We start from the raw sequence: 42,231 nt of genomic DNA on the forward strand, positions 1-42,231 counted from the left end.
ATCGGCAGCGGCATGGCGCCGCGGGTGCGGTTGCGCATCTTCGCCACGTGCGAGATCAGCTGCTCGAAGGCCGGGTAGGCGAAGGCGTCGAACTGCATCTCCACCACGGGCCGCAGCCCGTACATGGCCATGCCGACGGCCGTGCCCAGGATCCCGGCCTCCGCGAGGGGGGTGTCCGTGCAGCGGTCCTCGCCGAACTCCTTCGCCAGGCCGTCCGTGATGCGGAAGACCCCGCCCAGCGTCCCGACGTCCTCGCCCATGACGTGGACCGTCGGGTCCTCGGCCATCGCGTCGCGCATCGCCCGCGTCAGGGCCTGCGCCATCGTCGCGGGCTTGGCACCCGTCTTCGCGGACTTCGCCGCCACCGTCGTCACGCCTGGTCCTCGGCTTCCAGCTCGGCACGGAGCATGGCCGCCTGCTCGCGCAGGCGGTCCGTCTGGTCCGCGTAGACGTGCGCGAACAGATCCATCGGGTCCACCACCGGATCGGCGTTCATCCCGTCGCGCAGGGACGCCGCCATCGCCTCGGCCTCGTCGCGCGCGGCCGTGATGCCCGCCTCGTCGAGGATCCCGCGCGCGGTCAGCTCGCGCTCCAGCAGGTCGATCGGGTCGTGCGCCTTCCACGCCTCGACCTCGGCGTCACCGCGGTAGCGCGTCGCGTCGTCGGCGTTCGTGTGCGCCTCCATGCGGTACGTGACGGCCTCGATCAGGGTCGGGCCGCCGCCGGAGCGCGCCCGCCGGACGGCCTCGGACAGCACCTCGTGCATCGCGGCGATGTCGTTGCCGTCGACCAGCCGGCCCGGCATGCCGTATCCGACGGCCTTGTGGGCCAGCGTCGGGGCGGCGGTCTGCTTGGCGAGCGGGACGGAGATCGCGAAGCCGTTGTTCTGCACGAGGAAGACCACCGGAGCCTTCCAGACGGCGGCGAAGTTCAGCGCCTCGTGGAAGTCGCCCTCACTGGTGCCGCCGTCGCCGACCATGGCGAGGGCGACGACGTCGTCGCCGCGCAGCCGCGCCGCGTGCGCCAGGCCCACCGCGTGCGGCAGCTGGGTGGCGAGCGGGGTCGAGAGCGGGGCTATGCGGTGCTCGCGCGGGTCGTAGCCGGTGTGCCAGTCGCCGCGCAGCAGGGTCAGCGCCTGTACGGGGTCCAGTCCGCGCGCCACGGCCGCCAGGGTGTCGCGGTAGCTCGGGAAGAGCCAGTCCTGCTCTTCCAGGACCATCGCGGCCGCGATCTCGCAGGCCTCCTGGCCGACGGTGGAGGGGTACACCGCGAGCCGGCCCTGCTTGGTGAGCGCCGTGGCCTGGGCGTTGTAGCGACGGCCGCGCACCAGTTCGGCGTAGCACCGGCGCATCAGCGCGGGGTCGAGACGGTCGGCCGCCTCGGTGCCCAGCACCCGGTAGGGCTCGGCGTCCGGGAGCAGCGGGGCGGCGTCCGTACGGGGCCTCCAGGCAGGCGGCGGGGTGGGACGGTGGGACGCACCGGCACCGGGCAGCTCTTGGACCGTCATGGCGGCGTACACCTCCTCGTGGGAAGCGGGCAGGGGTGGCCCCGGGTGTGAGGCCCCTCACCTACCGATTGTTCGGTTGCCTGCGCATTTTGGCTACAGGCGGCTCCAGGCTGTGGACAAACTGGCGCCGGGGCCCTGGGATGGATGCAGGACGTCCAGGAGAGGGAGGCATCGGGCAATGCCGGATGAACAAATGGCCGCGGCGGGTTCCGCACCGGTTCCACCGGGGGCCGCACCGGGAGCCTCCGCAGTCCCGCCCGTCACACCCCGGCCCCTGGACCCGATCGACCGGTCGATCATGCGGCTTCTGCAGGCGGACGGCCGGGCCTCCATACGCTCGGTGGCCGAGCAGGTGCACGTCTCGCGCGCGAACGCGTACGCGCGGATCAACCGGCTCATCGACGACGGGGTGATCCGCGGGTTCACGGCCCGCGTCAACCACGAGCGCGCGGGCCAGGGCGCCTCCGCCTACATCACCCTGAAGATCGTCCAGAACTCCTGGCGCACGGTCCGCGAACAGCTGCGCGAGCTCCCGGGCGCCGCGCACATCGCCCTGGTCAGCGGGGACTTCGACGTACTGCTCCTGGTGCACACCCCGGACAACCGGACCCTGCGCGAGCTGGTCCTGACCCGCCTCCAGGCCATCCCGGAGGTCCTCTCGACGCGCACCCTGCTGGTCTTCGAGGAAACGGACCTCTTGGCCCCCGGCCCCGGCCCGTCCGGCGGCCCCCCGGCCATCGCCGAGGAGCAGTAGCCCGTCCGGGTGGCACGACGCCCCCGGTGCGGCCGCTTCCGGCCGTTCCGGGAGCGGTCAGCGGGCGGTCGGCGCGCGGCCCGGAGCTGGTCAGCGAACGGTGCGCAGGCCGTCGAACGCCATGTGGACGACTGCGTCCGCCAGCTGTTCCGGGCCGGTGCCCGGGTGCGGGCGGTACCACTCGACCAGCGAGTTCACCATGCCGAACAGGAGGCGGGTGGCGAGGCGGATGTCCACGTCCGCCCGCAGGTCGCCGTCCGCGGCGGCGGCCTTGAGCAGGTCCGCGACCTGGTGGTCGAACTCCCGGCGGCGCTCCAGCGCCCACCGCTCGGTCCGGGTGTTGCCCCGGACCCTCAGCAGCAGCGTCACATACGGCAGCTCGCAGACCAGCACCTCGACCGTGCGGCGCGTGACGTACTCGACGCGCTCGACGGCCCGGCCGCGGACCGCCCCCGGCTCCTCCAGGACCGCGAAGAGCCCGTCGAGGGCGCGGCTGACGGCCCGCCGCAGGAGCTCCTCCTTGCCCGTGACGTGGTGGTAGATCGAGGACTTCGAGATGCCCGCGGCCTTGGAGAGGTGCTCCATCGAGGTGCCGTCGTAGCCGCGCTCGTTGAAGACCTGGACGGCCACGGACAGCAGCGTCTCCGGGGTGTAGGTGTCGCGTTTGACCGTGGTCACCGCGCGCCCTCCTCGTCGCCCGCCGCGTAACCCAGCTTGAACAGCGCCAGCGAGGGCGCGTACCGGCCGCCGGGACAGCGCTCGTCGAGGTGGTGCAGCAGGTCGTAGGCCCAGTCCTGGCCGAGCCGCTCGTTCCATTCGGAGGGGCCCAGGGGGTAGTTGACGCCGAGCCGCATCGCGGTGTCGATGTCCTCTGCGGAGGCCACGCCGCGGGCGACGGCGTCGGCGGTGAGGTCGATCAGCATCGCGACGGTCCGGGCGACGATCATGCCGGGGACGTCGCCGATGACGGAGACCTGCTTGCCGAGCTTCTGGAAGAGGCCGATCGCCTCGGCGAGGGTGCGCTCGCTGGTGTCCTCGCTGGCGGAGAGCGCGATCCGGGTGGCGCCCCGGTAGTCGAGCGCGAGGTCGAAGTAGACGACGTCCGCGAACTCGACGGAGGTCTTGCCGTCCGCGAGGACGAGCTGCCCCTCGCCGGGCAGCTGGATGTACGGGCCGCCCTGCTCGGTGGCCGTGACCGCGATCCCGGCCTCCTCCAGCAGGTCGGCCAGTTCGGCGGCCGGGCCGAGGTCGCCGACGACGGTCACCTTGTCCGGGGCCTCCTCGGGCCCGGCGGTGTGCGGCTGCGCGGCGACCGCGTCCGGGCCGTACGGGTACCAGCCGTGCCCCGACTTGCGGCCCAGGCGGCCCGACTGGACCAGTCGGCGCTGCACGAGGGACGGGGTGAACTTGGGGCTGCGGAAGAAGGACTCCCACACGGAGCGGGTCACGGCCTCGTTGACGTCCTGGCCGATCAGGTCGGTCAGCGCGAAGGGGCCCATCTTGAAGCCGCCGCTCTCGCGGAGCACGGCGTCGATGGTGGCCGGGTCGGAGCCCTGCTCCTCGTACACCGCGAAGGCCTCGGCGTAGAAGGGGCGGGCGATCCGGTTGACGATGAAGCCGGGGGTGTCGGCGCAGCGGACCGGCGTCTTCCCCCAGCCGAGGACCGTGCGGTACGCGCGCTCGGCGGCGTCCGGGTCGGTCGCGGAGCCGCTGACCACCTCGACGAGCGGGAGCAGCGGGGCCGGGTTGAAGAAGTGCAGGCCGAGGAAGCGGCCCGGGTGCGCGAGGCCCGCGGCGAGCTCGGTGACGGAGAGGGAGGAGGTGTTCGTGGCGAGCAGCGCGTCCGGCTCCAGCACGTCCTCCAGAGCCGCGAAGAGGGCCTGCTTGATCCCGACGTTCTCGACGACGGCCTCGATGACGAGGGCGGCACCGGCGAGGTCGGCGAGGGCGCCGGCGGCGGCGACCCGGCCGGCTGCCTCCTCGGCCTCGGCCGGGTCCAGACGGCCCTTCGCGGCCATCCGCTCGACACGGTCCTGCACGATGCCGACGCCGTCCGAGGCGAGGGCGGCGTCGATGTCGTAGATCAGCACGCGGTGGCCTGCGAGAAGGGCGACCTGGGCGATGCCCTGGCCCATGGTGCCCGCTCCGACGACCGCCACAGTGCGGGACCGCTCGATTGCTGTCATGTCCTGATCCTCCCGCACCGACTTGTCCACAGGTCCGCCGGGCCCTCTTGTCCCGACCGATCGTTCGGTTACTCTAACTCCAGTCTGCTCTCCTTCGCCCGGCTCAACGAGGAGTTGGTCCCTGATGGCCGCCGAGCTCACCGTCCCCCAGCTGTCCGCCAAGCACCGGCCCACCCTGGACCAGGCCCTGTCGGCGATCCGCAGCCGCGCCTACTGGTCCCCGCATCCCGAACACCCCAAGGCGTACGGCGAGAGCGCCCCGGCCGACGGGCTGGCCGCCTTCGAGGCGCTCCGCGGGACCCGGCTGGACCTCGGCCAGCCCGGCACCGACGGCTGGACGGGCGCCGAGAAGTCCCCGTACGGCCCGGAGCTCGGCGTCGAGTACCCGCACGTGGACGTGGACGTGCTGCTGCCCGCGATGAAGGCCGGCATGGCCGCCTGGCGCGACGCGGGCCCGGAGGCGCGCGCCCTGGTCTGCATCGAGATCCTGGCCCGCATCTCGGCCCGCACCCACGAGTTCGCGCACGCGGTCATGCACACCAGCGGCCAGGCCTTCATGATGGCCTTCCAGGCGGGCGGTCCCCACGCGCAGGACCGCGGCCTGGAGGCCGTGGCGTACGCGTACGAGGAGCAGACCCGGGTCCCGGGGCAGGCCGACTGGTCGAAGCCGCAGGGCAAGAAGGACCCGCTGGAGCTCGGCAAGACCTTCACCGCGGTCCCCCGCGGCATCGCCCTCGTGATCGGCTGCAACACCTTCCCGACCTGGAACGGCTACCCGGGCCTGTTCGCCTCGCTCGCCACCGGCAACCCGGTGCTGGTCAAGCCGCACCCGCGGGCCGTGCTCCCGCTCGCGCTGACCGTGCAGGTGGCGCGTGAGGTCCTCGCGGAGACGGGCTTCGACCCGAACCTGGTCGCGCTCGCGGTCGAGCGTCCGGGTGAGGGCATCGCCAAGGACCTCGCCGTCCGCCCCGAGATCAAGCTGATCGACTACACCGGCTCCACGGAGTTCGGCGACTGGCTGGAGGCCAACGCCCGCCAGGCGCAGGTCTACACGGAGAAGGCGGGCGTCAACACCGTCGTCCTGGACTCCACCGACAACTACAAGGGGATGCTGGCCAACCTGGCCTTCTCCCTGTCGCTCTACAGCGGCCAGATGTGCACCACCCCGCAGAACCTGCTGATCCCGCGCGACGGCATCGCGACGGACGCCGGCCACAAGTCGTACGACGAGGTCGTGGCCGACCTGGCGGCCTCGGTGGGCGGCCTGCTCGGCGACGACGCCCGGGCCAACGCGCTGCTCGGCGCGCTGGTCAACCCGGACGTCAAGGCCCGCCTGGAGGCGGCGGCCGGCCTCGGCGAGGTCGCGCTGGCCTCCCGCGAGGTCGCCAACCCCGAGTTCCCGGACGCGGTGGTCCGTACGCCGGTGATGGTCAAGCTGGACGCCGGCAAGGCGGACGACTCCGCGCCGTACCTGTCGGAGTGCTTCGGCCCGGTGTCCTTCGCGGTGGCCGTGGACTCCACGGCGGACGCGCTGGACCTGCTGCGCCGCACCGTGCGCGAGAAGGGCGCCATGACGGTCGGCGCCTACACCACCTCCACGGACACCGAGCGGGCGGTCGAGGAGGTCTGCCTGGAGGAGTCCGCGCAGCTCTCCCTGAACCTGACCGGCGGGGTCTACGTCAACCAGACGGCGGCCTTCTCGGACTTCCACGGCTCCGGCGGCAACCCCGCGGCCAACGCCGCGCTGTGCGACGGCGCCTTCGTCGCGAACCGCTTCCGTGTAGTGGAGGTCCGCCGCCAGGCGTAGTCGCCGGGCGCATCCCGCGCCCGCCCGTTCAGGCGTGTCGCCTCCTCCCCGCAGGTGCGGGCGGAGGCGTCCACCTGGGCCGTCCGGTGCCGACGACCACCGCCGCTCGGCAGGGCCGCGGCGATCGTGGCCGGGGTGTCCTAGAGATTCTCTCCGCCCTGTCCGGAGGCGGCCGGCGGGCCGCCCCAGTGGAAGAGGGCCATGGCCACGCTGGTGGCGAGGTTGTAGCTGGAGACCTGGGGGCGCATCGGCAATGACACCAGGTGGTCGGCCCGCGCGCGCAGCTCGGGGGAGATCCCGTGCCGTTCCGAGCCGAAGGCCAGCAGCGCGTCGTCCGGGAGGGTGAGGGCCCGGATGTCCTCGCCCTCCGGATCGAGCGCGTAGAGCGGCCCGGGCGGCAGCTCGTCCAGGGCGAGGCGTTCGACGGTGGTGGCGTAGTGCAGTCCGGCGCCGGCCCGGACCACGTTCGGGTGCCAGGGGTCGAGGTCGCCGCGGGTCACCACGCCGGTGGCGCCGAAACCGGCGGCGAGGCGGACGACGGCTCCGACGTTGCCGAGGTTGCGGGGGTTGTCGAGGACGACGACGGGCGCGGGCCTGGGGGTCCGCCGCAGGCCCGCGAGACCCGCGGCCCGGTCGGGCCGTACGGCGAGGGCCGCGACCCCGGTGGGGTGGACGCGGGGCAGCAGCTCCTTGAGCACGGCCGGCCGCACCAGGCGGACCACCTCGGCCTCGACATCCGGCGCCAGCTCCCGGGCCAGTGCCCGTACGGCGCCGGGATCGTCGGCGACGACCATGTGCACGTCCGCTCCGAAGCGCAGGGCGTGCTTCAGCGCGTGGAACCCGTCGAGGAGCACGAGGTCCCCCCGCCCGGCGCCCTCCCGCCACTGCCGCACCGTCTCGTCCCCACCCGCCCGCTCACTCATCCCCCGACCCTACGCCGCAACCCGTCGGAGCCCGCGGCGCAGGGGCCCGCCGTCCAGCCCCGCCGGCGTTCGAGGCGCGGGGGTCCGGGGCGGAGCCCCCGGCTCTTCAGCCCGTCCGGGGTGCGAGGGCCGGGCCCGGGTCGGGGCCAGGGCGGAGCCCGGTTTCCGGGTCCGGGCGGAGCCCGGTTTCGGGAAGGGGCAGGGCGGGGGAAAGCCCTGCACGGCCCCGCCGCGCCCGCAGCACGGCCGCCCTGGCCCCCAGCCACACCAGAAACCCGGTCGGCAGGAACACCGCATCGGCGGCGATCATCGCCAGCGAGAAGAACGGCAGCCCCAGCAGCACCGCGATCCCCGCGTGCTCCAGCATCATCAGGACCAGCAGGACGTTCTTGATCCGCCGGTTGAAGAGCGTGAAGGGGAAGGCCACCTGCACCGCCACCGTCCCGTACGACAGCAGCATCACCAAGGTCCCGCTGCCCGCCAGCAGCGCCGACAGCGCCGGCCACGGGCTGAAGTAGTCCAGTGCCAGGGGGTAGTACAGCGCCGTCCCGTCCTGCCACCGCGAGCCCTGGATCTTGTACCAGCCGGCCGTCGCGTAGATCAGGCAGACCTCCGCCATGATCACCAGCAGGCCCGCGTTGTGCAGCAGGTTCGCCAGGACGTCCAGGACCGCCCGCCCCTCGCCCTCCGGCTCGTAGCGGTCGGCCAGCCACCACAGTCCGCAGCACACCCACACCGCGGCGAACCCCGCGAGCCAGCCGTGGCTGAACCGCCCGGTGGCCGCCCCGTAGGCGAAGACCGCCCCCAGCACCCACCACAGCACCGGTCCGGCCGGCCCCGCCGTCGCGCAGCCACGCGTACGGGCCCTGCGCGCGTCCAGCGACCACACCTGCGCGCACCGGGTCAGCACCAGGTAGATCGCCACGAGGTGGATGACGTTGTCCCCGCCGTCGCCCATGAACACGCTGCGGTTCTGCAGGGAGAGCACGCCCACCATGAACACCACGGACGTCGCCCGCGTCCGCCAGCCCAGCAGCAGGCCGACGCTCGCCAGCACGGCCACCGCGTAGACGGTCTCGAACCACAGGGTCGAGCCGGACCACGTCAGGACCGTGAAGGCGCCGTTGGAGTCGAGCAGCCGCTGCGCCAGGTCCTGGCTCCACGGCCCGTCCGGGCCGTACAGCTCGGCGCGGTGGGGGAACTCCCGCAGCAGGAAGAAGAGCCAGGTGCCCGCGAAGCCGATGCGCACGACGGCGCTCTGGTACGGGCCGAGCGCCTGCCCGCTGACCTTGGCGACGGCCCGGGCCAGTGCGGCGCGGGCCCGTCTCACACCTTCCACCACGGCAGCTCCCGGTAGTAGGTCTGGGTGTCGGTGGTCTCGGTGCTCCACTTGGGCGCGGGCACGGCCGTCGTCGCCGAGCGCAGCTGGATCCGCAGAATGCGCCCGCCCTCGTGGTCCGGGGTGAGCCGGTTCATCGCGATCCGCCGCAGGTACTCCTCGGACAGCTCGCCGCGCTCGCCGACGGGCTTGTCGTCCTCGTCGTGCGAGCCGGTGTAGAAGTCCCAGGCCCGGCGCAGCTCGTTCTGCTCCGTGTGGCTCGGCAGCAGGCTGTGCCGGATCGCCGCCGCGTCCTCGGCGCTCAGGTCCCGCCAGCCGGTGGTGATCAGCTCGCCGCCGGCGGTCCGCACCTCGGCGCGCGCCTCCACGGCGATGTTCTGCTGGAGCGGGTTGGGCGCGAACAGCTTCCAGTTCTGTTCGAACTCGGGGTAGACCCAGGCGTCGATCGTCCCCGCGTGCTGCTTGCTCAGCGTGTTGGACGGGGCCACGTGCAGGAAGACCAGGGCGAGGTGCGCGCACACGGCCAGGCCCACGGCGCCCAGGGCCAGGGCGGTCACGATCCGGTACGGGGTGGACAGACCGGCGATTCCGGGCGCTCTCGGGGGTGGCGGAGCGGCCCCTTCGGCGAGCGTGAGCTCGTTCGAATCCATCCCGCCCCGATCGTCCGGCGTCCACAGGGTTGACCACAGAGGTTGACACCCTACGGGCCGCCGTCTCACCATTGAAGCGAATGAACCGAACGATCGGTCGGTCGGGTGGACGGACGACCGGCAAACACTGACAAGGGGCCGGAATGGTGGCAGTGACCCCGGAAACGGGCCCGGACGCGGCCCTGGGGACAGACGAGACGGACGGGACGGGCATGACGGCTGGCCTGGGCGCACAGCTCGCGGCGGCGTTCGACGCCGCCGTGGCGGCGGACGAGCGCGTGGAGCCGCGCGACTGGATGCCCGAGCAGTACCGCGCCTCCCTGGTCCGGCAGATGGCGCAGCACGCCCACTCCGAGATCATCGGCATGCAGCCCGAGGCCAACTGGATCACCCGCGCGCCCTCGCTGCGCCGCAAGGCCATCCTGATGGCCAAGGTCCAGGACGAGGCGGGCCACGGCCTGTACCTCTACAGCGCGGCCGAGACCCTCGGCACCAGCCGCGACGAGCTTCTCGACAAGCTCCACTCGGGGAAGCAGAAGTACTCCTCGATCTTCAACTACCCCACCTTGACCTGGGCGGACGTCGGTGCCATCGGCTGGCTCGTGGACGGCGCGGCGATCACCAACCAGGTGCCGATCTGCCGCTGCTCCTACGGGCCCTACGCCCGCGCCATGGTCCGGATCTGCAAGGAGGAGTCCTTCCACCAGCGCCAGGGCTTCGAGCTCCTCATGGCCCTGTCCAAGGGCACCGAGGAGCAGCACGCCATGGCGCAGGACGCCGTGAACCGCTGGTGGTGGCCCTCGCTGATGATGTTCGGCCCGCCGGACGACGAGTCGGCGCACTCGGCGCAGTCGATGGCCTGGCGCATCAAGCGCCACTCGAACGACGAGCTGCGTCAGCGGTTCGTGGACATCGCCGTCCCCCAGGCCGAAGCCCTCGGCCTGACCCTGCCCGACCCGGACCTGAAGTGGAACGAGGAGCGCGGCCACCACGACTTCGGCGCCATCGACTGGGCCGAGTTCTGGGACGTGCTCAAGGGCAACGGCCCCTGCAACGAGCAGCGGATCGGCCAGCGCCGCAAGGCCCACGAGGAAGGCGCCTGGGTGCGCGACGCGGCCGCCGCGTACGCGCAGAAGCAGGCGGCACAGCAGCCGGCGAAGCCCGCCGGACAGAACGAGGAGGCACGGGTATGACGCAGAACTGGCCCCTGTGGGAGGTGTTCGTGCGCTCGCGCCGCGGCCTCTCGCACACGCACGCGGGAAGCCTGCACGCCCCCGACGCGGAGATGGCCCTGCGCAACGCCCGCGACCTCTACACCCGGCGCAACGAGGGAATCTCGATCTGGGTGGTCCCCTCCACCGAGATCACCGCCTCCTCGCCGGACGAGCGGGACCCCTTCTTCGCCCCGTCCGCCGACAAGCCGTACCGGCACCCCACCTTCTACGACATCCCGGAGGGAGTGAGCCACCTGTGACCGGCATCGACACCCACGCCGACACCACCACCGCGGCGGCCCTCGCCCTCGGCGACGACGCGCTGATCCTCTCCCACCGCCTCGGCGAGTGGGCGGGGCACGCCCCCGTCCTGGAGGAGGAGGTCGCCCTCGCCAACATCGCCCTCGACCTGCTCGGCCAGGCCCGCATCCTGCTGTCCATGGTCGGCGACGAGGACGAGCTGGCGTTCCTGCGCGAGGAGCGGTCCTTCCGCAACCTGCAGCTGGTCGAGCAGCCGAACGGCGACTTCGCCCACACCATCGCCCGCCAGCTCTACTTCTCCGTCCACCAGCACGAGCTCTACGCGGAACTCGCCCGCGGGGACGGCCCGTTCGCCCCGCTCGCGGCCAAGGCCGTCAAGGAGACGGCGTACCACCGCGACCACGCGGAACAGTGGACCCTGCGGCTCGGCGACGGCACCGAGGAGAGCCGGACCCGCATGCAGGCGGCGCTGAAGGCGCTGTGGAAGTTCACCGGGGAGCTCTTCCAGCCGGTGGAGGGCCTCGACGGCGTGGACTGGGCCGCCCTCGAAGGGCGCTGGCTGGCCGCGCTGACCGATGTCGTGGAGCGGGCCGGGCTCACCCTGCCCGAAGGACCGCGCACCGGCGCCTGGGCGGCCGGGGCCGGCCGCCAGGGCCTGCACACCGAGCCCTTCGGCCGGATGCTGGCCGAGATGCAGCATCTCCACCGCAGCCACCCGGGGGCGTCATGGTGACCGGCGCCGACGTCACGACGACCCGACTGGAGGCCGAGCTGGCCGAGCTGGCCGGATCAGTCCCGGACCCCGAACTGCCGGTGCTGACCCTCGGCGAGCTGGGTGTGGTGCGCGGCGTGCGGATGCACGACGACGGCCACGCCGAGGTCACCCTGACCCCCACCTACACCGGCTGCCCGGCCATCGAGGCCATGTCGGCCGACATCGAGCGGGTCCTGACCGGCCACGGCATCGCCGACGTCCGGGTGACCACGGTGCTGGCTCCGGCCTGGTCCACGGACGACATCAGCGCCGAGGGCCGCCGCAAGCTCGCCGAGTTCGGCATCGCCCCGCCCCGGCCGCACGCGGCCGACGGGCCGGTCCCGGTGACCCTGTCCGTCCGCTGCCCGAACTGCGGATCGACCGACACCGAGCTGCTCAGCCGTTTCTCCTCCACCGCGTGCAAGGCGCTGCGCCGCTGCACCTCCTGCCGCGAACCGTTCGACCACTTCAAGGAGCTGTAGATGGCCGCCCCCCGCCACGGCGCGTTCCACCCGCTGACGGTGGCGGAAGTCGACCGGCTCACCGACGACTCGGTGGCGCTGACCCTCCGGGTCCCCGAGGACCTGCGCGAGGACTACCGGCACGCCCCCGGCCAGCACCTGACGCTGCGCCGCACCGCCCCCGAGGGCGGTGTCGAGGTCCGCCGCACCTACTCGATCTGCTCGCCCGCCCCGACGGCCGACGGCCCGGGCCCCGCCCACCTGCGCGTCGGGGTGCGGCTGGTGGAGGGCGGGGAGTTCTCCACCTTCGCCCACAAGGAGATCGCGGCCGGCGACGTGCTGGACGTCATGGTCCCGGCCGGGCGCTTCGTGCTGGATCCGGCCGCGGCGCCCGCCTCCGGGCACTATGCCGCGATCGTCGGCGGCAGCGGGATCACGCCCGTGCTGTCGATCGCCGCGAGCCTGCTGGCCGCGCGGGCCGACGCCCGTTTCTGTCTGGTGCGCAGCGACCGCACGGCTGCCTCGACGATGTTCCTGGAGGAGGTCGCCGACCTCAAGGACCGCTATCCGTCGCGGTTCCAGCTGGTCACGGTCCTCTCCCGGGAGGAGCAGGAGTCCGGGCTGCCCTCCGGGCGACTGGACGAGGAGCGGCTGACGTCCCTGCTGCCCGCGCTGCTGCCGGTGGCCGAGGTCACCGGCTGGTTCCTGTGCGGGCCCTACGGCCTGGTGCAGGGCGCGGAGCGGGCCCTGCACGCCCTCGGCGTCGCCCGCACCCGGGTGCACGAGGAGATCTTCCACGTCGAGGACACCACCCCCGCGCCGGTGCGCGCGGCGGCGTCCGCCGCCGCCGCGGTCGGCCGGGTCACCGCACGGCTCGACGGCCGCTCCGGCACCTGGCCCGTCCAGGAGGGGGAGTCCCTGCTGGACGCGGTGCTCCGCAACCGCGCGGACGCCCCCTACGCCTGCAAGGGCGGTGTCTGCGGCACCTGCCGGGCGTTCGTGGTGTCCGGCGAGGTCCGGATGGACCGGAACTTCGCCCTGGAGGCCGAGGAGACGGACGCCGGCTTCGTCCTGGCCTGCCAGTCGCACCCCGTCACCGAGGAAGTGGAGATCGACTTCGACCGCTAGTTGTTCTAGTTGTCCTGTCCCCGCTGTCCTCCCCTGTCCATTTTCAGGAACCTGTTCTATCTTGACGCACCGTCAGGTCAGAACGGGAGGACGGGCAGTGGACTTCACCTTCACCGAGGAGCAGCGGGCCGCCGTCGAGGCGGCCAAGGCCGTGTTCGCGGATGTCGCACCCGACGGCGTGCCCAGCCCCGCCCTCACCGCGGGCGCCGTCGCCGACGACTTCGACCGCCCGCTGTGGGGCAAGCTCGCCGCGTCCGACCTGCTCGGCCTCGTCCTCGCCGAGGAGCACGGCGGTGCGGGCCTGGACACCATCGCCCTGTGCCTCGTACTGCGCGAGGCCGCCCGGGTGCTGGCCCGGGTCCCGCTGCTGGAGCACTGCGCGACCGCCATGGCCGTACAGGCGCACGGCAGTCCCGAGCTGGCCTCCGCCCTGCTTCCCGGCGCCGGGCGCGGCACGCTCGTGCTGACCGCCGCCGCGCACGGCCGGTCCGGCCACGACCCGGCCGAACTCGCCGTCACCGCACGGCTCGACGGCGAGGCGTGGATCCTGGAAGGCACCCAGACCGCCGTCCCCTGGGCGCACACCGCCGACTGGATCGCGGTACCCGCCCACACCGGCGAGGGCGACGCCGTCCTCGCGCTGGTCCCGCGCTCCGCCGGGGGCCTCGCCCTCGCCGAGCAGGTCTCCACCAGCGGGGAGCGCTTCGCCGAACTCGCCCTGGACGGCGTACGGGTGGAGCGGACCCACCTGATCGACACCCCGGGAGCCTGGGAGCGGCTCCACCAGATCCTCACCGCCGGCACCTGCGCCCTGGCACTCGGGCTGGGCGAGGGCGCCCTCGGCATGACGAGCCGGTACACCAGCAAGCGCGAGCAGTTCGGCTTCCCGGTGGCCACCTTCCAGGCGGTCGCCGTCCAGGCCGCCGACCGCTACATCGACCTGCGCGCCATGGAGGTCACGCTGTGGCAGGCCGCCTGGCGGCTCGACGCCGCCACGGGCGGCGCCGGTGGTCCGCTGCCGAGCGCCGGTGACGTGGCGGTCGCCAAGATCTGGGCCTCGGAGGGCGTACGCAGGGTCGTTCAGACCGCCCAGCACCTGCACGGCGGCTTCGGCGCCGACACGGACTACCCGCTGCACCGGTACCACGCCTGGGCCAAGCAGTTGGAGCTCCAGCTGGGCCCGGCGGCCGCGCACGAGGAGGCCTTGGGCGACCTGCTGGCCGCCCACCCCCTCGGCTGAGCCCACAGGGCTCGGACCAGGACCGGCAGCAGCGACTCAGAGGACGAAGGCCGGGTTTCCGCTGTCCGTCACCATCGCCCGCCCGGCACCGTCCCAGGCCTGCATCCCGCCGTCGACGTTCACGGCGTCGATGTCCTGGCGCACCAGGTACTGGGTGACCTGCGCGGAACGCCCGCCGACCCGGCACATCACGTAGACGCGGCGGCCGTCCTCGACGGCTTCCGTCAGCTCGCCGAAGCGGGCCACGAAATCGCTCATCGGGATGTGCAGGGCGCCCTCGACGTGCCCGGCCGCCCATTCGTCGTCCTCACGGACGTCGAGGACGAAGCCTTCGGAGGGCACCGCGGCGGCGTCCACCGAGGGAAGCGGTCCGAAGTTCATAACTGTCGCCTTCTCTCTTCACAGGTCTGCTGCCAACCTATCCGACCCGCGGCCCCGGCCACGTCCGTGCAAAAGCCCCGCCCTCACTCGGCGGCGAGCTCAGCCGCCAGCTGCGCCTCGCGCTCGGAGACCTGCGCCAGCAGCTGCTCCGCGATCTCCTCCAGCAGGCGGTCCGGGTCGTCGGGAGCCATCCGCAGCATCGACCCGATCGCGCTCTCCTCCAGCTCCTTCGCCACGAGCGCCAGCAGCTCCTTGCGGCGCGCCAGCCACTCCAGCCGGGCATACAGCTCATCGCTCTCGCCGGGTGCGGAGGCCTCCGGCGCCGGCCCGGCCGCCCACTCCTCGGCCAGCTCGCGCAGCAGCCCCTCGTCCCCGCGCCCGTAGGCGGCGTTGACCCGGGCGATGAAAGCGTCGCGGCGCTCCCGCTCGCCCTCCTCCTGGGCCAGGTCGGGGTGGGCCTGGCGGACCAGCTCGCGGTAGAGGCGGCGTACCTCCTCCGAGGGCCTGACCCGCTCCGGCGGCCGCACGGGCCGGTCGGTGAGCATCGCGGCGGCGTCGTCGGAGATGCCGTCCGAGCCCAGCCAGTCGTGGAACAGCTCGTCCACCCCGGGCATCGGCATGACCAGCGAGCGCGCGTCCCGGGCCCGCCGCAGGTCCTCGGCATCACCGGTGCGCGCCGCCTTCGCCTCGGCGATCAGCGCGTCCAGCTCGTCGAGCCGCGTGTACATGGGGCCGAGCTTCTGGTGGTGCAGGCGGGAGAAGTTCTCCACCTCCACACGGAAGGTCTCCACCGCGATCTCGAACTCGATCAGCGCCTGCTCGGCGGCCCGTACGGCCCGCTCCAGGCGCGCCTCGGGGCGCTCCTCACCGGTGACGGAGGAGTCGCCGGACCCACCGGGGACTGTCTGCTCAGGGTGCTCGGTCTGCTCACTCACCCGGCCAGGGTACGGCCCGCCCGCGCGGGCGATGTTTCACGTGGTTTCACGTGAAACATCGCCCGCCGCGCAGCGGCCCGCAGGACCGCGCGACCTACACCCCGGTCTCCGCGGCGATCCGGCCGGCCCGCACCGCCGCCACGAGGTCGGCGTGGTCGGCCTCGGTCCGGTCGGCGTAGGCCACGGCGAAGACCGCCATCGCCTCCTCCAGCTCCTCGTTCTTGCCGCAGTAGCCGGCGAGCAGCCGGGGGTCGACGCTGTGCGCATGCGCCCGGGCCAGCAGGGCCCCGGTCATCCGCCCGTAGTCGTCGATCTGGTCGGGGGCCAGCGCCGCCGGGTCCACGCTGCCCTTGCGGTTGCGGAACTGGCGGACCTGGTACGGGCGCCCCTCCACCGTGGTCCAGCCCAGCATGATGTCGGAGACCACCTGCATCCGCTTCTGCCCGGCCACCACCCGGCGGCCCTCGTGCTCCTCCGGCGCCGAGGTGAAGCCCAGCCCGGGCAGGTGCGGGAGCAGCACCGAGGGCCGTGCCTCCTTCACCTGGAGGACCAGCGGCTCGCCCCGGTGGTCGAGCAGCAGGACCACGTACGAGCGGGTGCCGACGCTCCCGGTGCCCACCACGCGGAAGGCCACGTCGTGGATCGCGTACCGGGCCAGCAGCGGCAGCCGGTCGCCCTGCAGGGTCTGCAGGTAGGGGCCGAGCGAGGCCGCCACGGCCGCCGCCTCCGCGTCCGTGACGCGGCGCAGCACGGGCAGCGCGTCGACGAAGCGGCGGCCGCCGTCCGGCCCGATCTCGGTCGACTTGGTGGCGAACCGGGCCGAGGTGTTGTTGCGGGCCTTCTCCGAGACCCGCTCCAGGGTGCCCAGCAGATCGTGGGCGTCGGCGTGCGAGACCAGTTCCTCGTCGGCGATGGCGTTCCACGCGTCGAGCGCGGGAAGCCTGGCCAGCAACCGCATGGTCCGCCGGTAGGCGCCCACGGCGTCGAACGCGGCCGCCCGGCAGGTGTCCTCGTCCGCGCCGACCACCCGGCCGGCCAGCACCAGTGAGGCGGCCAGCCGCTTCACGTCCCACTCCCACGGACCGAAGACGGTCTCGTCGAAGTCGTTCAGGTCGATGACGAGCCGGCCCCGCGCGTCCCCGTACAGGCCGAAGTTCGCCGCGTGCGCGTCGCCGCAGATCTGCGCGCCGACGCCCGTCACCGGACCGCCGGACAGGTCGTGTGCCATCAGCCCGGCCGCCCCGCGCAGGAACGCGAAGGGGTTGGCGGCCATCCGGCCGACCCGTATCGGCGTCAGCTCCGCCACCCGCCCGGCGTTGGACTCCTCCACCGCCCGCACCGCGTCCGGCCGCCCGGCCGGGATCTCGAAGCCGGCGTGCGCCGCCCTCGGCAGGCGGGCGCGCAGCGCCTTGCCCGCCTCCTTCGGCGAGTCCGCCGCCACGCGCGGCGCGAACCCCGCCACGTCCGGAATCCGCTGTCCCGCTGTCGCCGCCATCGGCGCCGCCCCCCACCCGTTCATTTGATCGCTTCGAGAACGGGCTGACCGTATCTACAGCCCGGCGTCCCTGGCCAGCAGTGCCGCCTGGACCCGGTTCTCGCAGCCCAGCTTCGCCAGGATCCGGCTCACGTACGTCTTCACGGTGGCCTCGCTCATGTGCAGGCGCCGGCCCGCGTCCGCGTTGGACAGTCCTTCCCCGAGCAGCGCCAGGACGCCCCGCTCCCGCTCGCTCAGCTCGGCGACCCGGCGGCGGGCCTCCTCACCGCGCGCTGCGGCCCTCCCGGACGCCAGCTGGTCCACCACGTGCCGGGTGGCCCCCGGCGAGAGGTAGGCGTCCCCGGCCGCGGCCGCCCTGACCGCCCCGATCAGCTCGCCCGGCGCCGAGTCCTTGAGCAGGAACCCCGCCCCGCCCTGCCCCAGCGCCCGCAGTACGTTCTCCTTCTCGCCGAAGGTGGTCAGGATCAGCGCCCGCACCTCCGGCGCGGCCCGCCGCAGCTCTCCCAGCGCGCTCAGACCGTCCAACACCGGCATCTGGATGTCGAGCAGCATCACGGCGGGGGCGTGGGCGCGGGCCAGGTCCACCGCCTCCCGGCCGTTCGCCGCCTCCGCGACGACCTCGATGTCCGGCGCCGAGGTCAGGATCATCCTGATCCCGGCCCGGATCAGCGGCTCGTCGTCGGCGATCACCACTCTGATCACTTCGGCTGTCACCCCGTGCTCCTACTGCTTGACCTCGTACGCCTGCTTGTCCACGAGCTTGCCGTCCCGGAAACAGAACCGGAAAACCAGGTCCGTGGACAGTGTGTTGCCGGTCTGGTCGTTGGCCAGCAGCACCAGGCACTCCGAGCCCTGCGGCCGGAGCGGCCCCTTGCGGTCGGCTCCCGCGGTCAGGAAGCTCTCGCCGCTCGGCAGCCGTTCTCGGACCGCCTTCTCGGCCTCGCCGACCTGCACGGCGTCGTACTCGTCCCGGCCGATCATCGCGTCGCCCACCGAGTCCATGAGCATCACCGCCGCGGCGGTGATGCCGATCACCAGCACCACCACCGCCGCGAAGGCGATCCCGCAGCCCACGGCGATGCCGCCGCTGCGGCTGGGCACCCGTACGGCCAGCTCCCGGTCGACCGCCGCCCAGTCCATCGGCTGCTGCTCGCCGCGCCGCCCCCGCGCCTGGGGCCGCGTGAGCTTCTGCGCCTGCGCCTGCTGGCCGAAGTCGTCGGCCACGTCCTGGGCACCGGCCGGCTCCGCGCCGTACGGCAGCACGCCCGCCACCCGGAACCCGCCGCCCTCGGCGGGACCGGCGTGCACCATGCCGCCGACCAGCCGGGCCCGCTCGCGCAACCCCGTCAGGCCCTGACCGCCCGACACCACGCCCTCGACCGGACCGGCCGACGGCCCGTTGGCGATCTCCACCACCAGCGAGTCGTCCTCGTAGCGCAGCTCGACCGTGATCGGCGCCCCCGGAGCGTGCTTGTAGGCGTTCGTCAGGGCCTCCTGCACGATCCTGTACGCGGCGTGGTCGCACGCCGCGACCAGCGGCCTCGGCCGCCCCGAGGTGGTCATCCGCACGTCGGTCCCGGCGCCCCGGGCCGCCTCCACGACCCCCGCGATCCCCGCCACGCCGCGCGCCGCGGGCTGGGCCTCGTCCACCGGCGGGGGCGCCTCCACGCCGTCGCGCAGGATGCCGACGACCTCGCGCAGTTCGTGCATGGCGGACACCGAGGCCTGCCGCAGCACGCCCACGGCCTCCCGCTGACGGTCGGTGAGCTCGGGATCCACCTCCAGCGCACCCGTGTGCACGGAGATCAACGCCAGCTGGTGGCCGAGGCTGTCGTGCATGTCCTGGGCTATGCGCTGCCGCTCACGCAGCCGCGCCTGCCCGGCGACCATGGCCCGCTCGCGCAGCAGCTGGCCGTTGCGCTCGTGCAGCGCGGCCAGCAGGGTGCGGCGTTGCGACCAGTACCGGCTGGCCAGCCCCGGCATCACGGTGACCGCCAGGAACATCAGCGTGGAGAACACGACCACCAGCAGAGGTCGCGTCAGCGACCACTGGTCCAGGACGCTGAAGGCGAGCGAGGCAAGGAAGGCCAGCGTGAACGAGCCCAGCGCCCGGCCCACGCCGACGATCCGTCGCCCAGACGACCAGCCCAGCAGCGGCAGGACGAAGAACAGCCCCGGCAGGGCCGAGCTCAGCGCCGAACCGGCCACGAGCGTCGTCGCCGGGAGCCGCCTGCGCAGCAGGGTCAGCGCCACCACGACCACGGCGCCCAGCAGCATCCGCCGCCCGGACCCCCCGTCGAGTTCCTCCACGCCCAGCCCGAGGATGGCCAGCACACCGGCGAGCGCGAGGTCCCCGGCCAGCATCCGCCGCGTCCACGGTTCGGGCCCCCTGAGCCAGTCCCAGCCCGCACGTGTCTTCGCCATCGCATCCACGGCCCGACCCTAGACACCCGCCCCCGGCCCCGGCCGCCCTCTTTCGTCTCACCCACCACGACGAAAGTCGGATCGGGCCGGAGCAGTTGGAGCCGTGCGCGCCTGCGGTCGGCCGGGCCGTGACCGACGCCACACACCGGGCACCGGACACCACCCGTCGACATGCCACGGCTCACACACACGCGGTCGTCGCGGGACAAAGCGAAACGGCCGCCACCGCTTTCGCGGTGACGACCGTCTCGTCGATGTGGGCGAGGGGGGATTTGAACCCCCACGTCCCGAAGGACACTGGCACCTGAAGCCAGCGCGTCTGCCGTTCCGCCACTCGCCCGAGCAGCGTCCCAGTGGCCTTCCCTTTCGGGCCGTTCCCCTGGCGACGTCGAAACATTAGCACGGAGGACGGGGTGGATTCACATCGCTTTCCCCGCAGCTCCCCGGCCCTGCGCGGACTGCCCCTCCCGCACTCCGCTCCCGGTGCGGGACACTGTTCCCGGAGCGCCCCTACGATCCCTTGTGAGGACCAACACTCGTCCTCACAGGTGCGATGGGGAACCACCCGAATCCGCCACGCGTGGATACGATCAGTAAGCAGTACAGGGCGACAACGACGGAGGAGGTGCCCCATGGGAGTTCTGAAGCGGTTCGAGCAGCGACTCGAAGGTCTGGTGAACGGCACCTTCGCCAAGGTGTTCAAGTCCGAGGTCCAGCCGGTGGAGATCGCCGGAGCCCTCCAGCGGGAGTGCGACAACAACGCCACCATCTGGAACCGCGAGCGGACCGTCGTCCCCAACGACTTCATCGTGGAGCTCAGCGCCGGCGACTACGACCGCCTGAGCCCCTACTCCGGGCAGCTCGGCGACGAGCTCGCGGGCCTCGTCCGCGACTACGCCAAGCAGCAGCGGTACAGCTTCATGGGCCCCATCAAGGTCCACCTGGAGAAGGCCGAGGACCTCGACACCGGGCTCTACCGGGTCCGCAGCCGCACCCTGGCCTCCAGCACCTCCCAGCCGCAGGGGGCGCCGCCGTCCCCGGCGAGCGGCTACGGCTACCCGCCGGTCGCCGCACCGCCCATGCCCGCCGGCCCGCCCCCGGGCGGACCCGGCGCCCGTCGGCCGGCTCCCGGCGGTCCCGGCTCGGCGGCCCCGGCGGGACCCGGCGGCCCGCGGCGGCACTGGATCGAGATCAACGGCATCCGCCACCAGATCTCGCGCCCTACGCTCGTACTCGGCCGAAGCACCGAAGCCGACGTGCGGATCGACGACCCCGGCGTATCGCGCCGGCACTGTGAGATCCGGACCGGAACGCCCTCGACGATCCAGGATCTCGGGTCCACCAACGGCATCGTGGTGGACGGGCAGCACACCACCCGCGCTACGCTCCGCGACGGCTCGCGGATCGTCGTGGGCAGCACCACCATCATTTACCGGCAAGCCGAAGGGTGAAGCGGGGGCAATGTCAGAGCTGACCCTGACGGTCATGCGGTTGGGTTTCCTGGCCGTTCTGTGGCTGTTCGTCATCGTGGCCGTTCAGGTCATCCGCAGCGATCTCTTCGGTACGAGAGTGACCCAGCGCGGCTCCCGCCGCGGCGGCGCCGGCGGCGCCCCGCAGCAGGGCGGCCGCCAGGCCGCGCCTCCGCAGCAGCGCCAGCGTCGCGGTGCGCCGACCAAGCTCGTCGTCTCCGAGGGCATCCTCACGGGAACCACCGTGGCCCTCGCCGGACAGACGATCACCCTGGGCCGCGCCCACGACTCCACGATCGTGCTGGACGACGACTACGCGTCCAGCCGCCATGCCAGGATCTACCCCGACCGTGACGGCCAGTGGATCGTCGAGGATCTCGGGTCCACCAACGGCACGTATCTCGACCGGACCCGGCTGACCACCCCGACGCCCATTCCGCCGGGCGCACCGATCCGCATCGGCAAGACCGTCATCGAGCTGCGGAAGTAGTACGAGAATGAGCGAGCGGAGCGAGCGCGCGGCGGTGATCCGTGCCACCGAGGACACGGACACGAGCGCGCTCCCGACCGGAGGGTGGGCAGTGTGGCTCGAGACCGGTTGTACCCGGAGGAAGCTTCGTCGACAGGGCAGGTGCGCATGAGTCTGTCCCTGCGGTTCGCCGCCGGATCCCACAAGGGCATGATCCGCGAGGGGAACGAGGACTCCGGCTACGCCGGCCCGCGTCTCCTGGCGATCGCCGACGGCATGGGAGGCCAGGCCGCCGGCGAGGTCGCGAGCTCCGAGGTGATCTCCACCCTCGTGCAGCTCGACGACGACGTCCCGGGCTCCGACCTCCTGACCTCCCTCGCCACCGCCGTGCAGCGCGCCAACGACCAGCTGCGCGTCATGGTCGAGGAGGACCCCCAGCTCGAGGGCATGGGTACCACCCTCACCGCGCTGCTGTGGACCGGCCAGCGCCTCGGCCTCGTCCACGTCGGCGACTCCCGCGCCTACCTGCTCCGCGACGGCGTCCTCACGCAGATCACCCAGGACCACACCTGGGTGCAGCGCCTGGTCGACGAGGGCCGCATCACGGAGGAGGAGGCGACGACCCACCCGCAGCGCTCCCTGCTGATGCGCGCGCTGGGCAGCGGCGACATCGTCGAGCCCGACCTCTCCATCCGCGAGGTCCGTGCCGGCGACCGCTACCTGATCTGCTCCGACGGGCTCTCCGGTGTCGTCTCCCACCAGACCCTGGAGGAGACCCTCGCCGACTACCACGGCCCCCGCGAGACCGTGCAGTCCCTGATCCAGCTCGCGCTGCGCGGCGGCGGGCCGGACAACATCACCTGCATCGTCGCCGACGTCCTCGACACCGACAGCGGCGACACCCTCGCCGCCCAGGTCAGCGACACCCCGGTGGTCGTCGGCGCGGTCGCCGAGAACCAGCACCAGCTCTTCGACGGCGGCAACGCCATGCAGTCCGCGGCCGGCCGCGCCGCCGGGCTCGGCCGCCAGGCCCCGCCGCCAGCGGGCTCCTTCGGCCCTCCCGGCAGCGGCGACGCCCCCGGCTACGGGTACGGCGACCAAGGCCAGGGCGGCGGCTACGGCTCCTTCGGCGAGGCCGACGGCTACGACGGCGACTCCGGCTACGACGACACGTACGACCACCCCCGCAGGCGCCGCAGCAAAGGGCGCAAGTGGACCACCCGCACACTGACCCTGCTCGTCGTCGCCGGTGTCATCGGCGGCGGCCTCTACGCCGGCTGGCGCTGGACCCAGACCCAGTTCTACGTCGGCGTGAAGGGCGAGCACGTCGCGCTCTTCCGCGGCATCAGCCCGAAGCTCGGACCGCTGGAGCTCTCCAAGGTGGAGACCGACCGCCCCGACATCGAACTGAAGTACCTGCCGCCCTTCAAGCGCAAGCTGGTCGAGGCCACCATCAGCGAGGGCAGCCTCGACGGTGCCCGCAAGAAACTGGACGACCTCGGCGTCCAGGTCTCAGCCTGCAAGAAGGACGAAGAGCGCCGAGGCGCCGAGGCGCAGAACAGCCAGACACCCGGCCCCAGCCTGACTCCCGAGGAGCAGCAGCTGGTCGGCCTGTGCGGAAAGTAGCCCGCGGGCGCAGGGGGCCTGCCACACCATGAGCGTTGTCACCAATACGACCACCATCGGCGCCATCGAGCTGCCGAGCCGGCGGAACACCGAGCTCGTGCTGCTCGCCTTCGCCGTGGTCATCCCGATCTTCGCCTACGCCAACGTGGGTCTGGCGATCCACGGCGAGCTGCCCCCCGGCATGCTCGCCTACGGGGCCGGCTTCGCCGTCCTCGCCGGCATAGCGCACTTCGTCGTACGCCGGTACGCGAAGTACGCCGACCCGCTGCTGCTGCCGCTCGCCACCCTGCTGAACGGCCTCGGCGTCGTCCTGATCTGGCGCCTGGACCAGTCCGCGCGGCTGCAGAACCTCGCCAAGCGCAGCTTCGGCGACTTCTCGCCCTCCGCGCCCCGCCAGATGATGTACACCGCGCTGGCGATCGCCCTGTTCGCCGCCGTGCTGCTGATCCTCAAGGACCACCGCGTCCTGCAGCGGTTCACGTACATCTCCATGGCCGGCGCGCTGGTGCTGCTGATCCTGCCCGTCGTCCCGGGCCTGGGCGCCGACGTCTTCGGCGCCAAGATCTGGATCAGCGTCGGCGGCTTCTCCATCCAGCCCGGTGAGTTCGCCAAGATCGTCATCGCGATCTTCTTCGCCGGCTATCTGATGGTGAAACGCGACGCGCTCGCGCTGGCCAGCCGCCGCTTCATGGGCCTCTACCTGCCGCGCGGCCGCGACCTCGGCCCGATCCTGATGATCTGGGCGATGAGCCTGCTGGTCCTGGTCTTCGAGAACGACCTCGGCACCTCGCTGCTCTTCTTCGGCATGTTCGTGATCATGCTGTACGTGGCCACCGAGCGCACCAGCTGGATCGTCATCGGTCTGCTGATGTCGGTCGGCGGCGCGGTCGTGGTGGCCTCCTTCGCCAGCCACGTCCAGGCCCGCGTCAACGCCTGGCTCGACCCCTTCGGCTGCTACACCACCTCGGGTGCCTGTGAGCAGGTCGGCCAGTCGATCATGAGCTTCGGCTCCGGCGGGGTCCTCGGCGCCGGATGGGGCCAGGGCAACTCCGACCTCATCGGCTTCGCCGCCAACTCCGACTTCATCTTCTCCACCGTCGGCGAAGAGCTCGGGCTCTCCGGTGTGATGGCCTTCCTGCTGATCTACGGGCTCATCATCGAGCGGGGCGTGCGCACCGCCCTCGCCGCCCGCGACCCCTTCGGCAAGCTGTTCGCCATCGGCCTCTCCGGCGCCTTCGCGCTCCAGATCTTCGTCGTCGCCGGCGGAGTCATGGGGCTCATCCCCCTCACCGGCATGACGATGCCCTTCCTCGCGTCCGGCGGTTCCTCCGTCCTCGCGAACTGGATCCTCATCGCCGTCCTCATCCGGATCAGCGACACCGCCCGCCGACCGGCACCGGCCCCGGCCCCGTCCCCCGACTCCGAGATGACCCAGGTGGTCCGCCCGTCATGAACAAGCCCCTGCGCCGCATCTCGCTGTTCTGCGGGCTGCTCGTCCTCGCGCTGCTGATCCGGACCAACTGGCTGCAGTACGTCCAGGCCGAGGAACTCAGCACGCGCAAGGAGAACCGACGGGTCCAGATCGCCCAGTACGCCACCGAGCGCGGCAACATCATCGTCCAGGGCGAGCCGATCACCGGTTCCACGGTCACCGACGGCAGCGACTACAAGTACAAGCGCACCTACAAGGACGGGGCGCTCTGGTCCCCGGTCACCGGCTACGCCTCGCAGGCCTTCGGCGCCACCCAGCTCGAATCCCTTGAGGACGGCATCCTCACCGGCAACGACGACCGGCTGTTCTTCGACCGCACCATCGGCATGTTCACCGGCGAGAAGAAGCAGGGCGGCAACGTCGTCACCACGCTCAACCGCGCTGCGCAGCAGGCCGCCTTCGAGAAGCTCGGCAGCAAGAAGGGCGCGGTCGCCGCGATCGACCCGCGCACCGGTGCCATCCTCGCGCTGGTCTCCACGCCCTCGTACGACCCGTCCAGCTTCGCCGGCAACTCCAAGGCGGACGAGAAGGCGTGGGTCGAGCTGAAGGACAGCGAGGACAAGAAGCTCGTCAACCGCGCCCTGCGCGAGACCTACCCGCCCGGCTCCACCTTCAAGGTGGTCACCGCCGCGGCCGCCCTGGAGCACGGCGTGGTCCAGGGGATCGACGACCCGACGGACACCCCCGAGCCGTACATCCTCCCGGGCACCAGGACCCAGCTGCCCAACTCCCACACCGGTTGCGAGAAGGCCAGCCTCAACGAGGCGCTGCGCATCTCCTGCAACTCCGTCTTCGCGAACCTCGGCGACAAGGTCACCCGCGACAAGATGGTGGAGACGGCCGAGAAGTTCGGCTTCAACAACGACAAGATCGACACCCCGGTCCGCGCCTTCGCCAGCGTCTACGACAAGAAGATGGGCCGGGACGGCAACGCCCAGAGCGCGATCGGGCAGTTCAACACCGCCGCCACCCCGCTGCAGATGGCCATGGTCACGGCGGCGATCGCCAACGACGGCAAGCTGATGAAGCCCTACATGGTGGACAACCTCACGGCCCCCAACCTGGACATCATCGAGAAGCACGAGCCGCAGGAGATGAGCCGGCCGCTGACCGCGGCCAACGCGCAGAAGCTCCGGCAGATGATGGTCAACGTCGTCGAGAAGGGCACCGGCGAGAAGGCCAAGATCAAGAACGTGACGGTCGGCGGCAAGACCGGTACCGCCCAGCACGGCGAGGGCAACAAGAAGCGTCCGTACGCCTGGTTCATCTCCTACGCCGAGAACCCGGACGGCACTTCGCCCGTCGCCGTCGCCGTCGTGATCGAGGACAGCGAGGGCACCGCCCGCGACGACATCAGCGGTGGCGGTCTCGCCGCTCCGGTCGCCAAGGCGGTCATGGAAGCGGTGCTGGGCAGCCAGGGGTGAACAGGGGGATCACAGGCCGGAATACGTGACCCAGGTCACTGAATCCGGCCGGGATCCGCGCGTACGGTACCGGTCCAGTATCAGCCTGTGGCCACGAACCGATCACGGACGATCGGCCGGTAGCCTTTGCGCGAACAGCACACCGCCGGACCACACACAGGTGCGGTCGGGACTGACGGAGAGGGCTGCAACGTTATGGAAGAGCCGCGTCGCCTCGGCGGCCGGTACGAGCTGAGCCACGTGCTCGGCCGCGGTGGCATGGCCGAGGTCTACCTCGCCCACGACACCCGGCTCGGCCGTACCGTAGCCGTCAAGACCCTGCGTGCCGACCTCGCCCGCGACCCGTCCTTCCAGGCCCGGTTCCGGCGCGAGGCCCAGTCGGCCGCGTCGCTGAACCACCCGGCGATCGTCGCCGTCTACGACACCGGCGAGGACTACGTCGACAACATCTCCATCCCGTACATCGTGATGGAGTACGTCGACGGTTCGACCCTGCGCGAACTGCTGCACTCGGGCCGCAAGCTGCTGCCGGAGCGCACGCTGGAGATGTGCATCGGCATCCTCCAGGCCCTGGAGTACTCGCACCGCGCCGGCATCGTGCACCGCGACATCAAGCCCGCCAACGTGATGCTGACCCGCACCGGCCAGGTCAAGGTCATGGACTTCGGCATCGCGCGCGCCATGGGCGACTCCGGCATGACCATGACGCAGACGGCCGCCGTGATCGGCACCGCCCAGTACCTCTCCCCGGAGCAGGCCAAGGGCGAGCAGGTCGACGCGCGTTCCGACCTGTACTCCGCGGGCTGCCTCCTCTACGAGCTCCTTTGCGTGCGGCCCCCGTTCGTCGGCGACTCCCCGGTGGCCGTGGCGTACCAGCACGTACGGGAGGAGCCGCAGCCCCCGTCGAACTTCGACCCCGAGATCACGCCCGAGATGGACGCCATCGTCCTCAAGGCGCTGGTCAAGGACCCCGACTACCGCTACCAGTCGGCGGACGAGATGCGCGCCGACATCGAGGCCTGCCTCGACGGCCAGCCCGTCGCCGCCACCGCCGCCATGGGCGCGGCCGGCTACGGCTACCCGGACCCGGGGCACGGCTACGGCCCGCAGGGCTACGACCAGCCCACCACCGCCCTGCGCGCCACCGACGCGGGCGCCCAGACGTCGATGATGCCGCCCATGCCCCCGGGCGACGGCGGCTACGGCTACGGCGACCCGGGCCACGGCGGCTACGACCAGGGCTCGAACCGCCGCCAGAGCCAGAAGAAGAGCAGGGCGTCCACCGTGCTGCTCGTGGCGGCCGGCCTCCTCGTCCTCGTCGGCGCGATCCTCATCGGCCGCTCCCTCTTCGGGGACACGGCCGACAACCGGCCCTCCGTGCCCAAGCTCGTCGGCCAGAACCTGGAACAGGCGACGAGGAGCGGCGAGAACGTGGGGCTCAAGGTGGTCAAGGGCGCCGATGCGCCCTGCGACGACCAGCCCAAGGGCAACGTCTGCAAGCAGGACCCGGTGGCCGGGACCAAGGTCGACGACGGGTCCACGGTCACGGTCACGGTCTCCTCCGGCGCCCCGAAGGTGTCGGTCCTCGACGTGCTCAACATGAAGTTCGAGGACGCGGAGAAGGCGCTGAAGGAGAAGGGCTTCCAGGTCGACCGCAAGGCCCAGGAGTCCGAGCGCACCCCGGGCACCGTCCTGGAGCAGAACCCGAAGCCCGGCTCCGAGGCGGAGAAGAACAGCGTCATCACGCTGACGGTGGCCAAGGAGCAGTCCAAGTCCGAGGTGCCCGAGCTCAAGGGCAAGACCAGGGACGAGGCGGAGAAGGCGCTCAAGGCCGTCAACCTGCGGCTGGGCAGTGTCACAGAGTCCGACCAGCCGGGAGCCGTTCCGGGCACGGTCATCACCCAGCAGTTCGCCGCGGGCCAGCAGCTGGAGCAGAACAAGACGGTGAACATCACCATCGCCAAGGCCGCGCAGGCCACGGTCGTCCCGAACTTCGCCGGGCGGACGGTGGGCCAGTACAAGGACGACCTCAAGCGCGCCAACCTGCGCGTCGGCATCGTCGCCGGCCCGTCGGACGACAACGCGGTCGTGGTGGGCACCGACCCGCAGCCCGGTACTCCGGGCACCTCGGGCCAGGCCGTCAACCTGTTCACGATCGCGGGACAGCAGGACGGCGGCAACAACGGCGGGATCTTCGGAGGCCTGACCGGCGGCGGCCGCCGCTAGCGCCGACGGCGGTACCAGCGCAGCGAAAAGGTCCGGCCCCTCTCAGGCGAGAGGGGCCGGACCTTTGGTACGACCGGCACCCGAGGCGGCGCCAGAGGGCCGTCTGCGGCCCCGTACGGGACGCCTGGGGCTCCTGTGGCCCTCGGGGCCACCGGGGCTCCCGCAGCGGCTCCCAGGACCCCTGGGGGCCGTCCGGGCCTGCCTCAGCGCAGCTCCGCCGGAGGGGTGCGCTTGGCGTCGACCTTTTCGGTGCGGACCAGCTCGCCCCACACGATGTACCGGTACTTCGAGGTGTAGACCGGCGTGCAGGTGGTGAGCGTGATGTACCGGCCCGGGGCGGTCCTGCCGGAGTCCTTGGGGACCGCGTTGATCACGTCGGTGTTGTACTTCGAGGTCTGGCGCAGCTCCGCGAAGACCTTGTAGACGTACCAGGTGTCCCGGGTCTCAAAGACGACCGCGTCGCCGTTCTTCACCTTGTCGATGTTGTGGAACTTCGCCCCGTGGCCGTCCCGGTGCGCGGCGAGCGAGAAGTTCCCCTTCTCGTCCCAGGGCAGCGCCGACTTCACCGGCTCGGTGTAGTAGCCGGCGACGCCGTCGTCGAGGATGTCCGGCGCCGTGCCCGCCTTGACGAGCACCTCGCCGTTCTTCATCGCCGGGACGTGCAGGAAGCCGACCCCGCCCCGGGTGTCCAGCGCTCCGGGTCCGGCCTGCCCGGGAGCCGGGTCCTGCCACTGCCGGCGGACCTCGTCGCCCCGCGCGGCGGCCTGCCGGTCCGCGAGTACGTTCGTCCACCACAGCGAGTAGGCCACGAACAGGCCCAGCACCAGGCCTGCCGTGATCAGGACCTCGCCGAGCAGGCTCAGGAACCCCGCGAGCACACTGCGGCTGCCGGCGGGCGGGGCCGCGGCGCGGCGGCTGGCACGAGACACTGCTTGATTCGTCCTTAGCTGGTCAGCGCGGGCGGCGGGCCCTGGCTGCGGGGGCGTTCATCGGTCATCCTGCCCCATACGATCAGCCGGTAGGTGCTGGTGAACTCCGGGGTGCAGGTGGTCAGCGTGATGTACCGGCCCGCGGAAGTGAACCCCGAGCCCTCCGGCACGGGCTTGATCACCCCGACGTTCGTCGGCGGCGTCTGCGCCAGCGACGAGGTCGTCTCGTACGTGTAGTACGCGTCCCGGGTCTCGACCACGACGGGATCCCCGGGCACCAGCCGGTTGATGTAGCGGAACGGCTCTCCGTGGGTGTTGCGGTGTCCGGCCACCGCGAAGTTGCCCTGCTTGTCGGCCGGCATCGCGGTCTTCAGCGCGCCCTCGCCGTAGTGCCCGACCATGCCCTTGTCCAGCACCTTCGGCTTGCTGATGCCCTCGGCGACGGGGACCTTCACGTCCAGCTTGGGGATGTGGAGGATGGCGAAGCCCTGGCCCGGCTCGAAGGCCGTCACGGGCGGCGCGGCGGCTCCGCCGTCCGGCTGCCGCTCCCAGGTCTGCCGCAGGGAGCCGGCGGCGCCGCTCGCGGTCCGCTCGGCCAGCAGGTTCGTGTACCAGAGCTGGTAGGCGACGAACAGCAGCATCACCAGGCCCACCGTGATGAAGAGCTCCCCGCCCAGCCGGCTCGCGATGACCGCCGGGCCGCCGGACGCCGGCCGCTTGCGCCGCCGCCCGCCCCGCCTCCGGGTGTTCCTGGCGGCCCGTTTCGCGGCCTCCTGAGCTGCCCTGCGTCGCGCGGCCCGGCCCTCCGTGGGCGCGGACGGCGCGACCGTCGTCACGCGACGGCCTTGCCCACCACCGGGGCCAGCCCCACCGAGCGTTCCACCGCGCCCGCGTCACCGCAGCGCACCAGCCAGTTCGCGAGCATCCGGTGGCCCCATTCGGTCAGCACCGACTCGGGGTGGAACTGCACGCCCTCGACGTCGTGCTCCCGGTGGCGCAGGCCCATGATGATCCCGTCCTCGGTCCGGGCCGTGACCTCCAGGACGTCCGGCAGCGTCCCGGGCTCGGCGGCGAGGGAGTGGTAGCGGGTCGCGGTGAACGGCGAGGGCAGTCCCTCGAACACGCCCAGGCCCTCGTGTTCGACCGGCGAGGTCTTGCCGTGCAGCAGCTCGGGCGCCCGCCCCACGACGCCTCCGTAGGCGACCGCCATCGACTGCATGCCGAGGCACACGCCGAAGACGGGGACACCGGTGTCGGCGCAGTGCCGGACCATGTCGACGCAGACGCCCGCCTCCTCCGGAGTGCCCGGCCCGGGGGAGAGCAGTACGCCGTCGAAACCGTCCTGCGCGTGGGCGAGGGCGACCTCGTCGTTGCGCAGCACCTCGCATTCGGCTCCGAGCTGGTAGAGGTACTGGACCAGGTTGAAGACGAAGCTGTCGTAGTTGTCTACCACCAGAATGCGTGCGCTCACGGAGTGGCTCCCGATCCCTCGTCCACCGTCACATCGTTGAACGGAAGGAGCGGCTCGGCCCACGGGAAGACGTACTGGAACAGCACGAAGACCACGGCGAGGACCAGTACGAGAGAGATCAGCGCGCGTACCCACGCGTTGCCCGGCAGATGCCGCCAGATCCAGCCGTACATGCCGCCTGATTCCTTTTCGTCCACATTCGTTCACCGCACCGCGGGGGCGGTACGCCAACAGACTAAAGCCAGCGGCCGGGCCGAGGGGGTCACCTGGACGAACCCCCCGGTCCACCCTGTCCGGCGGCGCGCGTCCCGGTCAGTTCCGCCCACACCACCAGCCGGTGGCTGTGTCCCCATTCCGGGTCGCAGGTGGTCAGCGTCAGGTACCGGCCCGGTGCGGTGAAGGGGGACTTCAGCGGTACCGGGTCGACCACCCCGACGTCGGTGGGCAGGGTGCGCAGGGGCCCGCCGCGGATCGTGTAGGTGTACCAGGTGCCCGCGCCCTTGAGGATCACCTCGTCCCCGGGTCGCAGCTCCGGGAAGTCCTTGAAGGGGTCTCCGTAGGTGCGGCGGTGGCCGGCCACGGAGAAGTTCCCGACGGCCCCGAGGCGGGCGGTGGAGGCGTAGTGGCCCAGGCCCTTCTTCAGCAGCTCGGCGTCCGTGCCCTCCAGGACGGGCCGGACCCAGTCCGGGCCGAAGCGCGGCACGTACATCTCGGCGAAGGCCCGGCCGGGGGCGTGGCGCGGCTCCTCCGGGGCGGCGGCCGGACCTGCCGGCGGAGCGGGCGGCGAAAGGGCCGGCGGGGCCGTCGGCGGGGCCTGCGCCGCCCAGCGGTCGCGCAGCCGGGCCATCTCGCCGTCCGCGGCCCGGTCCGCCTTGACCCCGGTCCACAGCAGGACGTAGGCGACGAAGAGCACGATCAGCGTGCCGGCCGTCAGGCACACCTCGCTGAACGTCCGTACCGCCAGGCGCAGTACGACGTCGCGACGGACCCGGTCACGGGGTGGTGGCCACCGGCTTCGCATAGTGGAGGTCCACTGTGCCGGAGTAGGCGGGAAGTGTCAGCGCCTTGTGCTCGTCCACTTTCCAGCCCAGGCCGTAGGCGTTCACGTAGAGCTGGTAGTTCTGCAGGGCGGGGGAGGCGGCGAGGGCCTTCTTCAGCGCCGCCGGGTCGCCGACGGCCGAGATCCTGTACGGCGGCGAGTAGACGCGGCCCTGGAGGATCAGGGTGTTGCCGACGCAGCGCACCGCGCTGGTGGAGATGAGCCGCTGGTCCATGACCTGGATGCCCTCGGCGCCGCCCTGCCACAGGGCGTTCACCACGGCCTGGAGGTCCTGCTGGTGGATCACGAGGTCGTTGGGCTGCGGCTCGGGCACGTTGGGGATGCGGGCGGTGGCGTTCGGCGGGGCGTCGTTGAGGGTGACGGTCAGGCCCTTGCCGGAGAGCTCCTCGGTACCGGAGGCGGCGCGCAGGGCGGCCAGCTTCGCGTCCTGCGCCGTGCTGCTGCCGTCGTCGCGGTCGGCGAGGGCGTCCACCCGCCCGCGGGCCACCGCGGTGCTCTCCTCCAGCTCGGCGTTGTCCTGGCTGCGTTCCTTGATCAGGTCCGACAGCTTGAGGAGAGAGGCGTCCGTGCGGATGTTCGTACCCTTGGAGGTGTTGAAACTGGTGACGAAGAGCAGCCCGGCCAGGGCGAAGACGGCGGCCGTCAGCAACCCGATCGGCCTGGCCCGGCGACGGGGACCCGCGGAGGAGTCGTCTGAATTGCTCAACGTACCCTTCTCCTTCAACGCCACAGGTCCACTACGCTAACGGACGCCCGGGGCAGGCAAGGTCCCCAGCGCATCGACAGGAGAGCCCCTCGTGCCGAAGTCACGTATCCGCAAGAAGGACGACTACACGCCGCCGCCCTCGCGGCAGCCGCAGAACATCCGGCTGACGAACCGCAGCTGGGTCGCCCCGGTCATGCTGGCGTTCTTCCTGATCGGTCTCGCGTGGATCGTCGTCTTCTACGTGACCGAGACCCAGCTGCCGATCGAGGCTCTGGGCAACTGGAACATCGTCGTCGGCTTCGGCTTCATCGCGGCGGGATTCGGCGTTTCCACACAGTGGAAGTAGCACCCCGCAGTCCCTGACGGAAGCTCTCCCCATGAGTTATCCACAGCGTCATCCACACCTGAGGAAAAGACAGAAGATCTGTGGATAACTCTGTGGAGAGTTGACGCCGGTGTGATCAGGTGAGTTCCGCCGTACGGAGCATGATCAGCCCCGCTGCCAGCAGGAACACCACCGCACAGGTGCCCCACTGGACGAGTGCGCGATGCTTCGCCGCGGTCGGCGTGAGCATGCCCAACCCGACCAGCGCACCGGTGATCAGACCGCCGACGTGGGCCTGCCAGGACACGCGCACGTAGCCGCCGAACGGTACGAAGGTCAGCACCAGCATCAGCACGACCATGATGATCAGCGGCCGCATCTCGTACCGCAGCCTCCGCGCCAGCACCACGGTCGCGCCGAGCAGTCCGAAGATCGCCCCGGACGCGCCCACGGTCGGAGTGTTCGGCGCGGTCAGGAGATAGACGAGAGCGCTCGCGCCCAGGCCCGAGAGCAGGTAGACGGCGAGGTACCGGGCCCGGCCGAGAGCCGCCTCCAGCGGACCGCCGATCACCCACAGCGCGATCATGTTGCTGATGATGTGCCACCACTCGACGTGCAGGAACACCGAGGTCAGCAGTCGGTGGTACTCGCCGGTGGAGACGCCGTGGACGGGGCCGCCGAGGTAGTCGACGTACTGGCCGAGCAGCTGGAGCTGCACCACCAGCGCCGGCGCCAGGAGGCCGAGGAAAAAGATCGCGACGTTGATCCCGATGAGGACCTTGGTGACCAGCTGGGGGTCCTCGGCGACCACCCCGCCCGCGATGGTGCGCGGCGCGTTGGCAGTGGGCCGGTGGCCGGTCCCGGAACCCTCGCGGACGCAGTCTGGGCACTGGAAGCCGACCGAGGCGCTGATCATGCACTCGGGGCAGATGGGGCGCTCGCAGCGTGTGCAGCGGATCCCCGTGTCGCGGTCCGGGTGGCGGTAGCAGCCGGGCAGACGGTCGGTGTCCATCGGTCCCCTCGGTCGGCGGCGGCAGGGGGAGCGCCCCGCCGGTGCGGTACGTATCCAGTACGGACGGGCGGGGCGGAAAGGTTCCCGGGGGTGCCGGGACGGCCCGGGGGCGGCCCCGGGCAGTGCGGGGCGTCGGCTCGGGCGGAGCAGGGGCGCGGTGGTCCGTCAGCGCTTCTCGACGACGACGGACTTGATGACCACGTCCTCCAGCGGCCGCTCGGTGCGCGAGTTGGTGGCGCTGGCGGCGATGGCGTCCACGACCTTCTGGCTCGCGGGGTCGGTGACCTCGCCGAAGATGGTGTGCTTGCGCGTCAGCCAGGCGGTGGGGGCGACGGTGATGAAGAACTGCGAGCCGTTGGTGCCCGGGCCGGCGTTGGCCATGGCGAGCAGGTACGGCTTGGTGAAGGCCAGGTCGGGGTGGAACTCGTCCGCGAACGCGTAGCCGGGACCGCCGGTGCCGTTGCCGAGCGGGTCGCCGCCCTGGATCATGAAGCCGCTGATGACGCGGTGGAAGACGGTGCCGTCGTAGAGCGGGTCCGTGGTCTTCTGGCCGTCCGTGGGACGGGTCCACTCGCGGGCGCCCGTGGCGAGCTCGACGAAGTTCCGGACGGTCTTCGGAGCGAAGTTCTCCAGCAGCTCGATCTCGATGTCGCCGTGGGTGGTCTTCAGGGTGGCGTAGAGCTTCTCGGCCACGGATCTGCCTTCCATAGTCATCACTGTCGGTCCAGATGGTCGCACGGAGCGCTCCGCAGCACTGAAATCCTCCACTCGTATGCCCTGTCACGCATGCCTGTCGTCGCTATGGCAGGCATGATCCGACAAAGGGTGGAAAGGTGAACTGTGTCCGCCACCGAGGAGGAGGATCCCGTGACCGGCAAGGACAGCGCGCGCCTGGCAGCCGAGAGCGCCAGGGAGAGCGTGCGGTACGCGGCTGAAATGGTGGCGCCGTACGCGGAATCCGCCAGGGACGCTGCGGTGCACTACGCACACGAGGCCAACGAACGGCTGTCGCCGATGGTGTCCCAGGCTGCCACCGGCGCCGCGCGCCAAGCCCGGATGACCTACGACTGCCATCTGCAGCCACGCCTGAAGGCGGCGCGGGCGCATGTGCCGCCACCCGTCGACCGGGCTGCGGTGAAGGCGGTCCATCAGACCCGTCAGGCGGCCCGCCAAGCGGCCGACTACACACAGCCGAAGATCGAGAGCGCCCTCGCGGCCGCCACCCCCGTGGCCGAGGAGGCCGCGGCGCGGTCGTCCGCGGCGCTGGCGGCGCTGCGCGGCCAGGTGACCGCGAAGGAGGTGCAGAAGCTCGTGCGCAGGCACGAGCGGGCACAGCGCCGCGGCCGGGTCCTGCGCGGGGCCGCCCTGGTGGGCCTGCTCGCGGCCGGAGCCTATCTGGCGTGGCGGTGGTGGGACCAGCAGTCGAACCCGGACTGGCTGGTCGAGCCGCCGGCGGCGACCGAGCTGTCGGACCGCGACGCCGCGCCGGCGAGCTTCGACGACGAGCTGGCGGAAAAGGAGCGCGAGGCCGGTTCTTCGGGACCGGAGCCGGACTCCGGCCACTAGTGCCGCGTCAGGCACTAGCCTCCGGATCACGCGGGAGGGCCCGGACCCCCAGGGGTCCGGGCCCTCCCGCGTCTGCGTGCGGGGTCAGGACGGGAGGGTCAGGACCGCGCCCGGCGGCACGAGGTCGGGGTTGGCGCCGATGACGCCCCGGTTCATGGCGTAGAGCTCGCGCCAGCGTGCCTCGTTGCCCAGCTCGCGGCCGGCGATCGCGGCGAGCGTGTCGCCCTGCCGGACGGTGTAGGTGCGCTGCTTCGCGGCGGGCTGCGGCCTGCCCACGGGCGCCGCCGGCACCGCCTTGTGCGCCGCCGAGTGGGGCGTCGGCGTGTGCGCCGCCCCCGGCCGGGTGGCCTGCGGCGCGGGCTTCGGCATCGCGGCGGGCCTGGGCGGCGCGGGCACGGCCTTGTGCGCCGCGGAACCGGGCGTCGGGGTCGCGGGAGCCGGACCGGTCCTGGGCGGCGCGGCGGCCGCCATCCGCTCGGCGGCGGCCCTGGTCGCCGAGGCGGCGTCGGCCGCCGCGCTCCTGGAGGGGCCGGCCCCCTTGTCCTCCCGCTGCTGCACCTGTTCCCGCGTCTTCTTCTTGTCGGGCTTGAGGAAGTCGAAGATTCCCATGTCTGTACGCCTCCGGCGTGAGGGTCCCCCCTGGTGTCGATGCCCTTCCCCCACTGTCCGCCACCGGGCGGCGTGCGGCCCAGCGACGGGACCGTCCGGGGGACGCGCGGACTGCGGGAACGCGCCGGGAAGCGACCGGGAAGACGTGGCCCGAGCATCGTGGGACACGATGGAGGAGAAGACTGTGATCATCAGACAGGCCGCCGAGCGCGTGGTTCTGGTCAGGCCCGGGGCGGGGCTCCTGCACGCCGCGGCCGTGGCGGGCCTGGACGTCTGGGTGGTGTCGGACCCGGCGGCATGGCCCCCGGACGCCCCTTCCCCCTCCGAACTGCCGCCGCAGCGGATCCTGCGGGCGGACTTCGCCGACGCCGCCGCGCTGCGGGGCCTGCTGACCGACACGGTCCTGCGGCACGGGATCGGCCACGTCCTGTATCTCGCCAGCGATCTCGCGAGGGGCCTCGGCAGCGGTGTGTCGGCCGCCGCCGAGGAGGTGCTGCGGGACCTCGCCGCGCCCCGCCCGGGCTCTGCGGGCGGGCTGCCGGACGCGGTCGCGGTCCGGCGCGTCCTGAACCAGAGCCGGACCTCGGCCGTACGCGCCGAGGAGGCGCTGACCGTGGCCGAGGCCCGCGCGCTCGCCGAGGACTTCCCACTGCCCGTGGTCATCAAGTCCGCCGACGCGTCCGGCTGTTGGTGGACCGTACCGGTGCACGACCGGCCCGGACTCGACCGGTGGGCCGAGCAGGCCCGCACCGCGCGCCACAGCGCCCCCTACCTCGTCGAGGAGCTCCTGACGGGTTCGAAGTTCCGCGTGGAGACCCTCACCGTCGACGGCATGCACCTGGTCGCGGGGATCACTCCCGAGGACAACGCGTCACCGCTGCCCGAGGCGGAGCGGGCCGGGATCCGCGCGACGGTACGGGCCCTGCTGGACCTGGTCGGCTACGAGTGCGGCACCACGCGGACGGACGTGCTGGTCGGCGCGCGGGGATCGCGTATCGCCGCGGCCGTGGAGCCGGGCCGGGAAGGGCGCCGCCGCGACCGGTAGCGAGAGGGGAACGGACCGGTAAGGGACTGGGCCAGTCTGTGTCCTGTCGAAAGCGGCACCCCGCCACACGGGAGCCGCACACCGGGTACCACACACCAGGGGGTTCAGCACATGCGCAGCAAGCTGGTCGGACTGATCGGGATCTTCGCGGTGGCCCTGGTGACCGGAGCCGGTGTGACGGCGCAGGCGACGGACGCCGGTCAGCCCTCCGGCTACGAGGTGCGCGCGGACGACAAGGGCCCGGGCGCCCCCTCCCCGCGGCCCGTCCCCTGACCCGGCCGACCCGCTGACCCGGCCCGTCCCCTGACCCGGCCGGTCGCCGCGCAGGACGTGGCAGTGCCCCGTACCGGATCCGCGGTACGGGGCACTCGCCCGTGCGGGGCCGGTGGTCAGTAGGCCCGGCGGTGCGACGGCAGCCCCATGGCCTCGAACAACGCCTCCGCCGCGGTGCGGTGTCCGGCCGCCGCCGAGGGGTCCCCGAGCGCCTCGGCCGCGTGGGCGAGGCCCACCAGGGCCGCCGCCTCCTCCGCCCGGAAGCTCATCGGCGACGCGATCTTGTGGGCATGGGCGTGCAGGTCCAGCGCCTCCCTCTGTTCCCCCCACGTCGCGTGGAGGCGTCCCAGGACGTTCTCCACCTTCGCGAGCCGGATCGGGGCGCCGCTCGTACGGCCGAGGACCAGGGCCCGCTCGGCGAACGCCCGCGCCGCCGCGCCGTCCTCGCGCTCCTGGGCGACCCGGGCGGACAGCGCGAGCACCAGGGCGACATCCCCCGGCGACCTCGTCTCGTCGCACAGGTCCCGGGCCCGCTTCAGCGTGGCGTCCGCCTCCGGGTACTCCTCCAGGCCGACCTGCGCGAAGGCCAGGTCGGTCAGGGCCGCGATCACGTTGCTGCGGTAGCCGAGTTCGCGGCCGATCCCGATCGCCCGGCGGGCGGCTGCGGCCGCTTCCGGATACCGGCCCCACCGCTCGTACAGCGTGCTGAGCGTGCTCAGGGTCTCGGCCTCCGCCCGGGCGTTGCCCAGGTCCCGGGCCATCGCGACCGACCGCTCCAGCAGCGGCAGGGCCTCCGCGTACCGCCCGAGCATCGACATCAGCAGCCCGGTGGTCGAGTCGCCGTGCGCCTCGGTGTGCCGGTCCCCGGCGCGCACCGCGGTGTCGCGCGCCTGCGTGGCCACGTCCAGGCCCTCCTCGAAGCGGCCCAGCTTCCAGCAGGCGGCCCCCAGGTTGGCCAGGCTGATGCCCAGCAGGGCCGGATCGTCGAGCCGGCGGGCCGCGGCGACGGCCAGGTGCCCGACGCTCCAGAACTCGTCGAGCTGCCCCTGAGCGTGCAGGTGGAAGCCGACATTGCGGCACAGGCACGCCGCGTACCGGTCGTGGCCGGACCGCTCGGCGAGGGACACCGCCGCGAGCAGCCCGGCCTGTTCCCGGTCGAACCAGCCCACGGCCTCGTCGGCGTTCCTGAAGGACGGCCGCTCGCCCCGGTAGGGCGGGATCCCGGTGGGCCGCTGCTCACGGCCCGGGAAGAGCACCTCGCAGGCCGCGTCCGAGGTCGTCATGTAGTAGCCGAGGAGCCGCTCGACCGCCGCCGCGTCGTCCTGCGCCGTCGCCGGACCCCGCAGGCTCTGCGCGAAGGTGCGCACCAGGTCGTGGAAGGTGTAGAGCCCGATGTCCGGCTGCTGCACGAGATGGACGTCCAGCAGGAACTCCAGGGCGTCCTCGGCGTCCCGGACGGCCGTGCCCAGGAGCGCGGCCGCCGAGTACACGTCGGTACCGGCGCACGGGTACAGGCTGAGGATGCGGAACGCGGTGCGGTACTCCTCGTCCATCGCCAGGTACGACAGCCGCAGGGTCGCCGCGACGCTGCGCTCCCCCGAACTCAGCTCGTCCATCCTGCGCGTCTCGTCGCGCAGCCGCTCCACGAGGTAACGCACCGTCCAGCGCGGCCTGTTGCGCAGTCGGGCCGTCGCGATCCGCAGGGCCAGCGGCAAATGGCCGCACAGCTCGGCCAGTTCGGCGGAGGCCTCCGGTTCGGCGGTCACCCTCGCCGCGCCGAGCGTCTCGGTCATCAGGCTGGTGCTGTCCCGGGGCTCCATCGTCCCGATGGACACCCACTCGACACCGTCGAGGTCGAGGAGCCGCCCGCGGCTCGTGATCAGGACGAGGCAGCCCGGCGAGGCCGGCAGCAGCGGCCGGATCTGCGGGGCGGCGACCGCGTTGTCGAGCAGCAGCAGCACCCGCCGGCCGTCCAGCTTTGCCCGCCACAGGGCGGTGCGCCCCTGAAGGTCCTCCGGGATGCGGTCGCCGGGTGTGCCGAGGGTGCGCAGCAGGCCGTCGAGCGCGGCGGCGGGCGAGACGGGGCTGGCGCCCGGGGTGAAGCCCCGCAGGTCGATGTGGAGCTGCCCGTCGGGGTAGTGGGCGGCCAGTTGGTGGGCGGCGCGCACGGCGAGGGTGGTCTTCCCCATGCCGCCCATGCCGTCGATGGCCACGATCCGGGAGTACCTCTCGCCGCCCCGGCAGGCGCCCCGTGCGTAGTCGAGGAGACGGCTGAGTTCGCGGGCTCGGCCGGTGAAGTCGGGCAGGTCGTACGGGAGGGTGCAGGGGGCCTCGTCCGGCGCGGCCCCGGCCGGCGAAAGCGCCAACGACTGCGGCTCCGACGGCGGCTGAGGCTGCGAGGGCGGCTGCTCGGAGACCGGTTCCGCGGGGGCCGGCGCCTCGGGCAACGGGCCTGCCGGGACCACCGGTTCGGCTGTGTCCGCTGCGGGCTCCGCCGGTACGGGCCCCGGCGCCCCGGGGACCGACCGCCCCGGGGCCGCCTGTTCCGGGGCCGGCCGCTGCGGTGCGGCCAGCTCCGGGCCGTCCCGCAGGATCGCCTCGTACAGCCGGGCCAGCCGGGGCCCGGGGTCGATCCCGAGCTCGTCGACGAGCAGCCCGCGGACCTCCCCGTACTCCTTGAGCGCCTCCGCCTGGCGCCCCGAGCGGTACAGGGCCAGCATCAGCTGCCCCCGCAGCGTCTCGCGCAGGGGGTGCTGCGTGATCAGTGCGCGCAGGTCGGAGACCAGCTCCCCGCTCCCGCCGAGCGCGAGGGACAGGTCGAAGAGCTGCTCCGCCGCGGCCAGCCGGCGCTCCTCCAGCGCCGTCGCGGCGGCCTCGATCACCGGCCCGCCCATGCCGGACAGGACCGCGCCCCGCCACAGCGCGAGCGCGGACCTCAGGTGCTCGGCGGCCGCCGGGCGGTCGCCCTCCCGCAGGGCCTGCGCCGCCGCCCTGGACAGCGCGTCGAACTCCAGCAGGTCGAGCTGCCGGTCCGTCACCACGACCCGGTAGCCGGGCCCGTCGGTGGCGATCACCGCCGTCCCGCCGGGGATACGCCGGCGCAGGTCGGCGACGGCCTTGCGGACCTGGTGCGCGGCGGTCGCCGGGGGGTCCTTCTCCCAGGTCGCCTCCACCAGCCGGGCCACGGGCACCACCCGGCCCGATTCGAGGAGCAGCATGCACAGGACGCGTTCCTGGATCGATCCCCCCAGCCGCAGCCGTGCCCCGCCCGCCCAGCCTTCGAGTGAGCCGAGCACGTTGAAGCGCGGAAGGTCCCCCTCAAGACCCTCCGTGCTTCTCTCCCAGGTCTCCGTATCCGCCCCCGCCATCGGACATCCCCCCGTAAGCACAGGCCCTGACCAGGGCCATGTCAACGGGATCATAGGGGGTCCCTCCAGCACGCGGTAAGCATCCGGTAGCGGATCGGGAAGCCCCGCGCGGACAGTTCACGGCAGGCCTGACAAGGCGGCGGACCGTTCGAGTGCCGAAGGAGACGAGTGTGGGAAGACTGGAGCGGCCACTGGCCCCCGACGCCGGACCCGTCACCGCGTTCGCCCGGGAACTGCGCATGCTGCGGACAGCGGCGGGCAGCCCCGGCTACCGCGAGATGGCCACCCGCGCCATGTTCTCCGCGTCGGTCCTCTCCGAGGCGGCGGCCGGATACCGCCTCCCGACCCTCCAGGTGGCCCTCGCCTTCGCCGAAGCGTGCGGCGGCGACCGCGCCGGCTGGGAGCGGCGCTGGCACGAGGCGGCGCGCGCCCAGGGCGACGACGGCGCCCCCCGCCCCGCGGCCAAGGCCGTACAGGCGCACCATGAGAACGAACTGCGCGCCGCCGACGTGCGCGCCGTGCTCCCCCCGCCGGCGCAGCTCCCGATGGAGCCGCACACCCTGGTGGGGCGGGCCGCTCTGCTCCGGCAGGCCCGGTCCCTGACCGACCGGTGCCACAGCGGGGAGCGGCCGGTGGCGCCGCTGGTGATCAGCGGTCAGATCGGTGCGGGCAAGTCGGCCTTCGCGCTGCGCCTGGCCCACGAACTGGCGGCGAACCTGCCCGACGGACAGCTCTACGCGAACCTGGACCCGGCCGCCGGCGGGCACGACGACGCCGCCGGGATCGCGGGCGGCTTCCTGGAGGCGCTGGGCATCCCCGCCGACCGCGTCCCCGCCGACCCCGGGCAGCGCATCGGGCTGTACCGGTCCCTCCTCAACCGCCGCCGGCTGCTCGTGGTGCTCGACAACGTGCGGCACGAGCGCCAGGTACGGGAGCTGCTGACGGCCGCGCCCGAGAGCCGCATCCTCATCACCAGCCGCTCCCGGCTGCTCGGCCTGGACGGGGTGCGCCGGATACGCGTGCCCGCCCTGGAGCGGAACGAGTCCATGGAACTGCTCGCCCGGCTGCTGGGCGGCGACCGGGTCGGTGTCGAACCGCGCGCCTGCCTGCTCCTCGCCGACGCCTGCGGCGACCTGCCGCTGGCGCTGAACCTGGCGGGCCGGCGCATCGCGGCCCGACCGGAGTGGATGCTCCAGCACGCGGTGTCGGACCTGATCGGCGACCGGCGGCGGGACCCCGCCCGCTTCCTGGGCCGGCTCCGGGTGGGCGACGACGCCCTGGGCGCCCGCCTCGACGACGCCTACCGGCAACTGACCCCGTGGGCGCGCCTGATGCTGCGCCAGTTCGCCGGCTCCGAGAACCCGCCCTCGGTGGACGATGTCGTGTACGGGTCCACCGAAGCGCTCGCCGCCCTGGTCGAGCGCTCCGCCCAACCGGTGGAGGACCTCCTCGAACGCCTCCTGGACGCCGGCCTCCTCGACCACGGCGACCTGCCCGGGCAGTACGGACTGACGCCGATGGCCCGGGCGTTCACCCTGACCCAGCCGGACCCGACGCAGGAGCCCCCGCCCGCCACGCCCCACCCCGGCGCCCCCGTACCCGCCCGCGCCTAGGGTCTGTATCGAGTTGCCCCGTGGAGCAAGGAGCGGCGTTCGGTGCGTGCCCTCGGCGTGCGGGACGAATGTCCTCGTAGCGGAGCTAC

At 72.4% G+C, this 42,231-nt stretch carries 40 protein-coding genes, 1 tRNA gene and 1 pseudogene (1 of these 42 running past the window's edge); 19 read left to right on the plus strand and 23 right to left on the minus strand.

The features are described 5' to 3' along the window. Together ACFWFZ_RS25470 and pdhA are read right to left on the minus strand one after the other, a co-directional pair. A protein-coding gene (locus ACFWFZ_RS25470; RefSeq protein ID WP_387125319.1) for an alpha-ketoacid dehydrogenase subunit beta crosses the window boundary here: on the minus strand, positions 1–323 show its 5' portion. Its footprint begins 646 nt before the window's first position; the window shows 323 of its 969 coding nt (coding positions 1–323); the start codon lies at positions 321–323; its stop codon lies off the left edge, out of view. A gap of 47 nt (positions 324–370) precedes the next feature. Next, a complete protein-coding gene (pdhA, locus tag ACFWFZ_RS25475; protein ID WP_387125282.1) occupies positions 371–1,507 on the minus strand; it encodes a pyruvate dehydrogenase (acetyl-transferring) E1 component subunit alpha in 1,137 nt (378 codons plus the stop codon). A 178-nt stretch (positions 1,508–1,685) separates the two neighbouring features. Here pdhA and ACFWFZ_RS25480 point away from each other — a divergent pair, with 178 nt between their 5' ends. Next, the gene (locus tag ACFWFZ_RS25480; protein ID WP_387125283.1) at positions 1,686–2,261 is read left to right on the plus strand and encodes an Lrp/AsnC family transcriptional regulator; all 576 of its coding nucleotides are present in this window, start codon (positions 1,686–1,688) and stop codon (positions 2,259–2,261) included. Between the two features lie 90 nt (positions 2,262–2,351). Here the strand turns inward: ACFWFZ_RS25480 and ACFWFZ_RS25485 are convergent, their stop codons facing one another. Together ACFWFZ_RS25485 and ACFWFZ_RS25490 are read right to left on the minus strand one after the other, a co-directional pair. Beyond that, the gene (locus tag ACFWFZ_RS25485; RefSeq protein ID WP_387125284.1) at positions 2,352–2,939 is read right to left on the minus strand and encodes a TetR/AcrR family transcriptional regulator; all 588 of its coding nucleotides are present in this window, start codon (positions 2,937–2,939) and stop codon (positions 2,352–2,354) included. Next, the gene (locus ACFWFZ_RS25490) at positions 2,936–4,447 is read right to left on the minus strand and encodes a 3-hydroxyacyl-CoA dehydrogenase (RefSeq protein WP_387125286.1); all 1,512 of its coding nucleotides are present in this window, start codon (positions 4,445–4,447) and stop codon (positions 2,936–2,938) included. Before ACFWFZ_RS25490 ends, ACFWFZ_RS25485 begins: the two co-directional genes overlap by 4 nt. A gap of 124 nt (positions 4,448–4,571) precedes the next feature. Here ACFWFZ_RS25490 and paaN point away from each other — a divergent pair, with 124 nt between their 5' ends. Continuing rightward, complete coding sequence (paaN, locus tag ACFWFZ_RS25495; RefSeq protein WP_387125287.1) at positions 4,572–6,254, plus strand: phenylacetic acid degradation protein PaaN; 1,683 nt, start codon at positions 4,572–4,574, stop codon at positions 6,252–6,254. Positions 6,255–6,394: 140 nt separating this feature from the next. Here paaN and ACFWFZ_RS25500 read toward each other — a convergent pair whose 3' ends face one another. From ACFWFZ_RS25500 to ACFWFZ_RS25510, 3 genes are all read right to left on the minus strand, one after another. Continuing rightward, entirely contained in the window at positions 6,395–7,177 is a 783-nt protein-coding gene (locus tag ACFWFZ_RS25500; RefSeq protein WP_387125288.1) for a TrmH family RNA methyltransferase, read from the minus strand. 106 nt (positions 7,178–7,283) lie between these two features. Next, positions 7,284–8,507, minus strand: a complete 1,224-nt coding sequence (locus ACFWFZ_RS25505; protein WP_387125320.1) for an HTTM domain-containing protein — start codon at positions 8,505–8,507, stop codon at positions 7,284–7,286. Further along, positions 8,504–9,166 (minus strand): DUF5819 family protein, encoded by a 663-nt coding sequence (locus ACFWFZ_RS25510; protein ID WP_387125289.1) that lies wholly within the window; start codon positions 9,164–9,166, stop codon positions 8,504–8,506. The genes ACFWFZ_RS25505 and ACFWFZ_RS25510 overlap by 4 nt, the downstream gene beginning before the upstream one ends. 143 nt (positions 9,167–9,309) lie before the next feature. On the opposite strand from ACFWFZ_RS25510, the gene paaA reads away from it, so the two are divergent. From paaA to ACFWFZ_RS25540, 6 genes are all read left to right on the plus strand, one after another. Further along, complete coding sequence (gene paaA, locus ACFWFZ_RS25515) at positions 9,310–10,359, plus strand: 1,2-phenylacetyl-CoA epoxidase subunit PaaA (protein WP_387125290.1); 1,050 nt, start codon at positions 9,310–9,312, stop codon at positions 10,357–10,359. Continuing rightward, positions 10,356–10,640: a 1,2-phenylacetyl-CoA epoxidase subunit PaaB gene (gene paaB / locus ACFWFZ_RS25520; protein ID WP_030817166.1), complete on the plus strand. Its 285-nt coding sequence runs from the start codon at positions 10,356–10,358 to the stop codon at positions 10,638–10,640. The genes paaA and paaB overlap by 4 nt, the downstream gene beginning before the upstream one ends. Then, on the plus strand, positions 10,637–11,374 hold the full coding sequence (gene paaC, locus ACFWFZ_RS25525) for a 1,2-phenylacetyl-CoA epoxidase subunit PaaC (RefSeq protein ID WP_387125291.1): 738 nt from the start codon (positions 10,637–10,639) through the stop codon (positions 11,372–11,374). Before paaB ends, paaC begins: the two co-directional genes overlap by 4 nt. Further along, on the plus strand, positions 11,368–11,877 hold the full coding sequence (gene paaD / locus ACFWFZ_RS25530) for a 1,2-phenylacetyl-CoA epoxidase subunit PaaD (protein ID WP_387125292.1): 510 nt from the start codon (positions 11,368–11,370) through the stop codon (positions 11,875–11,877). The genes paaC and paaD overlap by 7 nt, the downstream gene beginning before the upstream one ends. Beyond that, entirely contained in the window at positions 11,878–12,984 is a 1,107-nt protein-coding gene (locus ACFWFZ_RS25535) for a 2Fe-2S iron-sulfur cluster-binding protein (protein WP_387125293.1), read from the plus strand. 97 nt (positions 12,985–13,081) lie between these two features. After that, positions 13,082–14,224 carry an acyl-CoA dehydrogenase family protein gene (locus ACFWFZ_RS25540; RefSeq protein ID WP_387125294.1) on the plus strand — a complete coding sequence of 381 codons (1,143 nt, stop codon included), beginning with the start codon at positions 13,082–13,084 and terminating at the stop codon, positions 14,222–14,224. A 36-nt stretch (positions 14,225–14,260) separates the two neighbouring features. On the opposite strand, the gene ACFWFZ_RS25545 is transcribed toward ACFWFZ_RS25540, so the two are convergent. The 6 genes from ACFWFZ_RS25545 to ACFWFZ_RS25570 all read right to left on the minus strand — a co-directional run bounded on the left by ACFWFZ_RS25545 (position 14,261) and on the right by ACFWFZ_RS25570 (position 19,799). Then, positions 14,261–14,605 carry a rhodanese-like domain-containing protein gene (locus tag ACFWFZ_RS25545; protein WP_387125295.1) on the minus strand — a complete coding sequence of 115 codons (345 nt, stop codon included), beginning with the start codon at positions 14,603–14,605 and terminating at the stop codon, positions 14,261–14,263. Positions 14,606–14,688: 83 nt separating this feature from the next. Then, a complete protein-coding gene (locus ACFWFZ_RS25550; protein WP_387125321.1) occupies positions 14,689–15,450 on the minus strand; it encodes a hypothetical protein in 762 nt (253 codons plus the stop codon). A 184-nt stretch (positions 15,451–15,634) separates the two neighbouring features. Continuing rightward, on the minus strand, positions 15,635–17,059 hold the full coding sequence (locus ACFWFZ_RS25555) for a DUF2252 domain-containing protein (RefSeq protein ID WP_387125296.1): 1,425 nt from the start codon (positions 17,057–17,059) through the stop codon (positions 15,635–15,637). Positions 17,060–17,089: 30 nt separating this feature from the next. Further along, entirely contained in the window at positions 17,090–17,749 is a 660-nt protein-coding gene (locus tag ACFWFZ_RS25560; protein WP_387125297.1) for a response regulator, read from the minus strand. 9 nt (positions 17,750–17,758) lie between these two features. Further along, complete coding sequence (locus ACFWFZ_RS25565) at positions 17,759–19,459, minus strand: sensor histidine kinase (RefSeq protein WP_387125298.1); 1,701 nt, start codon at positions 19,457–19,459, stop codon at positions 17,759–17,761. A 257-nt stretch (positions 19,460–19,716) separates the two neighbouring features. Next, positions 19,717–19,799 (minus strand) — tRNA-Leu (locus ACFWFZ_RS25570). Positions 19,800–20,091: 292 nt separating this feature from the next. On the opposite strand from ACFWFZ_RS25570, the gene ACFWFZ_RS25575 reads away from it, so the two are divergent. The 6 genes from ACFWFZ_RS25575 (at position 20,092) to pknB (ending at position 28,165) form a co-directional block, all read left to right on the plus strand. Further along, entirely contained in the window at positions 20,092–20,910 is an 819-nt protein-coding gene (locus ACFWFZ_RS25575; RefSeq protein WP_387125299.1) for an FhaA domain-containing protein, read from the plus strand. Positions 20,911–20,920: 10 nt separating this feature from the next. Then, entirely contained in the window at positions 20,921–21,418 is a 498-nt protein-coding gene (locus ACFWFZ_RS25580; RefSeq protein ID WP_045320616.1) for an FHA domain-containing protein, read from the plus strand. 93 nt (positions 21,419–21,511) lie between these two features. After that, a complete protein-coding gene (locus ACFWFZ_RS25585) occupies positions 21,512–23,023 on the plus strand; it encodes a PP2C family protein-serine/threonine phosphatase (protein WP_387125300.1) in 1,512 nt (503 codons plus the stop codon). Between the two features lie 28 nt (positions 23,024–23,051). After that, entirely contained in the window at positions 23,052–24,476 is a 1,425-nt protein-coding gene (locus tag ACFWFZ_RS25590) for an FtsW/RodA/SpoVE family cell cycle protein (protein ID WP_387125301.1), read from the plus strand. Continuing rightward, the gene (locus ACFWFZ_RS25595) at positions 24,473–25,939 is read left to right on the plus strand and encodes a peptidoglycan D,D-transpeptidase FtsI family protein (protein WP_387125302.1); all 1,467 of its coding nucleotides are present in this window, start codon (positions 24,473–24,475) and stop codon (positions 25,937–25,939) included. Before ACFWFZ_RS25590 ends, ACFWFZ_RS25595 begins: the two co-directional genes overlap by 4 nt. 195 nt (positions 25,940–26,134) lie before the next feature. Continuing rightward, the gene (pknB, locus tag ACFWFZ_RS25600) at positions 26,135–28,165 is read left to right on the plus strand and encodes a Stk1 family PASTA domain-containing Ser/Thr kinase (protein ID WP_387125303.1); all 2,031 of its coding nucleotides are present in this window, start codon (positions 26,135–26,137) and stop codon (positions 28,163–28,165) included. Between the two features lie 203 nt (positions 28,166–28,368). On the opposite strand, the gene ACFWFZ_RS25605 is transcribed toward pknB, so the two are convergent. The 6 genes and pseudogenes from ACFWFZ_RS25605 to ACFWFZ_RS25630 form a co-directional block, all read right to left on the minus strand. Further along, positions 28,369–29,094 (minus strand): class E sortase, encoded by a 726-nt coding sequence (locus tag ACFWFZ_RS25605; RefSeq protein ID WP_387125304.1) that lies wholly within the window; start codon positions 29,092–29,094, stop codon positions 28,369–28,371. A gap of 14 nt (positions 29,095–29,108) precedes the next feature. Further along, positions 29,109–29,765, minus strand: a pseudogene (locus ACFWFZ_RS25610) (class E sortase); the annotation flags it as partial. 161 nt (positions 29,766–29,926) lie between these two features. Next, positions 29,927–30,565: an aminodeoxychorismate/anthranilate synthase component II gene (locus ACFWFZ_RS25615; protein WP_030647584.1), complete on the minus strand. Its 639-nt coding sequence runs from the start codon at positions 30,563–30,565 to the stop codon at positions 29,927–29,929. Beyond that, positions 30,562–30,738, minus strand: a complete 177-nt coding sequence (locus ACFWFZ_RS25620) for a hypothetical protein (protein WP_030011120.1) — start codon at positions 30,736–30,738, stop codon at positions 30,562–30,564. Before ACFWFZ_RS25620 ends, ACFWFZ_RS25615 begins: the two co-directional genes overlap by 4 nt. Positions 30,739–30,827: 89 nt before the next feature. After that, positions 30,828–31,586: a class E sortase gene (locus ACFWFZ_RS25625; RefSeq protein ID WP_387125305.1), complete on the minus strand. Its 759-nt coding sequence runs from the start codon at positions 31,584–31,586 to the stop codon at positions 30,828–30,830. Further along, positions 31,558–32,331 (minus strand): DUF881 domain-containing protein, encoded by a 774-nt coding sequence (locus ACFWFZ_RS25630; protein ID WP_387125306.1) that lies wholly within the window; start codon positions 32,329–32,331, stop codon positions 31,558–31,560. The genes ACFWFZ_RS25625 and ACFWFZ_RS25630 overlap by 29 nt, the downstream gene beginning before the upstream one ends. A gap of 91 nt (positions 32,332–32,422) precedes the next feature. On the opposite strand from ACFWFZ_RS25630, the gene crgA reads away from it, so the two are divergent. Further along, positions 32,423–32,677, plus strand: a complete 255-nt coding sequence (gene crgA / locus ACFWFZ_RS25635; protein ID WP_387125307.1) for a cell division protein CrgA — start codon at positions 32,423–32,425, stop codon at positions 32,675–32,677. Positions 32,678–32,792: 115 nt separating this feature from the next. On the opposite strand, the gene ACFWFZ_RS25640 is transcribed toward crgA, so the two are convergent. Then, on the minus strand, positions 32,793–33,668 hold the full coding sequence (locus ACFWFZ_RS25640) for a rhomboid family intramembrane serine protease (RefSeq protein WP_387125308.1): 876 nt from the start codon (positions 33,666–33,668) through the stop codon (positions 32,793–32,795). Between the two features lie 165 nt (positions 33,669–33,833). Continuing rightward, positions 33,834–34,361: a peptidylprolyl isomerase gene (locus ACFWFZ_RS25645; protein WP_387125322.1), complete on the minus strand. Its 528-nt coding sequence runs from the start codon at positions 34,359–34,361 to the stop codon at positions 33,834–33,836. A 147-nt stretch (positions 34,362–34,508) separates the two neighbouring features. On the opposite strand from ACFWFZ_RS25645, the gene ACFWFZ_RS25650 reads away from it, so the two are divergent. Further along, entirely contained in the window at positions 34,509–35,234 is a 726-nt protein-coding gene (locus ACFWFZ_RS25650) for a DUF5324 family protein (RefSeq protein WP_387125309.1), read from the plus strand. An 84-nt stretch (positions 35,235–35,318) separates the two neighbouring features. On the opposite strand, the gene ACFWFZ_RS25655 is transcribed toward ACFWFZ_RS25650, so the two are convergent. Further along, entirely contained in the window at positions 35,319–35,843 is a 525-nt protein-coding gene (locus ACFWFZ_RS25655) for a LysM peptidoglycan-binding domain-containing protein (RefSeq protein ID WP_387125310.1), read from the minus strand. 184 nt (positions 35,844–36,027) lie between these two features. Between ACFWFZ_RS25655 and ACFWFZ_RS25660 the strand changes: the two genes are divergently transcribed. Together ACFWFZ_RS25660 and ACFWFZ_RS25665 are read left to right on the plus strand one after the other, a co-directional pair. Next, the gene (locus ACFWFZ_RS25660; RefSeq protein ID WP_387125311.1) at positions 36,028–36,888 is read left to right on the plus strand and encodes a hypothetical protein; all 861 of its coding nucleotides are present in this window, start codon (positions 36,028–36,030) and stop codon (positions 36,886–36,888) included. Between the two features lie 111 nt (positions 36,889–36,999). Then, on the plus strand, positions 37,000–37,161 hold the full coding sequence (locus ACFWFZ_RS25665) for a hypothetical protein (protein ID WP_387125312.1): 162 nt from the start codon (positions 37,000–37,002) through the stop codon (positions 37,159–37,161). 116 nt (positions 37,162–37,277) lie between these two features. Here the strand turns inward: ACFWFZ_RS25665 and ACFWFZ_RS25670 are convergent, their stop codons facing one another. Then, entirely contained in the window at positions 37,278–40,529 is a 3,252-nt protein-coding gene (locus tag ACFWFZ_RS25670) for a BTAD domain-containing putative transcriptional regulator (protein WP_387125313.1), read from the minus strand. A gap of 170 nt (positions 40,530–40,699) precedes the next feature. Between ACFWFZ_RS25670 and ACFWFZ_RS25675 the strand changes: the two genes are divergently transcribed. Then, positions 40,700–42,142, plus strand: coding sequence for an NB-ARC domain-containing protein (locus tag ACFWFZ_RS25675; protein WP_387125314.1), 1,443 nt, complete (start codon positions 40,700–40,702; stop codon positions 42,140–42,142). The last annotated feature ends 89 nt before the right edge of the window (positions 42,143–42,231 follow it).

This window comes from Streptomyces sp. NPDC060232 (assembly GCF_042726555.1).
Lineage (GTDB): Bacteria > Actinomycetota > Actinomycetes > Streptomycetales > Streptomycetaceae > Streptomyces.

What these genes read in the sequence shown, in the direction of transcription:
- ACFWFZ_RS25555 (WP_387125296.1), bottom strand. Translation starts at nt 17,059, where the DNA reads ATGAACGGGTGGGGGGCGGCGCCGATGGCGGCGACAGCGGGACAGCGG.
- ACFWFZ_RS25665 (WP_387125312.1), top strand. Translation starts at nt 37,000, where the DNA reads ATGCGCAGCAAGCTGGTCGGACTGATCGGGATCTTCGCGGTGGCCCTG.
- ACFWFZ_RS25670 (WP_387125313.1), bottom strand. Translation starts at nt 40,529, where the DNA reads ATGGCGGGGGCGGATACGGAGACCTGGGAGAGAAGCACGGAGGGTCTT.
- ACFWFZ_RS25620 (WP_030011120.1), bottom strand. Translation starts at nt 30,738, where the DNA reads ATGTACGGCTGGATCTGGCGGCATCTGCCGGGCAACGCGTGGGTACGC.
- ACFWFZ_RS25640 (WP_387125308.1), bottom strand. Translation starts at nt 33,668, where the DNA reads ATGGACACCGACCGTCTGCCCGGCTGCTACCGCCACCCGGACCGCGAC.
- paaD (WP_387125292.1), top strand. Translation starts at nt 11,368, where the DNA reads ATGGTGACCGGCGCCGACGTCACGACGACCCGACTGGAGGCCGAGCTG.
- ACFWFZ_RS25510 (WP_387125289.1), bottom strand. Translation starts at nt 9,166, where the DNA reads ATGGATTCGAACGAGCTCACGCTCGCCGAAGGGGCCGCTCCGCCACCC.
- pknB (WP_387125303.1), top strand. Translation starts at nt 26,135, where the DNA reads ATGGAAGAGCCGCGTCGCCTCGGCGGCCGGTACGAGCTGAGCCACGTG.
- ACFWFZ_RS25545 (WP_387125295.1), bottom strand. Translation starts at nt 14,605, where the DNA reads ATGAACTTCGGACCGCTTCCCTCGGTGGACGCCGCCGCGGTGCCCTCC.
- ACFWFZ_RS25490 (WP_387125286.1), bottom strand. Translation starts at nt 4,447, where the DNA reads ATGACAGCAATCGAGCGGTCCCGCACTGTGGCGGTCGTCGGAGCGGGC.
- pdhA (WP_387125282.1), bottom strand. Translation starts at nt 1,507, where the DNA reads ATGACGGTCCAAGAGCTGCCCGGTGCCGGTGCGTCCCACCGTCCCACC.
- ACFWFZ_RS25480 (WP_387125283.1), top strand. Translation starts at nt 1,686, where the DNA reads ATGCCGGATGAACAAATGGCCGCGGCGGGTTCCGCACCGGTTCCACCG.
- ACFWFZ_RS25575 (WP_387125299.1), top strand. Translation starts at nt 20,092, where the DNA reads ATGGGAGTTCTGAAGCGGTTCGAGCAGCGACTCGAAGGTCTGGTGAAC.
- ACFWFZ_RS25590 (WP_387125301.1), top strand. Translation starts at nt 23,052, where the DNA reads ATGAGCGTTGTCACCAATACGACCACCATCGGCGCCATCGAGCTGCCG.
- paaA (WP_387125290.1), top strand. Translation starts at nt 9,310, where the DNA reads ATGGTGGCAGTGACCCCGGAAACGGGCCCGGACGCGGCCCTGGGGACA.
- ACFWFZ_RS25595 (WP_387125302.1), top strand. Translation starts at nt 24,473, where the DNA reads ATGAACAAGCCCCTGCGCCGCATCTCGCTGTTCTGCGGGCTGCTCGTC.
- paaB (WP_030817166.1), top strand. Translation starts at nt 10,356, where the DNA reads ATGACGCAGAACTGGCCCCTGTGGGAGGTGTTCGTGCGCTCGCGCCGC.
- ACFWFZ_RS25565 (WP_387125298.1), bottom strand. Translation starts at nt 19,459, where the DNA reads ATGGCGAAGACACGTGCGGGCTGGGACTGGCTCAGGGGGCCCGAACCG.
- paaN (WP_387125287.1), top strand. Translation starts at nt 4,572, where the DNA reads ATGGCCGCCGAGCTCACCGTCCCCCAGCTGTCCGCCAAGCACCGGCCC.
- ACFWFZ_RS25655 (WP_387125310.1), bottom strand. Translation starts at nt 35,843, where the DNA reads ATGGGAATCTTCGACTTCCTCAAGCCCGACAAGAAGAAGACGCGGGAA.
- ACFWFZ_RS25535 (WP_387125293.1), top strand. Translation starts at nt 11,878, where the DNA reads ATGGCCGCCCCCCGCCACGGCGCGTTCCACCCGCTGACGGTGGCGGAA.
- ACFWFZ_RS25625 (WP_387125305.1), bottom strand. Translation starts at nt 31,586, where the DNA reads ATGCGAAGCCGGTGGCCACCACCCCGTGACCGGGTCCGTCGCGACGTC.
- ACFWFZ_RS25580 (WP_045320616.1), top strand. Translation starts at nt 20,921, where the DNA reads ATGTCAGAGCTGACCCTGACGGTCATGCGGTTGGGTTTCCTGGCCGTT.
- ACFWFZ_RS25500 (WP_387125288.1), bottom strand. Translation starts at nt 7,177, where the DNA reads ATGAGTGAGCGGGCGGGTGGGGACGAGACGGTGCGGCAGTGGCGGGAG.